The following is a 55,408-nucleotide window of genomic DNA, read 5'->3' on the forward strand; positions in this document are numbered from 1 at the left end:
TTGGCCAGCTTACCGGGGTCGGGACGGCCGGAACAGGCCGCAAATCCGCCCTGTTGTCCAAGCGGAAGGCTCGGTCGTCAGTGCTGAGATGCGTCGACTGGCGCACCAAGAGCACAGCGGACGAATTTTGCGAGGCACGGCCCACGGATCGCCGGCTTCCCGGTTGGCAGCACGGATGCGCCGCGCTAATCGTCAGGCACGCCGTCGTTGGGAACTCGCAGGGATGATGAGAGACACCGCTCTGCCGATACGGGGAAGCCGCGCGCGGAACAACTTCGCGGCTGTGCTTGGCGTGCTACTTGCCGGGATCGCGAGCGCGCCGCCGGCGATGGCCGCCGGGCTGAGCCCTGCGCTCAGCTATCTCTACGAGTCGGTGTCGATCTATCCGCCGACGGCCAAATCGATGACGGTGTGCTACGGCTTCGTCTGCCGACGCCGCGAGGTTCTCGAATTCACCGACGCCGACCGCAAGACGCTGACGCAGATCATGCAGGCGGGGCGTGCGTCAGCCGCGGCTGAGCGTGCTGCCGTACAGAAGGTGGTGATGTGGTTCGACCGCCGCATGGGGCCGATCCTCGGCACCGACAAGCGCGTGGCGAAGGCGGATTTCCGCTACTTCGACGACAAGCACAACTACGATTGCTGGGACACGACGCGCAACACCACCAGCCTGTTGCTGGTGCTGCGGGAGTGGGGCTTGTTAAAACATCACGCGATCGGCGATCCTCGCTATCGCGGCAACACGCTGGTGCTACAGACGCCGCACAACACCGCGGTGCTGGTCGATCGTGCCACCAAGGTCGAATGGGTCGTCGATCTCTGGCCGCGTGGCTATCTGCAGCCGCCGGACGTAATGACGGTTCAGCAATGGGTTACGGAAGATTGAGCGGCCGGTTTCGCGCAACGATCTAGCCATCGCACGCGCGGAAGCGGTGCTCGCTCCGCCGAACGCTCACAGTTTTTCGGTAGTTTCTTTAGCCTACTCCCGGACCTGAATCCGAGAGCGTGCCGTTGCCGATGGCGCTTGCGCGCTAAACCTTGAGGTTCTCGGCCGAAGTCTTGCCGCGATTGGCAATCTCTTCGTACTCGACGGTCTGCCCTTCATTGAGCGTCGAAAGTCCAGCTTTCTCAACTGCCGAAATATGAACGAATACGTCCTTGCCGCCCGTCGAGGGCTGGATAAATCCGTAGCCCTTGGTTGGATTGAACCACTTCACCGTACCTTTAGCCATTCACGTCGTCTCCGCGGAATCAACAAAATAAGCGAGCCGCCGGTCCCCGCACTAACCGGCATGCCCGTTCATCAAGGATACGCGCCTTGAGGCAGGCTGGATAGCGCAAACGGACCGGCCGTTTCGGCGGAAAAGCCCCCATTCGCGGCCGATTTTCGCCGTTTTGCCGGTTTCGCCTCTCTCGCGCGGCCGAACAGCGGCAATTGTCGATTGGCCTGACCTGCTGCGCGCCGACGTCATTCTTGGGCTTGGCGCGAGCAGGGCGAGATGCCATCGCGAACGGAAAACCCCGGCCGCGCGAGCGACCAGGGCTCCTGCACCGAATGAACGCTGCGCCTTGATCAGTAGCAGATGTTCACGGTGCGCCAGCGGAAGCCGTAGGGCGTCAGCACGCGCCGCGTCACGTAGCAGCCATGGTAGCCACCGCCGACGAAGCCGATGCTGAAGCCGTGGCCATGGCCCCAGTGGTGATGGTGATGATGATGCGGGAATTTCGGCCAGATCACCGGGCCGGCCGAGGCGGAGGTGGAGGCCAGCGAAACGGCGGTCAGTGAAGCGGCGGCCGCAAGCGCGAGAGTCACTTTGCGAAACATGGTCGTTCTCCTTAATCGTGCGCGTTCGACTTTTTGTCTTGGCGCGGGTTCAAGTTTCAGTCTTACCCATCGCCAATCAGTCGCGTGCTCGGAAAGGCGGGTTCGAGGAATCCGCGCCGCGTTCGCCGACAATTTTCTGAACGACTGTTCAGATGTGAAAAACATCACAGAGGCTCTGAACCGCTATAATTGCAACGGTTTCAGGCAGCCGCGCTTTGCTCGCCGTTAACCAACATCGTCAGCGTGCGTGCGTCGTCTACGGTGCGCACGATCATCGGTTCGTTGCGGCCGCGAATGGCGACTTCCTGGGCCGGCAACGCATCTTCGGCAATTCCCGCGGTCGCGCGAACTTCGTCCGATACGACGAGCTCGCATGCAAGGCTCTTCGTCATATCCTGCAATCGCGCCGCGACATTGACGGGATCGCCAAGCGCGGTGAACACCATGTGGTCGCGATAGCCGATATCGCCGACGATGACTTCGCCGCCATTGATGCCGATGCCGAAGCGGATCGGCTCGCGCAGATCATGTTCGAGAAATTTGTTCAGCGCGTCGACATTGAAGGCGATTCGCGCCGCCGCGCGCATCGCCTGGCGGCATGCTTCCCGCCGGCTGGTCGACAGCCCGAACAGCGCCAGCATGCCATCGCCGACGAACTGGTTCGGCATGCCGCCGCTCTCGAGCACCGCCTGCGATACCGCGCCGAGGAAACGGTTGACGATGAAGACCGTGTCGAACGGCAGACGCTTTTCGGCCAGTTGGGTCGAGCCGCGCATGTCCACGAACAGGCTGACGAGATAGCGCTCCTGACCGACGCGGGTCGGGTGCGAGTCGTGGCCGTCGGCGGAGGTGTGCGGCAGAAAGAGCTGGAAGAACGAGAGGTCGGTTGGCGGCCGCAGCTGGCAGGCGAGGCGGATCGATGGATCCGAGGTGCCGACCCGGCCGAGCACGAACGCTTCGCGCTGCGAGGGTTTCGGCAGGTCGCTGCAGTCGCCGATGATGCGGATGCGGCAGGTCGAGCAGCGCGCGCGGCCGCCGCAGACGCTGGCGTGCGGCACGTTGTTGCGCAGGCTCGCCTCGAGCACGCTGAGGCCGCGGGGGACGCGCACGGTGCGGCCGTTGCCGTAGGAGAGGTTGATCATGCCGCGGCGGCGCTCATTGATGGCGCGGGCGCCGCGCGCCAGCAGCGCGATGCCGATCAGGCCGAAATAGCCGAACAGGAAGTAGTTCGTGATGCGCTCAAGCGTCTGCGCCTCTTCACGGGTACCGATCTGGCGCACCGTCTGGGTCTCCGCACGCCATTCGTCGCTGTCGAGATCGATGACCATGCGCCCGCTCTGATAGAAGCCCAGCATGGCGAGCGTCGGAATCAGCACCGCCGCGGCGAGCAGGAACGGCGCAGCGCGCTTGAAGAATGCGCGCATCCGCAGCCACAGATACAGGCCAATGCAGCCATGGACCCAGGCGATGGTCATCACCGCGAGCATCATCCAGATCCGCCATGGCTGCCAGATCCAGTACAGGAACAGGATCTGCGGATAGAGCTTCTCGTGTCCGTAAAGCGTCTGGCCGAGCCGCACGCCGATGACATGGGCGATGATCAGCATCGGTATGCTTAAGCCCAGCGCAAGCTGCAGCGGCTCGATCGCCTTCCAGCGGAATTGCCGGCGCTCATAGAGCGCCCAGATGCCGAGCGCGGTGTGCACCAGGCACGCGGCGTAGAACAGGATCGTGACAGGGAGGAATTGCCAGAACGCGGTGTGGAAATAGACGCCGCTCGCCAGCGCCTCCAGCGAAATGTTGCCGAGCGCATGGTTGAGGAAATGGCTGACCAGATAGGCGAACAGGATGACCCCGCTGACAAGGCGAACCTGCCGGAGGCTGATGCCGCGGAGGGAGGTCGTCACTTGTTCTCGCGACAGGGTGGCCATGCGATCCATGGGTCAATATTCGGCGATGGTAGCGTTTAATCTATCCAGTGAATACCATCTCCCGTCGTCCCTGCGAAAGCAGGGACCCATAGGCCGCGGCCTCTCAGTAGTGCTGTGGCCCATGTGCTTCTCCTCATCAAGATCGGTGGTTATGCGAGGGACGACGATCAAATTTTCTCGGCGGCGCGTTGACACATCAGGCGCGGTCGAGGAGAAAGCGCCGTGCCGATTACCCCGCCCCATAAGAGCCAAGCCATTTCCGCCACCCCGCCATGGCTTGCCGTGTTCCTGCTGGTCGCAGTGCTGACGGCGATGCGGCTGGTCTATGCCGGCGTGCTCGAGCTGCGCACCGATGAGGCCTACTACTGGACCTGGTCGAAGGAGAGCGTGCTCGCCTTTCTCGATCATCCGCCCGGTATCGCCTGGCTGATCCGATTTGGAACGGCGATCTTCGGCGACACCAATCTCGGCGTGCGGTTCGGCGGCATCGTCGCGATGCTGGTCACGCAGCTTCTGCTCGCCGATATCGTCCGGCGCGTGACGCACGATATGCGCGCCGTCATCTTCGCTGTGCTGCTGCCGGAGGCCGCGCTCTATTACGGGCTGTTGATGGCAAAGGTCGCGCCCGACACGGTGATGATCCCTTGTGCGGTCGCGATGCTGTGGGCCCTGGCGCGCCTCACCGAGAGCGGTAACCCGCGCTGGTGGCTTGCCGCCGGGCTGTTCGCAGGGCTGGCGCTGCTGTCGAAGTTCACTGCGATCATGCTGCTGCCGGCGGTGATCGCATTTGTATTGGTGCCGGACTGGCGGCGGCGCTGGCTGTTGAACCCATATCCCTGGCTGGCAGCGCTGATCGTGGTGGTGATGTTCCTGCCGGTCCTGATCTGGAACGCGCAGCACGATTGGGCCTCGTTCCGTTTCCAGTTCGTGCGCGCGGTCGCCACCCATCCGTTTTCGTTCCGCACCATCGGCGAATTCATCGGCATGCAGTTCGGCCTCGTCGGCTTCGTACTGCTGCCGGTGGTGCTGTCCGGCGTGACGCTGACCGCCTGGCGCGGCTATCGCACCCGCGAGCCGGTCGCGATCCTGTTGTCGAACGCCGTGCTGGTGCCGTTCCTCTATTTCCTCTGGAAGTCGCTGACGCTGCGCGTCGGCGACACCTGGCCGATGTTCCTGTGGCCCGCCGGCTTTGCCGCGACCGCCATCAACCTCGTCACGCTGCCGCGTGAGAATTTTCCGGAATGGATGGTCAGATCGACTTTCCGGTGGGCGAGGGTCGCCGTCATCTCCGGCATCGCCTTCGTGGTCGCCGTGTTCTTCTATTACATGGTCGCGCCCTGGAATCTGATCGGCAGGACCGATCCGATCGGCGGCGAGGCCGGCTATGAGCAGGTCGCGGCGCGCGCACGCGAGCAGTTGCAGAAGACAGGCGCGACCTGGATCGCGACATCGGATTATCGCACCTACGCGATGCTGCGCTGGTATTTTAGGGGCGGGGTGCCGGTGGTCCAGATCAACGAGCGCGGACGGTTTCAAGGCTTTGCCGATCCCGGCATGAAGCTGATCAAGGATCATCCCGGTCTCTACGTCGCGCGCGAGCCTGACCATCGCCTGCCGTTGTGGGATCTCACCACGGCGAAGCGGCAGCCGCTGGAGCGCGTCGAGCGCGTCTGGCGCGGCATGGTGATGGATACGTATGCGCTGGAGAAGCTCACCGGCTGGACGCCCGAACTCTCGCCGCCGCCGGATTCGCCCTTGTTCCGCTGGCGTGTGCTGGCGGCAGGTGAGGGGCGCAGCCACCTTTCCTGAAGTCGTCATCCCCCGCGCATCGGGGGATCCAGTACGCTGCGGTTTCTCGGTTTGATCACTGCTGTCTCCAGATTGTCGTTGCGAGCGCAGCGAAGCAATCCACGGCTCGACTCGGGGGAGATGGATTGCTTCGCTGTGCTCGCAATGACGGGCAGATAGCGACGAACATTCGATCGTCGTCCCCCGCGCAGGCGGGGGATCCAGTACGCCGCGGCTTCTCGGTTTAATCATTGCTGTCTCTGGAATTCTGGATCACCCGCCTTCGCGGGTGATGACGACTGAATATGAGGCCGCATTCTCGCGACGTCATTGCGCCCGAGGTTTGCTTGATAAACTCTCGCCCTCATCGAAATCAGAGGGCGCAGGGAAGACCGGGTGCTGGCTGCACCCGCGGTCTCGTGTGCTGATTGCGCAAAAGGAAACGCACACGAGCATACAGGTACAGCGGAAACACTCCGGCCTTCCCTGCGCAATGGCTTTACGGCTTATAACGTGCTCTTCCCGGCGAACGGCTTTTTTGCCACCGTCGCCCCGGAGAAGCTTCGCTTCTCTTGGGACTTAATGTCAGCACCGCGACATCAGAACCACACGACTTCGCCGTACGCATCCGGCACGTACGTCTAGCGCACCATCCGCGTCCATCGCATCTCACTGCGCGTTCGTGACGTTCGCGAGCGCCCCTCATCCGCGGTGAGACGGACGGAGTTATGCGACTGATTTGGTGAAAACGGAAGCGGAATATTTTTGATTTCCGGGGCTTGACATGATTTCTGAAAATCAGAAGTGATTTGCCTGCCATGCCAGTTTGTAGGCCGCTGCATGAAGTTGCGCTTGCGCACAAAGCAAATCGGTTCGCGGTCCGCTCCGCCTTGGCTGCGATGTTCTTCACCCTCCCTCTCCAGGGGAGGGTAATAGCCACGCTTCGCTTTGCCCAGCCTACGTAAGCTCACGCCTCATCATCCCGCTTGCTCAGCAATTCCTTCGCGAGATCCGAGAGCGCAGGCCGCGGCAATGCCGTGAACGGCAGGGGGCGCGTGACGTCGATCGCGGCAAGTCCTAACCGTGCCGTGAGTAGGCCGTTGAGGACGCCTTCGCCGAGCCGCTGCGATAGCCGTGCAGCGATGCCGTGGCCGAGCATCTGCTGCACCAGGCTGTCGCCGACCGCAATGCCGCCGGTGATGGCGAGGTGGCTGATGACGTGACGCAGCAGGGTGATCATGCCGAGCGTGCCGGGCCGGCCGCCATAGAGCCGCGCCAGTTGCCGGATCAAACGCATGGCGGCGACGAACACGAACAGCACATCGATCAGCGCACGCGGGCTGACGGCAGTTACCACCGAGACGCGTTGCGCGGCCATGGAGACCAGCCGGCGCGCTTCCTCGTCGAGCGGTGCCATCAATTCGCGCTCGGCGAGCTTGATCATGTCGGCGCCGTCGATGATGTCGTCGGCATGGCTCGCCAGCGTGGCGCGGGCGCGCGCCAGTTGCGGGTTCTGATGCGCGAGCTTGAGCAGGTCATTGACGACGGCGCGACTCTCGGCGCGGTCATCGCTTCGCAAAACTTCACTGGCGCGCTGGTGCAGTTTTTCGACCGCGGCCAGCCGCGCCAGCCCGAACGCTTCGCGCCCGATGACGACAGCCAGCGCAAGCCCCGCGGCAATCGCGAACGCCAGTGCGACATAGCCGAGCGTCTGGCTGCGCGCGAACAGGTCTTCGATCAGGTTGACGACGCCAAGCCCGGTGCCGAGCAGCACCAGCCCGCCGACCGCGGACCAGAATAGCGTGCCCCAGCGAAAGCGGCGGCACGCCGGGACAAGCGGCTTGTCGATCGGCACCGGCAGCGTAACAGGATCGGCTTCGGGCGTTATCTGTACGGTGCCACGGGCAGGACGGCCGCTTTCCTCGGGATCGATGACGACCACGTTGGGATCGCCGAGCTTGAACGTCGCCGGCCGCCGATGCGGCGTCTTCTCGCTCATTGCAGTCGGTCTCCGATCAGGAACTGAAGGGCGCGGTCGAGGCGGATGTGAGGCAGCGCGGGCTCTTCCTTGTCCGCACGCTCCAGCAGCGGCGGGCGGAAGCGCAGGAAGCGGAAGTCAGCCACCTCCGACGGCGTAGTGGAAAGCCCGCGAAAGCCGCCGTTGAACAGCGCCTCGGGATCGGTGGGCAGGTCGCCCGGAAAGGTCGCAACTTCCGTTTCGCCGTCGAATGTATCGCCATTGGTGGTCTCGCCGGGGGCTGGCGTGCCGAGGATCGAGGGCAGCTTCTCGCGCCCGCGCGCGACCGTCGCCTCGCGCGTGGCGCGCACGGCTGACAGCGCGACGACATCAATGGCGGCGCCCGCATATTCGGCGCGGTCGGCCGCCTTGGCGACGGCGCGGCGCAGCACGGCTTCCAGTCTATCGTGGCTGGAATGGTGCAGATGATCAGCCTTGGTGGCGGCAAACAGGATGCGATCGATCCGCGGACGAAACAGGGTGCTCAGGATCGTGCTGCGGCCGACGCGGAAGCAATCGAGAATGCCGGCAAGGGCTGCTTCGAGATCATGCAGCGCTGCCGGTCCGGCATTGAACGCCGCGAGCGCATCGACCAGCACGATCTGCCGGTCGAGGCGGGCAAAATGGTCGCGGAAGAACGGGCGCACCACGACATCCTTATAGGCCTCATAGCGTCGCCGCATCATCGCCCATAACGAACCATCCGGCGCCGTGCCGTCGACCGCGACTTCGAGCGGCGCGAAGGTCAGCGCCGGCGTATCGGCCAGACTTCCCGGCATCAGGAAGCGGCCAGGCGGCAGCAGGCTCATCGCAAATCGTTCGTCGCGACAGGCGCGCAGATAATCGGTGAACAGTTTTGCGGCGGCGAGCGTCGCCTGTTCATCCTCGCGTCCTTCAGGGGAGAGCGTTGCCAGATGCGCGTGCCAGGGCGCGGCCAGTTTCGCGCGCGGCCCCTCGCGCGAGAGCGCAAGGCTCTCGACCGACCATTGCTCAAAACTCTTGTTGAGCAGGGGCAGATCAAGCAGCCATTCGCCGGGATAGTCGACGATGTCGATGGTGAGCGTGCGGTCGGCGCCGTTCTGCCGCTGGTACTCGATGACGAGGCGCAATTCAGAGATGTCGGTGGTCGAGTTCGGCCAGCGCCGCTCCTCGATCAGGGTGCGAACATGGTTCTCATAGGCGAAGCGCGGCACGGCATCGTCCGGCTGCGGCGCGAGCCGGGCGCCCGCGATCCGGCCCGAGGCATAGGGCTCGAACACCGGAAATCTGCCGCCGCGGGTCAGGCCGTGGATCAGCGCCGTGATGAACACGGTCTTGCCGGCGCGTGACAGGCCGGTGACGCCGAGCCGCACGGTGGGATTGAAGAAGCTGTCGCCGTAATCCAGCAGCGCCCGCGCCGACAGGCGCGCTTCCTCGACGATATCTGAAAAACTGGGGGCCATGCGGGCGGGAAAGGCTCGATGCAGCGTGGGTTAAGCGATGTCAGCAAAGTGGCGATTGGCGGGCCAAAATCAAGCTGTCGTGATATCCGGACGACGGACCCACAAGATCATCCGGCCGTCACCGGCAGCACGAAAATGCCACGACGGCGGGGTACCTCGGTCAGCCGCTGGAGCCTATCATCTGGGCGGCACGTTGCGCCGACCGGTGGCGGGAGATGGCGGCCGTCAAGCCGGTCGGCCTTGAACGGTTCGTTGACCTCGGAAGACCCATGTCCTGATCGCTCATCCATTAGTTTCTGCGGGCCTGCATGACAATCTTTAGACTGAAACAACTCGCTACGACATCCATCCACGCGGCGGCCGACGCCATGCACTGGAACTACGACCGCGCCGAGCTGATTGCCGACGGCGTCGTACATATTATCGGTATCTGTTTTGGGCTTGTCGCCGCCACCGCGCTGATCGTCCTGACCGCGGTGTATGCCAGCCCGTTCGAAATTGCCGTGGTATCCATTTATGTCGCGGGCCTGCTCGCGATGCTGACCCTGTCGGCGATCTATAATCTCTGGCCGGTTTCGCGCGCCAAATGGGTGTTGCGCCGCTTCGATCATTCCGCGATCTATCTGTTGATCGCCGCCACCTATACTCCGTTCATCGTCGAGCTGAAGGACAGTTATCTCGCGATCGCGCTGCTGATCGGGGTGTGGTGCGTCGCGATCGGCGGCATCGTGCTGAAGCTGGCGTTGCCCGGGCGGTACGACCGTTTGGCGGTGGGACTCTATCTGGCGCTCGGCTGGAGCGGCGCAATGATTTACGATGCGGTGGTGAAGGCGGTGCCGCCGCTGGCGCTGGGCTTCGTGGTCGCGGGCGGCGTGCTCTATAGCCTCGGCGTGATCTTCCATGCCTGGCAGCGGCTGCGCTTCCAGAACGCGATCTGGCACGGCTTCGTCTTGCTCGGCGCCGCCTGCCATTATACGGCTATTCTCGACATGATGATCCTGACGTAGGATCACAATAAACGGGGAGAGCGGCCATGCAGGTGACGGGCAAAGTCGTGGTTGTCACCGGTGGCGCCAACGGCATCGGCAAGGCGATGTGCGAGGCCTTCCATCGTGCAGGCGCTGCCAAGGTCGCTGTCGCCGATATCGATCCCGATGGCGCGCGAGCCGTCGCTACTCCGATCGGAGGGGCGGCCTTCAAATGCGATGTCGGAAAGGAGAAGGACGTCCATCACGTCATCGAGGAGACTGAGCGTCAGTTCGGGCCGATCGACTTGTTCTGCTCCAATGCCGGCATCGGCGGCGGTTTCGATCCATTGTCGGTGAATGCCGGCGGAAACTCCGACGAACCGTGGCAGCGAAGCTGGGCCGTTCATGTCATGGCCCATGTCTATGCCGCGCGGCACCTGATCCCGCGCATGAAGGCGCGCGGCGGCGGCTATTTCCTCAACACGATCTCGGCGGCGGGTCTGTTGTCGCAGGTCGGCAGCCCGGCCTATTCGACCACCAAGCATGCCGCGGTCGGCTTTGCCGAGAATCTCGCGATTTCGCACAAGGCCGACAACATCCGCGTTTCGATCCTGTGCCCGCAGGGCGTCGACACCAACATGCTGCGCTCGATCCCGAAGGGCCCGCAATCCGGCGACGGCGACCTATCGCCGGAGCAGGTGGCGCAGGACGTGCTGAAAGGGCTGGAAGAAGAGACCTTCGTGATCCTGCCTCACCCGCAGGTGCTCAGCTACATGCGCAAGAAGACCGAGAATTACGACCGCTGGATCGCAGGCATGGCGAAGATCCAGGCCAGGATGCGCGAGGCCTACGGGAAGTGAGCTAAAGGAGAGCACGTGTCTCTCCCCCGTCATTGCGAGTGAAGCGAAGCAATCCATCTCTCCGCGTGAGGAAAGCATGGATTGCTTCGTCGCTTCGCTCCTCGCAATGACGGAGGAGAGAACTTCACATTACTACTCTGTCACTGGCACCTGTGCATCCGGCCATCGTCGAGGCGAACCATCGTACCGGGCTGGCAGATGATGCCGTTGCGCGCCGCATAGTCCTGGCTCCATACGCCCGGGCCGCCGTAATAGGCGTAGGAGTCGCTGCCGGTATAGTACGGACCGCTGCCGGCATAGGGGCCGCTACCGGCGTAGTAAGGCCGGCTGCCGGCGTAGGGGCCGCCGCCAGCGTAGTAGGGGCCGCTGCCGGCGTAGTACGCGGCGTTTGCTCCGGCTGCGACAGCACCGGCGCCTACTGCAGCCGCGCCGGCCGCAGCTCGCCGCGCCTGCCGCCGGGTGACAGCAGGAGGCGCTGGATCAACCGTCTGCGCCTGTGCGCGCTCAATCGACAGCGAAACACCTTTTTGTGCACTCCAGTCAAATGAGAGCGTGCCGGCGCACGCGAATACGGAAACCGCGAGGGCAGCTTTTGTCAGACTTGGCTGTTTCATGATACTCACTCCACGGTTGCCCCATGCTGAATTCTCGTGCGAACGTAGAACACGGTCAAGTAACGTTCCGCGGATGGAACTTGCAGCGAATTGTCGAGCGTTTGAATCAAAGCGGCTTCATGAGCTGGCGTGCCTTTCTATTCGGGAAAGCGTCACCAGTGCTTTCCTCGTAGCCCGGATGAGCGAAGCGATATCCGGGGCAAGCCTATCCGCAATGACGGGGAGAGAGCCTTGTCTCAACTCTTCTGCGAGTAGAGCAATGGCACCGCGGAATCTACGATCACCTCGACCAGGCTGGTGCCGTCATGCGACAGTCCCTGCTTCAGCGCGCTCGCGAGCTCGGATGATTTTGCCACCCGCACGGCGTGGCAGCCCATGCCTTCCGCGAGCTTGACGAAATCGATGCCGGGCAGCTCCAGCCCCGGCACGTTGCGCACCTGCATGACCTGGCTGAACGAGCGCATCGCGCCGTAGCCTGAATTGTTGATGACGACGACCGTGAGCGGCAGCTTGCGCTGCGCGGCGGTCCACAGCGCCTGGATCGAATACATCGCCGAGCCGTCGCCGATCAGGCAGACGGTGCGCGCGTTGCGCCGCCCGAGCGCCATGCCGACCGCGGCGGGCAGGCTGTAGCCGAGGCCGCCGCTCGCCATGGTGTAGAAACTGTCCTGGCCGCGCATCGGCATGAACTTTTGCATCGCTGGCCGGTGCGAGGGGACTTCCTCGACCAGCACGTCGTCCGGGCCCATCGCGGCCGACAGTGCGTGCAGCAGGAATTCGGCGGGGATCGGATCGGCGGCTTTTGGCGGCGGCGGCAGCGTGCGGCCCGCCGGCACGGCGCGCTTCGTCTCCGGCAACAGCTCGAGCAGCGTCGCGAGCGCCGGCTTCATGGTGGCGATGATGCTATTGCCGGCCGGCGTGATCGCCGCGGCGCTGGGATCGTCGGTGATCTGGATCAGCGTGGTCGCGCCGTCGAAGATCGCAGCGTGGCCTTCGACATGGAAGGTGAAGACCGGCGCGCCGATCACGATAACGAGGTCGTGTTCACGCAGCGCATCCGATAACTGTCCGGGCGAGGCGTGCAGGAAGCCGGCGAATTGCGGATGACGCTCGGGGAAGGAGCAGCGTGGCGAGAACGGGCTGGCCCAGACGGCGGCCCTGGCCTTCTCGGCGACCTCAACCATCAGCTTGACCGCGCGAGCGCGATCGACCGCGGGACCGACGACGAACGCCGGGCGCTTGCTCTCCGACAGCGCGGAGGCGAGCGCCTTCATTGCGGTGGGATCGGGCCCAAGCTCGCGGCTGATCTGCCGCGCCTCGATCGGCTGCGTCGGGCGGGTCCAGTCGTCGACCGGGACCGAGACGAAGGTCGGCCCGCAGGGCGGCTGCATCGCGACGTAATAGGCGCGCGCGATCGCCGCCGGCACGTCCTCAGGCCTTGCCGGCTCGACGCTGAATTTCACGTAAGGCTGCGGGAATTCGGTGGCGCGCTCGGAATAGAGGAAGGCCTGCAGCGGCATGATCGAGCGCGCCTGCTGGCCCGCGATGATCACCATCGGCGTCTGGTTGCGATAGGCGTTGAAGACATTGCCGAGCGCATGGCCGACGCCGGCCGCGGAATGTAAGTTGACGAAGCCGGCATTGCGCGTTGCCAGCGCATAGCCGTCGGCCATGCCGACCGCGGAAGCTTCCTGCAGGCCGAGCACATATTCGATGTCCTCCGGCCAGTCGCTCAAAAACGGCAATTCGGTCGAGCCGGGATTGCCGAACACCTTGTCGACGCCGAAGGCGCGGAGCAGGCCGAAGGTGGCGTCCTTGACGGTGAGGGTGGCGGCGGCGGATTTGGCTGGTTTGCGGGACGACATGGGACTCCCAGAGCTAGCTCCGTCATTCCGGGATGGTGCGTAGCACCAGACCCGGAATCTCGAAATTCCGGTTTCGATGCTTCGCATCGCCCCGGAATGACGTTCAGACTACTACCACGTCGCCAACCCCTTCATCGTCGGCTGTCCCTCGGCATTCGCGATCCACAATTCCATGCCGGCGTGGGTCTCGTTGGCGTTGATCGAGAACTCGGTTCCTTCGAACAAGGGCTGCACGCCACGATAGCTGAATTTCTTCGGTGCTGAGTCGCCGTGCAGCTTGGCCGCGAACTCGACGATCAGCGCGGCCTGCAGCGGACCGTGGAAGATCAGGCCGGGATAGCCCTCGACCTTGGTGACGTAGTCGCGGTCGTAATGGATGCGGTGGCCGTTGAAGGTCAGCGCGGAGTAGCGGAACAGCAGCACGGGATCGCTGACGTGGGTTTCGCGGTGTCTTGCGATAGGCGGCGGTGGAGGGGCCTTGGGTGGCGAAGCAGGCGCAGCGCCGCCCATCTCGCGATAGACGATATCCTGCCGCTCGCGGATCGCGACCCCGCGCGGCGAGGTGATGACGTGCTCGACCGAGACGAAGCAGAGCTGGCCGGTGGAGCCGCTCTTCACCGTCACATCCGAAATGCGCGAGGTGCGCGTCGATTCATCGCCGACCCGCAAGGGCTGGATAAATTCGATCTCGCCGCCAGCCCACATCCGCCGCGGCAGCGGCACCGGCGGCAGGAAGCCGCCGCGGGTCGGATGGCCGTCCGGGCCGAGCTGCGACATCGGAAACACCGGCTGCGCCAGGCACCAATGCACGGTCCACGGCGCGGCGTCGCCCGTCTTCGGTTCGCCGATCTCCTGGAACAGCGTGGCGCGCAGGCCCTTGACGAGCTGCGCGGTGACGATGTCGGTCGCTTCCGTGCTGCGGCCGATCCATTGGCGCAGATGGTCGAGGTCGAGTTTGGCAGCGGTTTCGGTCATGACTAAGCGCTTTTGATGCGGGCTTTGGAGATTTCGACATGCTGGCCGATCGCGGGTACGGCGCCATAGTGCCGTTCCTCGCCGACGAAGATCGCGGCCGGCGCGGCATAGCTCACCTTGCCGTTCGGCGTATCGACCTCGATGCGGCGCAGATGCGGGTGCACCGAGAGATCGGCCATGGTGTTGACCTCGGCAAACGCAATGTCGGCCTCGTCAAGCCGCTTGAGCAATTCGACGCGATTCATCGAGGCGAAGCTGTCGGCAACGGTCTTGTCGGTGAGCTGACGGTTGCGCACGCGCTCGACCATATTGGCAAAGCGTGGATCATTTGGCAGGTCGGGCTGATCCAGCACCTCGGCGCAGAGTTTCTTCCATTCGCGCTCGCTCTGGATCGAGATCAGGATGCCCTTGCCGTCCCTGGAATTGAACACGCCATAGGGCGCGATCGAGGGATGGGCCAGCGCCATCCGCTTCGGCGGATTGCCGGCTTCCGAATTGAGCAGCGGCACCGCCATCCAGTCGGCCATCACGTCGAACATCGAAATCCTGATGTCGGCACCCTTGCCCGTGCGGCCGCGCGCGATCAAGGCTTCGAGGATCGCGGCGTGCGCGGTGGCGCCGGTCGCGATATCGACGACGGAGATGCCGACGCGCGACGGGCCCTCGGGGCCGCCGGTGATCGAGGCAAGCCCGCTCTCGGCCTGGATCAGGAGGTCATAGGCCTTGCGGTCGGCGTAGGGGCCACTGTCGCCATAGCCGGAGATGGTGCAGCAGATCAGCGCCGGGTAATCCTTCTTGAGACGATCCGGCGAGAAGCCGAGCTTGTCCATCGAGCCAGGCTTGAGGTTCTGTAACAGCACGTCGGCGCGTCCGATCAGCTCTTCGAGCGCGGCGCGGCCTTCGCTCGTCGCGAGATCGATCACCTGCGAATGCTTGCCGCGGTTGAGCCAGACGAAATAGCTGCTCTGACCCTTGGCGGCGGCGTCATAGCCGCGGGCGAAATCGCCCTCGGGGCGCTCGACCTTAATGACATGCGCGCCGGCATCCGCCAGGCGCGAGCTGCAGAACGGCGCGGCAACGGCCTGTTCGACGGAGACGACGATCAATCCCTCTAGCGGCAACATCTTCGGTTCTCAGTAGGAGCGGGGCAGGCCGAGCACATGCTCGGCGACGTAGGACAGGATCAGGTTGGTCGAGATCGGCGCCACCTGATAGAGCCGCGTCTCGCGGAACTTGCGCTCGACGTCGTATTCTTCCGCGAAGCCGAAACCGCCATGGGTCTGCACGCAGGCATTTGCCGCTTCCCAGGAGGCATCCGCCGCCAGCATCTTGGCCATGTTGGCCTCCGCGCCGCAATCGAGCCCGGCCTCATATTTGCGGGTCGCTTCCTTCACCATCAATTCGGCCGCACGCATCGCAGCGTAGGCCTTTGCGATCGGGAACTGGATGCCTTGGTTCATGCCGATCGGGCGGCCGAACACGGCGCGCTCCTTGGCGTAGGCGGTGGCCTTCGCGATGAACCATTTGGCGTCGCCGATGCATTCCGCTGCAATGAGAATACGCTCGGCGTTCATGCCGGAGAGAATGTAGCGAAAGCCCTTGCCTTCTTCGCCGATCAGGTTTTCGGCCGGCACGCGCATATCCGTGAAGAACACCTCTGTTGTGGCGTGGTTCATCATGGTGCGGATCGGCCGGATCTCCAGACCCTTGCCCTTGACCTCGCGCATGTCGACGATGAACACCGACAAGCCATCCGTGCGCTTCTTCGCCTGTTCCTTCGGCGTGGTGCGCGCCAAGAGGATCATCAGGTCGGAATGCTCGGCGCGGCTGGTCCAGATCTTCTGGCCGTTGACGACGTAGTGGTCGCCGTCACGCTTGGCGACGGTCTTCAGCGAGGAGGTGTCGGTGCCGCTGGTTGGTTCGGTGACGCCGAACGCCTGCAGCCGCAATTTGCCGCTGGCGATCCCGGGCAGATATTTCGCTTTCTGGGCGTCGCTGCCGTGCCGCAGAACGGTGCCCATCGTGTACATCTGGGCGTGGCAGCCGCCGCCATTGCAGCCCGCGCGCTGGATCTCTTCCAGGATCGCGGCCGCGGCCGAAAGCTTCAGCCCGGAGCCGCCATATTCCTCGGGGATCAGCACCGAGAGATAGCCGGCTTCCGTCAGCGCATCGACGAACTCCTTGGGATACGCCATCTGGCGGTCGAGCTTGCGCCAGTATTCGCCGGGGAACTGGGCGCAGAGTTTGGCGACGGCGTCGCGGATGTCGTGGAATTCGTCTTGTTGTTCTTGTGCGGTCATCTGATTTTTTGGGCGTGGATGCGGGTTGATGTCAATTGCTTAAGGTGACGGAACGTTGTGAAACGGCGGCAGGTCCCCTATGCTGAATTGTTATAGCGTATGGACCTGCCTTCGAAGAATGGCAAGTAATGGATATCCGGCAGCTCAGGACCTTCAGTTGCGTGGCCGAGCTCGGCAGCCTCAGCAAGGCTTCCGATACGCTGCGCGTGGCGCAGCCGGCGCTGAGCCGCCAGATCAAGCTGCTCGAGCATGAATTGCGCGCCGAGCTGTTCACGCGGAACGGCCGCGGCATGGTGCTGACCGACGCCGGCCGCCTGCTGCTCGCGCGCACTGCGGGGATCGTCCGGCAGATTGACCAGGTGCGCGACGAGATCCAGTCGGCCGGCGGGCCGCCCTCGGGACGCGTGGTGCTCGGCCTGGTGCCGACCGTGAGCTGCGTGATCTCGGCGCGGCTTGCCCGACGCACCGTCGACACCTATCCGGGCATTTCGCTCTGCATCGTCGAAAGCTACAGCGGCCACCTGACGGAATGGCTGCACCGCGGCGAGATGGATCTGGCGCTGATCTATGGTCCGTCGAGCGACCTGCACCTCTCCGTGCAGAGCCTCGGCCGCGATCCGATCGTTGCGGTCGGGCCGCGCGGCAGCGGTCTGTCGCAGAAGAAGCAGGTCGATATCGGCTGGCTGCTGAAGCAGCGCCTCGTGCTGCCCAGTCATTCGCACGGGCTCCGGGCGCTGATCGAGCAGGCGGCGGCGAAGAAAAAGCTGAAGCTCGACGTCAAGCTGGAAGCGGACTCATTCCGAGTGCTGACCAGCCTCGTCGAGGAAGGTCTGGGATACACGCTGCTGCCGCCATCCTCGGTACGCAACGAAGTCGCCGCCGGTCGGCTGGAAACCGCAGCGATCACAAAACCCTCGCCGATGCGCGAACTAACCCTTGCGTCTCCCATCGATCATCCCGGCTCGACTGCGATTGCGCTGGTGAGCGAGCTGCTTCGCGACGAACTGATCGCCTGCCGCGAAGAGGGCCTCTGGGACATCAAGCTCGCCTGAGCTTGTGTCGGGCCTTGCGGGAATGGCTTAGAGGAAAACGGCTAGGGGCGGCATTCTCATCTGGCTACTTCTGTCATGCCGCAATTGTATAGGGCGGACATGGACATTGCAGATGTGCTCATGAGGCCCGCTAGGCTAGTTTCCTTCTTTTCAATTGTGAGGGGCTATTGGTTGGCGGTACCTTCGATGACGAAGGCATCAGTGCGGCCGGACTTCTGGCGATACGACCGGAGCGCGGAATACGCTGCCGAGTTGTACCAGGCCATGGCCTTATCCACGTTGTCGAAGGCGATCACGATAAATCGACCTTTAGGGGCATCACCTTCCAGCTTGGCGACAGTGCCGCCGCGAACGATGAAGCGGCCGCCGAACGGCTCCAAGGTTGAAAGGAATTCTTCGCGATGGGGCTTGATGCCCTCAGGATCCATCAGCTCGAAATCGGCAACATAGAAGGCGGGCGGCTTGGTCTGGGCATGCAGAACCGACAAACCAACGCCGCCGAGCACGCCACCAGAGGCAAGCGCGCAAAACAGGAGCGGGAGTCTTACTTTCATTCGGACCATCCTTTGCTATCGGCTATCAAGCGTTTTCCTCTCGAGGGATGACCTTAACCGTCGCGGAGCGCGCGCGCGTACCGATCATCGGGTCAAGATATTCGCTGCTGCGGTCCTTCGCCCGATAGGCTTGATCGATGCGCTCGTTGAATGGGCCCGTCGACCGGTTCGAAAGCGATTTCTTTGGTCATCCCGGCGGTCGTAAATCATCACGCCTCCCTCACGTTGCCTGTGCCTCCTGCCACGCGATGACAATCAGGGAATGGCTCTGCCGCGACTAGCCGCTATAATCAGCAAGGACTTATAAGCTGGAGCAATAAATGGCGCGTGGGAGCTTCGATGACCTTCGCTACCTCATAGCCGTCGCCCGAGAGCAAAGCTTTACTAAGGCGGCGGGAAAGCTCGGCGTATCGCAGTCGGCGCTCAGCCAGACGATCCGCCAGATCGAAGGCCGTCTGGGCGTTCGGCTTCTGACCCGCACGACCCGCAGTGTCGCGCTGACCGAAGCGGGCGAGCGCCTGGTGCGGACGGTGGCACCGCGCTTCGAAGAGATCGAGGCCGAGCTTGAGGCTTTGAGCGAACTGCGGGAAAAACCTGCTGGAGCGGTGCGGATCACGGCCGGCGACCACGCAATCAGGTCGGTGCTCTGGCCGAAGCTGCAGAGATTCCTGCCGAATTATCCGGACATCAAGGTCGAGATTGTCATCGACTATGGTCTGACGGATATCGTTGCCGAGCGCCATGATGCCGGCGTGCGCTGGGGTGAGCAGATCGCGAAGGACATGATCGCGGTGCGGATCGGGCCGGATATCCGCTTCGCCGTTGTCGGCACGAAATCCTACTTTGCAAAGCGAGCCGTGCCGCGAAAGCCGCAGGATCTGATCGAGCACAACTGCATCAACCTTCGCCTGCCGACCTATGGCGGCACTTATCCCTGGGAGTTCGAGAAGAACGGGCGCGAGCTGAAGGTACGTGTCGAAGGCCAGCTCGTCTTCAACAGCATTTTCCAGGTGCTGGATGCCGCCGTTGCCGGGCTTGGTCTCGGCTTCGTGCCGGAAGACATCGCGCCGCCATTTCTCGCGAAGGGCCGCCTCGAGCGCGTGCTCGAACAGTGGTGCCCGCCTTGGTCGGGCTACCACCTCTATTATCCTCACCGCCGTCAGTCCTCACCGGCATTTGCCCTGCTGGTCGACGCCTTGCGCTACCGGGAATGACAGCGCTCAAGAGGAGCCGTACCGATCGGCCTCACTTCGCTTTGGCGCCGAGCATAATGGGGACAGTCCGGACAAGTTTGAGTGACTTGACCATCTTCTCCGTCGTGGCCTTATACTTTTTGAAATGAGCGGATTCCAGATGCGACTTGTACGCATCCGCATCCCGATAAATTTCAAAGACTCTGATGTTGGCGGGATTATCCTTTTCAGCCACCGCGTATAAGACCAGAACGCCTGGCTCGAGGCGAATAGCGGCGTCCATCTGCTCCAGAACCGCTGCCTTGTAGCTTTCCAACTGAGTGGGATCGATTTCCAGTTCTGCCAGCTGTACGTATTGGCTCTGCGTCTCCTGCGTAAGCGCCGGCCCGGACAGACATGATATCAGCACTGAGGCGGCAAGCATCAGAGACTGCTTAGTGTTCATGTCGTCCTCCTGGTAGCTGTCGAAGCGGAAACTGTTCCGCCGCCATGACTCGCAACAAGAACAGGGTGCCGGATCCGGCGTTAGTACCTACGTTTGTTGTAGGGGACGCCGAGCCGTTCGATTAGGCTGCAGAACGTGCATGGAGTTATTAGGACGGCTGATTAATAGCCTAGACGAGTCTCAGCCCATGCCGGCTCGCAACGGTCTGACCCAGGCGGGACTGGATCGGTGGATGGACTCGCGGGCGCCGACGGTCGGATCGAGGCGCTGGAATGTGAAGAAGTGCACCAATCAGCAGTAAAACTACGAGCCACCTATCAGCAAAGTTTTAAGCGATAATTAGCCGGCCGCTGTTACCCTGAACCCCATGAAAGCAATTGTCGCCGCGTCAGTTTGCTGCATCGTTTTCTCTCTGGCAGACCAGGTTCTGTTCGGTGGCCGGCTCGTCGAAGCTTTGCCTCTGTTTGTGAAGGCCGTCGCAAGGGGCTTTTTCGGCTGAACTATCGCAGCCGCACACGGCAGCTGTTGCCTGCACGATGTCGGGCGGCCACGAGGCGTGGCAGGCCTCCGCTTTCTCAACTTTGTAACTGGCAGGAAGCCCGGATAGGCCTGCTTCGGCTTGCCGGCCGCACGCTGTCGTCGACGAAATCAAGGCGAGCTCTTGAAAGGTTCTAATTGGCCTCACTCACTAGGATCCCGGCAACCAGGTGCTCGAATCTCTGGCGTCGCAGATCGAGTCTATGGCGTTGATGCGCGCGTCCAGCGATGCGAGCGCGGCTTTTTACAAGTCATCGTGGACGGCCGAACCGGCATGATTTGATGGCTTTTTGGCAGAGATCGCTATTGTAGCCAGTAGCCCACCTTCGCTATCTTAGCGTGTCCTTCAGGCCTAAGTCGGATCGGTTTTCGCATCGGAGACCGTCGTGACACGTTATTCTGATTTTCTGCAAAGTCTTCGAGCCGCAACTGATGTTGCGCCGTTCCGCGCAATCATCGCTGCGATCGCTGAACTCATCGACGCCTCACAAATCAACGCCCCAGATCCGATTCTCTTCCAGGCCTTGCCTGCCGTGCTCTACATCTGGAGAGCCGCGTGACACCAGAGCCATCAAATGAGACGGCGCGCGAGCCGGTGCTGATAGACCTCGCGTTGCAAGGCGGCGGTTCGCACGGCGCGTTCACCTGGGGCGTTCTCGATCGCCTCTTGGAGGAACCGTGGCTGAGAATCGAAGGGATCTCCGGCACCTCGGCCGGCGCGATGAATGCCGCCGTGCTGGCGTGTGGATGGACAAATGGCGGCGCCAGCAGTGCAAGGGAAGCGCTTGATGCTTATTGGGAGCGCGTGTGGCGTGCGGCCGCGTTCAGCCCAATGCAACGCTCGCCACTGGATCGTCTCATGGGCCGCTGGAGCCTTGACAGCTCACCCGCCTACATCGCCTTCGATCTGATGTCGCGGATGCTCTCTCCCTATGATCTAAACCCGCTCGGCCTCAATCCGCTCCGCGCCATCCTTGCAGAAAGCATCGACTTCGATCGCCTCAAGCAGGCTCCCATGAAGCTGTTCGTTACCGCAACGAGTGTGCGCACCGGCCGCGGCCGGATCTTCCGCAACGGCGAAATCACACCCGACGTGTTGCTGGCGTCGGCCTGTCTGCCAACGATGTTCCAGGCGATCGAGATCGATGGCGAGTTGTACTGGGATGGCGGCTATGTCGGCAATCCCACTATCACCCCGCTGGTTCGAGAGACCGACGGACAAGATACGATCCTGGTGCAAATCAATCCGCGCGAGCGGGCCGAGCCGTTGCGCTCCGCGGCGGAGATCCTGAACCGCCTCAACGAAATTTCCTTCAATTCGCCGCTCATGAAGGAGCTGCGCATGATTGCGCTGCTGCGTCAGGTGGCCGATCCCGGCAGCGGCGAAGGCGCACGCTGGGCCCGAATGCGGACGCATCGTATCAAGAGCGATCGGCTCGCGGAGTTTGGCGCCTCATCCAAGCTGAACGCCGAGAGGAAGTTCATCGCGCTGCTCAAGGAGGAGGGACGCCGCTGCGCCGATGAGTTCCTTGCGCAGCATCGCAATGATCTTGGGCGGCGTTCCACCGCCGACCTTGATGTGCTGTTGGCGGAGTGCTGAGCCGTGACGCTGATCGGACTTGTCGGCATGCTCGGCGGACTCGGTCTTCTGATCGCATTCGCGTTCCGCGGCTGGAGCGTGCTGCTGCTCGCACCGATTGCCGCACTTGTTGCGGCGCTGTTTTCGCGCGAACCGCTTCTTGCGCACTGGACCCTGACCTTCATGGGCAGCGCCGCTGAATTCCTTGCGCGCTTCTTCCCGCTGTTTCTGCTCGGCGCGGTATTCGGCAAGCTGATGGAAGACAGCGGCTCCGTTACTTCAATTGCGACCTTCGTCACGCAGCGGCTGGGTCCGCAGCGCGCGATGCTGGCGGTCGTGCTCGCCGGTGCACTTGTCACCTATGGGGGCGTCAGCCTGTTCGTGGCGTTCTTCGTCCTGGCGCCGATGGCGCAGGAGCTGTTTCGCCGTGCAAACATTCCGCGCCGATTGATGCCTGCGGCCATCGTGCTGGGCACCTCGACCTTCACCATGTCGGCGCTACCAGGTACGCCGTCGATCCAGAATGCGATCCCGATGCCGTTCTTCGGCACGACGCCGTTTGCCGCACCGGGCCTCGGCATCCTGGCGTCGCTGATCATGCTTGGCTTTGGCATGTGGTGGCTTGGCCGGGAGGAGAGGGTGGCCAGGAAGATCGGCGAAGGCTTTGGCGGCGGCGCACCGCCATCAGCCGAGCACCTCGCAAGCGATGAGAAATTGCGGGAGCGGGCCGCGACGGCGCGCGAGTTTGATCCGGCCGAAATCGTGCATGGCAAGCAAACCGACATGCCGCCGCCAATCGCACGCGCCGCCCTGCCGCTCGTCGTGGTGATCGCGGTCAATTTCGCGATGTCGCTGTTCATCCTGCCCGCACTCGACACGCGCTATTTGGCGGAGCCTCGGTTCGGCGGCGCCTCGATCGCCGACTTGGGCGGCGTATGGGCTGTTATCACCGCGCTTACTTGCGCCATCGCTACCGTGGTTGCGGTTGCGCACCGGCGGGTGCCGGATCTTCGCGCAACCATGGATGCCGGCGCCAATGCGGCCGTGCTACCAGCCATGAGCGTTGCGAGCCTGGTCGGATTCGGCGCGGTCGTGGCGGCAATGCCTGCATTCGCAGCGGTGCGCGATGCGGTTCTCGGAATCGGCGGCGGCCCCCTGGTGTCGCTGGCGGTGGCCACCAACCTGCTTGCCGCGCTGACCGGATCGGCCTCCGGCGGATTGACGATCGCACTGGACGCGCTTGGCGCGACCTATCTGGAGCGCGCGACTTCGATCGGGCTCGATCCAGGTCTGTTGCATCGCGTCGCGGTGATCGGATCCGGTACCCTCGATAGTTTGCCGCATAACGGCGCGGTGGTTACGTTACTCGCGGTTTGCGGCTCGACGCACCGCGAGAGCTACCGTGACATCGTCATGGTCGGAATCGTCGGCGCGGTGATTGCGCTCATTGCGGTGATCGTGGTCGGTTCTATGGTGGGATCGTTCTGAGCGAGCCTGGATATGCCAGCGGCAGAAATTGGGAGCGTCCGATGCGCAAATTCAACAAACGAGATCTGCTGATCTTCATCGTATGCCTCCTCGTAGGAGCCGCGCTCATTGGACTGGGAATGGCTTACGTCATTCAGCTCAAGCAACGGACATTGCCGGGCAGTCAGGCTAACGCCGCTGTTCCCGTGACCGTTTTGTTCGCAGGCAAGTGATTGAAATGAGCGCTTCTGGCAATTGCGACCTTCGCGGAGCCTCCTAAGATGTCCGAGCAGCCGGGGGCTCCCCACCGGGAGCTGGCTGGCGATTGATCTACATCAAGCGATTAATTCAGCAGACTCGAAATCTGACGCCCTGTCTCGGATGGAGATCCTGCCATGAACACGTTCCTCCGGACTCTGCTGGCGCTCGTTATAGCCGTTGCGTCGCTCGGCGCAATTTCCGAACGCGTGCGCCAGGAGGGGGTAACGGACGACGAGATCCGCATTGGCAATCTTATGCCCTATAGCGGGAGCCTCGAGATCTTCGGGGCGATCGGCAAGGCCGAGGCGGCTTATTTCGAGATGCTCAACCAGCGCGGCGGCATCAACGGCCGCAAGGTGCGCTTCATCTCCTACGACGATAAATCCGATCCTGCCTCCGCCCTCCGTCTGACGCGCACTCTCGTCGAAGACGACAAGGTGCTGCTGATGTTCGGCTCGTTCGGAACGCCGGGCAATTTTGCAGTCCGCAAATATCTCAATGAACGGCAAATTCCACAGCTGTTCGTTGCTTCCGGCGATGATCATCTCAGCGATCCCTCGCTGTTTCCATGGACCATGGGCTGGCAACCCTCGTTCCGGGAGGAGGGGCGCATCTACGCCAACTACATTCAGGCGTTCTACCCCGGCAAGAAGATCGTCACGCTCTGGCAGAACGATCACTTCGGCCGGGAGGTCATCAAGGGCATGGAGGATGGCCTCGGTCACGTCGCGCGGATGATCAGGGTCGGTATTGCCTATGATCTCAGGGATGAACACCTGGATACGCACGTATCGATCCTGAAGCGATCGGGCGCCGAAATTCTCGTGTTCGCGGGCGTGCCCGAAAACGCCGCGAAAGTCATTCGCCTGGCGGCGAGCCTCGACTGGCGTCCCGTATTCATCATGAATCAGATGGCCTCCTCCATCGGGGATGGGCTGAAACCCGCAGGTCTCGAGAACGCGGTGGGCGTGACGACCGCTGCCTATCTGAAGGACGCCAACGATCCAGCCTGGAAGGATGAACAGTCGGGCGCCGACTGGCAGACGTTCCTGGAAAACTATCATCGCGCCGGTGGCAAGGGCGAAAGCGCTGCCATGTTCGGCTATGCGGCCGCCGAGACGCTGGCGCAGGTGCTCAGGCAGTGCGGCGATGATCTGTCGCGCGCGAATGTCATGAAACAGGCCGCGGCGCTGAAGGATTATCAAGGCTCCGTTCTGCTGCCCGGCATCAAGATCAGCACCGGCCCCTGGAATTTCCGGCCGATCAAGCACATGCGGCTCGTTCAGTTCGACGGCCGCACCTGGCAGCCGATCGGTGACGTCCTCGAAACCGCGTTTGCCAGCACCGACAATTAGACGGCAGCATTATTCGATGCATTCATGACCACAAAGCCGCACGGAATGGGGCTGAGCTTGGCGATCTGCCGGAAGATCGTCCAGCATCACAACGGACAGATTTCGGTGTCCTCCATCAAGCCTCGTGGTGCCAATTTTCGAGTCCAACTGAGTGCAGGCAGTCCCGGATAATGCTTAAAGCAAACCCGGGCACTGCGCCTCATTTCGCTTTGGCTTTGGTTCCGACCGCGGCTTTGGCTTGGGCCGCCGCCGGAGCTGCAATCTTGTTCCTCATCTCTTCGCAGGTCTTGCGCACTTCCGCCGTGACCAGAGAGCAGCTCTCGATCTGAAGGAAGACACGCTTGGCTTCCTCACGGTAGCGCCCTGCGGTCTCCTTCAGTTCTTCGGTCACTGCGAGCGCCTCGCGGGTCATGGCCTCGCATTGCTTGACGTGCTCGATGAGTTCAGCGCCGAGGGCTTCGATGTCTTTCGCCGCCGCTTCATACTCGCGGACAACGGCTTCCGCCGACAGCTTGCCGATCTCAGTGGCTCCGTCGTTATGCTCCACATAATCTGGCATTCCCAGGTCCGGAGCGCGGACGGAAAGCGGCGCGTAATCGATGGGCTGGGATTCGCGAACTGGCGGCAGCTTGCGAAACTCTTCCTCAATCTCACGTTCAAGATCGATGGTATTCAAATTCGGCGTACCCTTTGGCTGTGCCATGGCGGTGCTCCTGAAAAGAAAATGCGAGCAGAGACCAAGAATCTCTCTAAATGCGAGTTAGACCGTTATCTCGCCCGTCAAAGGGAGCAAACTGAATCCCTACGGTAATCTTGTCATTTAACCTTTATGTCCGCGCCGGAGGTTAATTCTGGAACCCTCGAACGATCGCGGCCACGCGCATGGCATGCGCGGATGCAGCGTTAACCAAGGTTTCGGCAAATTAACGGGCGTTTTTCGGACCTGGTGCGACGTCGGACCTTGCGTCCGCGATACGCCAATCAGCCGGGATCACCCGGGAATGCGGACCGGTAGCTGCTCGATGCCGCGCACGAAGCTCGAATAGACCCGCTTCGGCTCGCCGACCACCTCGATGCGGTCGAAGCGCTTGAGCATCTCTTCCCAGACGATCTTGAGCTGCAGCTCGGCGAGGCGCATGCCGACGCAGCGATGGATGCCGAAGCCGAACGAGAGATGGATGCGCGGCCGGGCACGGTCGATGATGAACTCCTCGGGACGCTCGATCACCTCGTCGTCGCGGTTGCCCGAGACGTACCACATCACGACGCGGTCGCCCTTCCTGATCTTCTTGCCGCCGATCTCGGTATCGACCAGTGCGGTGCGCCGCATATGGGCGAGCGGCGTCTGCCAGCGGATCACTTCCGGCACCATGGTATCGATCAGCGCAGGATTTTCTCGCAGCTTTTGGTACTGATCGGGGTGCTCGTTCAACGCCAGCACCGAGCCGCTCATGGTGTTGCGGGTGGTGTCGTTGCCGCCGACGATCAAGAGGATGATGTTGCCCATCAGATTGTCGGGATCCATGTGGCGCGTCGCGTCGCTATGCGCCATCATCGACAACAGATCGTTCTTCGGCGCGGCGTTGACGCGCTCGTTCCAGAGCTTTGAGAAGTAGGCGTAGCACTCGTCCATCTCTCGCCGTCGCTGCTCGGGCGAATCCACGACGCCGCTCTTGGGTAGCGCAGTCGAGACGTCGGACCAGCGCGTCAGCTTGCGCCGCTCCTCCCAGGGGAAATCGAACAGCGTCGCCAACATCTGCGTGGTCAGCTCGATCGAAACGCGCTCGACGAAATTGAAGGTCTCGTTGCGCGGCAGGTTGTCCAGCACCTTTTGCGAGCGCTCGCGGATCAATTTCGCCAGTTCATCCAGATGCGTCGGCGTGAACATCGGCGACACCGTCTTGCGCTGCGCCGAATGGCGCGGCTGGTCCATCGCGATGAAGCTCGGATAGTCATAGCCGGGCGGCACGTCGCGGATCGAGATGCCGCCGAGCGTCGAGTCGGAGGAGAAGATGCCGTGGTTGGTGTCGACGTGCATGATGTCGTTGTACTTGGTGACCGACCAATACGGCTCGATCGGCGAGTTCTCGCAGTAGTGAACCGGTTCTTCCTTGCGCAACCGCTCGAACCACGGCCACAGCGTGTCGCTCTGGAACAGCTTTGGCGCACCGGGATGAAAATCCTTCAGCGGCGTCGAATAGGCTTCTTCGCGCGCGGCGCGAAGCAGCTCTTGCTTGTCGGCTCTGACTGATGTCTGGACGTTCATTGTTCGATTATCCCGGGTGACGATAGGTTCAGATGCGCGGCTAGGCGGCGATGCGGACCGGCAGGGTCTCGTAACCCTTGACGAAACTCGAATATACCCGCTTCGGTTCGTCGACCAGCTCAATATTGTCGTACCGCTTGAGGATTTCTTCCCAGATTATCCTGAGTTGTAGCTCCGCCAGGCGGATTCCGACGCAGCGGTGGATGCCGAAGCCGAAGGAAAGATGGGTGCGGGGGCGGGCGCGGTCAATGATGAACTCATACGGACGTTCGATCACGTCCTCGTCGCGGTTGCCGGAGACGTACCACATCACGACCTTGTCGCCCTTCCTGATGTGCTTACCGCGAAACTCGATGTCTTCGAGCGCGGTGCGGCGCATATGCGCCAGCGGCGTCTGCCAGCGGATCACCTCGGGCACGAAACTGTCGATCAGATCTGGGTTTTTGCGCAGCTTGCGATACTGGTCCGGATTCTTGTTCAGGGCATAGACGCTGCCCGAGAGCGTGTTGCGGGTGGTGTCGTTGCCGCCGACGATCAAGAGGATCAGGTTGCCGAGGAAATTCTTCGGATCCATGTCGCGCGTAGCGTCGCTATGCGCCATCATCGACAACAGGTCGCTCTTTGGCGGCTGGTTGATGCGCTCCTTCCAGAGCCGCGCAAAATAGGTCGCGCATTCCAATAGCTCCGCCTGCCGATCCTCCTCGGTGGCGACGAGGCCGCCGGGGCCAGGAATGGTGGTTGCGATATCGGACCAGCGGGTCAGCTTGCGGCGCTCTTCCCAGGGGAAGTCGAACAGCACAGCTAACATCTGCGTGGTGAGCTCGATCGAGACCTGATCGACCCAGTCGAACACCTCGTTCTTCGGAAGATGGTCGAGACATTCGGCGGAGCGCTTGCGGATATTGATCGCAAGCTCGTCGAGATGCGTCGGCGTGAACATCGGCGCCACGGTCTTGCGCTGCGCGGAGTGGCGCGGCTGGTCCATGGCAATGAAGCTTTCGCGGCGCAGATCCGGTGCGACGTCGCGGATGGTGATGCCGCCAAGCGCGGCAGCCGACGAGAACACCGCGTGGTTGGTCTCGATGTCCATGATGTCGTTGTATTTGGTCACTGACCAATATGGGCCGAACATAGAATCCTTGCAGTAGTGCACCGGCTCTTCGCGGCGCAGCCGGTCGAAATACGGCCAGAACGTATCCGTCTTGAACAATTCGGGATTGCCGACATCGAACTCGGCGAGCGGAATCGAATAGGCCTTCTCGCGCGCGGCGCGCGCTTGCGACTCTCCGGCGAGATCGATGGTTCCGTGCATCGGGCACCTCCCTGATTGTTCCTCCGCCGAAGCGTGCCGGCGGGGCGATGTTTTACCCTATTACATCCCGAGCCGTGCGCCGGCGCAAGGACGAGTTCGGCACATTTGGCCCCATCGGCGCCAAGGTGGCGCATTGGGCAAAACAGGTGCATTTCGCCGCGTGACAACGGCATTTCCGCGGAATAAGTCTGTTTGAAACAACATTTAATTCCGCCGGGAGGCGACCATGATCCCCAACGCCCATCAGATGCTGAACTTCGACCTCGGCGAGACCGCGGATGCGATTCGCGAGACGGTGCATTCATTTTCGCAAGACCAGATCGCCCCGCGCGCCGCCGAGATCGACCGCAGCAATCAATTCCCGCGCGACCTCTGGCCCAAGATCGGCGCGCTCGGCCTGCACGGCATCACGGTGGAGGAGGAATATGGCGGCGCCGGGCTCGGCTATCTCGAGCACTGCATTGCGGTGGAAGAAATCTCCCGCGCCTCCGCCGCAGTCGGGCTGTCCTATGGCGCGCATTCCAATCTCTGCGTCAACCAGATCCGCCGCAACGGCAACGAGGCGCAGAAGCGGAAGTATCTGCCGAAATTGATCTCCGGCGAGCATGTCGGCTCGCTCGCGATGTCGGAGCCCGGCGCCGGCTCCGACGTGGTCTCGATGAAGACCCGCGCCGACAAGCAGGGCGACCGCTTCGTGCTCAACGGCAACAAGATGTGGATCACCAACGGCCCCGAGGCCGACACGCTGGTGGTCTACGCCAAGACCGACGCTGGCGCCGGCCCGCGCGGCATCACCGCCTTCCTCATCGAAAAAGGCATGAAGGGATTTTCCACCGCGCAGAAGCTCGACAAGCTCGGCATGCGCGGCTCCGACACCTGCGAACTCTTGTTTGAGGATTGCGAGGTGCCGGCAGAGAACGTGCTCGGCGAGGTCGGCCGCGGCGTCAACGTCTTGATGAGCGGCCTCGACTATGAGCGCGCGGTGCTGGCGGCGGGTCCGATCGGCATCATGCAGGCCTGCATGGACGTCGTCTTGCCTTACGTGCACGAGCGCAAGCAGTTCGGCGAGCCGATCGGCACCTTCCAATTGGTGCAGGGCAAGATCGCCGACATGTACACCACGATGAACGCCTCGCGCGCCTATGTCTATGCGGTCGCCAAAGCCTGCGACCGCGGCGAGACCACGCGCGAGGACGCCGCCGGCGCGATTCTCTACGCCGCGGAGAAGGCGACGCAATGCGCGCTCGACGCCATCCAGCTCCTCGGCGGCAATGGCTACATCAACGACTATCCGACCGGGCGGCTGCTCCGCGACGCCAAGCTCTACGAGATCGGCGCCGGCACCAGCGAAATCCGCCGCATGCTGATCGGGCGGGAGTTGTTTGAAAAAACGGCGTGAGGATTGGCACAGGAAGTGGGACTTGGGTCACACAACGGCCGACAATTTTGTGGTTTGATCCGCCACCGTCGCGCTGGAGTTGAACCATGAACCAGATGAGCTGGCCCCCGCAGGTGCCGCCGCAACCATTGCCTTCCGTGCCGCCGCCGATGCCGGTGGCGTTCTCCGGAAAACGGCGCGACTTTTTTGATCTGGTCAAGCGCGGAGCGGGGTTGGAGTTCGTCACGCTCGGCTTCTATCGATTCTGGCTGCTCACCGACATCCGCCGTCATCTCTGGGCCAACACCCTCGTTGGCGGCGATGCCGCCGAATACACCGGCCGCGGCAAGGAACTATTGATCGGATTTCTGGTCGCGCTCGCGATCCTGATGCCGGTCTATGTCGGCTATTTCCTGATTGGTCTCGAGGCCGAGCACATCCAGGCTTTTGCCAGTATTCCGCTGGTCGCCTTCTTCTATGTGTTTGGGCAGTTCGCGATCTATCGCGCGCGGCGCTACCGCCTGACGCGCACGGTATGGCGCGGCGTGCGGTTCTGGATGACCGGCTCGGGCTGGATCTATGCCCTGCAGGCGTCGCTCTGGGGCCTGTTGATGATCCTTACGCTCGGGCTCGTGCTGCCATGGCGCAATGCGGCGCTCGAACGCTACAAGATGCGCCATTCCCATTACGGCGACCTGCAGGGAAGTTTTGAAGGCCGCGGCTGGGATTTCTTCAAGCAAGGCTGGTGGCTGTGGCTGCTGACGCCGATTGCCCTCTATGTGACACCGATCGCGCCCTTCATTTACGGCGCTTACAAGGCGATCGAATGGCGCTGGTGGCTGTCGGGCATCCGGTTCGGCGGCGTGCGCGTGGAATCGAAGTTGCGCAAAGGCGATTTGATCGGGCTGTACTGGAAGGTGATCGGCTGGATCGTCGTGCTCGGACTCGTCTTCTCGGTCTATCTGGGCCTGGCAGCGGTGCTGGTCGCCAGCATGACAGAATCGTCGTTCACAGAGTTCTTCAAGTCGCAGGAGTTCATGAAGAGCATTCCGCTCCTGGTGCTGGCGGGTGTAGGCTATCTCGTGTTCGCGCTGGCGATGAATGTCGTGATCCGGGTCTATCTGTTGCGCGATCTCTGGGTGAGGGTGCTCGGCTCGGTCAATGTCAGCGGTCTCGAGGCAGCAGCCAATGTCGCAGCGCGCGGCGATTTGGCCAATGCGCTCGGAGAGGGATTTGCCGACGGCCTTGATGTCGGCGGCTTCTAGTCGGAGCTTTGATTGTCATGGATAGCGCCACGCCAGAGACCCTGACGTCGCAAGGAAACGGATCGGCGGTCTATTTCGACGGGGTGTCGAGCCGGCGGCGCTCGGTCACGCTCCGCTGCTCCGACCGGCTCGAGGTCAGCGAGGATGGGCAGGCGCTGGCGGCATGGGATTATTCTGATATCCGCCGCGCCGATGGTCCGGCCGGTGTGTTGCGCCTCGCTTGCCTGACCGCGCCGGCGCTGGCGCGTCTGGAAATTCGCGACGAGGCACTGGCGGCCGACCTCGTCTCGCGCTGCGCGAATATGGATGACAACACGCCCGGCCGCCGCGGCGTTGTCGCCATCGTCGGCTGGTCGCTCGCGGCCGCGGTTTCGATCGTCGCCGTGGTGCTGTTCGGGCTTCCGTTGATCGCCGACCGCCTCACGCCGCTGGTACCCGAAGCGTTCGAACGGCGGCTCGGCGACGTCGCCGACGCCCAGGTCAAGACGATGTTCGACGCCAAGGTGTGCGAGAACGAGGCCGGGCAGAAAGCCTTCGTCAAGCTTATCACCGCGATCCGCGAAGCCGCCGGCCTCGATACCTCGGTGCAGTCAGGCGTGCTGTCGAGCTCGGTCCCCAACGCTTTCGCGCTGCCGGGCGGCAAGGTCTATCTGTTCAACGGACTGCTCGCGAAAGCCGAGAACCCCGACGAGATCGCGGGCGTGCTGGCCCATGAACTTGGCCATCTCAAGCATCGCGACAGCATGCGCGGGCTGATCCACAATGGCGGCACGTCGTTCCTGATCGGGCTGTTGTTCGGCGACATCACGGGCTCCAGCGCGCTGATCTTCGGCTCGCGCACCCTGGTCACTTCGTCCCATTCGCGCGAGGCCGAAACCAACGCCGACCGTTTTGCGATCGATGTCATGCATCGGCTCGGCCGGCCGGCGAAGCCGACGGGAGAATTGCTGCTGCGGGTCACCGGCAAGGAAGGCAAGGGCCTTTCCATCATCTCCACCCATCCCTTGAGCGAGGACCGGCTGGCGCAGATGAGCCGGCAAGACCGATCGGCCAGCGGACCGCCGCTGCTGACATCAGAGGAATGGAAGGCGCTGAAATCGATCTGCAGCGACAAGATATGATCGACGCTGCGAGAGTGTCTGGCGTTGGTTGAAGCGGGCTTCCCTCTGATCGCGTCGGCTCTCTCACCTGCTTGCGGGCGCACCTTCAGTCCATCGCCATTTACGTCTGAGGTCGCTTTCGGGGCGAAGCGGACATTCGCACCTTTGAATTTTATTTTTGAGTAACGAACCGATTGTACAACCTAATGTTGCGAAAGGGAGGGGCGAATGCTTTGCTTCGAGGTTTGGAGGAATGGTGAAAAGCTAACGACGGCGGGTGTGTCTGAAGGCGTGGCGTCCGTCATTTTGCACTGGGTAGGCAAAGGGCCGGACGCTTCATCAATCGCAGCTTCGTCAGCGAAAGCTATCCCGGGGATTAAGTGTGCGGTGGGTGGAATTGAAGGCGTTACTTGGGTCGACTGGTACGAAACGGATCAGTTGAAGATCGGCGACGAACTCAGGGTACGCTTAATATCGTCCGATCAGTCCGATCCACCAATTCGATCACAAACCGCCCCGCGTGGTAACCCGGATTGGGTCAGAAAACACCGCCCAGAATGATTTCTAATATTGACCCAATGGGGTTTGAGTTCAGGAAAAGTAGGGCGAGGGAGTTCGACAAGTGGCGGGAAAGCGATCTAAAGCGCCTGAAACGTCGGCAGATGTTCGCGGCATGCCATTGTCGTGGTTCAATGCCGAGATAAAGCGCTGCTTACACGGATATGAGACTGGCGGAACTAGCCAAGCGCGCAAAGCCTTCTTCAAGCGCTTAATCTGGACCGAGGCAGAACGCGAACACAATCACGGCATCGCGGCTCCACGCCGCCGATTTGGATCATAGTTTTCTCGAAAGGTCTTCGGAGGAGAATGGGTTCTCGATCATTTCCGTTTATGTGACCCTTCGCGTCATTTCGCAGCAACGCAGTATCGCGGTCGCTTTCGGGGCGAAATGACGAATCGATGAGCACGCGCCCTATCGCCGCGCGCTCTTGCGCGATCGCGCCGCCTCGATCGGCGCGGGCGCCGTGTCGCCCGGCTTGAGGTCCCATACCGCCTGCATGACCGAGAAGGCGCGCGCGATGATCGGCTCCTGACGTCGCGAGGTCAGGCAGGCGAAACTGAGGTCGCAGGTCAGCGACAGCTTGTCGGCAACCACGAAATAACGTTGGCGCGTGACGCGGTCGAGCACGTCGTCGCGGACGAGGCTGAGGCCGCTGCCGGATTCGACAAGGCCAATCATCGCATCTTCCTGATCGGCGAAGGCGACGCGCTTCGGCAGCGTGCCCATCGGCCGATAGATGTCGTCGAGCAGCCGCCGCTGCGCCGAGGCGTGCGGGGTTGCGATCCAGGGCAGGTCGACGAGGTCGGCCCAGCCCTTTCCCAATACCTTGTCGCTCCATTCGCGAGGGGCGATCACGCGGTAGTCAAAGCGCGTCAGCGTCGTCAGCAGGAACTTGCCATTGTCGATGGTGCGCTCAGCCAATGTGCCTGAGCCAAGGCATTCGTGAGGCGTGGCATCGATGTAGTAGCAAACGTCGAGCTCGCCCCGGCCGATCTGCGCCAGCACGTCGTCGCTCATGCCGTAGCGAAGGACGACTTCGGTCTTCTTCGAGGAGGTGGCGAGGCTGCGCACGAACGGGCCGAGCCGGATCGATTCCGGATCCAGGATCGTGCCGACGCGCAGTGTGCTGCGCTGCGATTCCCGTAAAGAGTCGGCCGCCGTCCTGAAATCCGCCGAGGCCGCGACCGTCCGATGCGCCAGCGGCAACAGGGCAGCGCCCGCTTCGGTCAAGGTAAAGCCACCCGGAGTCCGGTTGAAGAGCTGCAGCCCGGTGCTCTCCTCCAGGCCCTTCAATTGCAGGCTGACGGCAGGCTGGGTGAGGTGCAGCAAGGTGGCCGCACGCGACACCGTGCCTTCGCGGGCCACGGTGATGAAACATCGCAATGCCTGAATCCGCGGCAGGTCGTTCATTTGAAAGACTTATAGAAAGCGCCCATGAACCCTATTAGACAGGATTTGCTCTTGGAAGTCACAATCTTTCGACAACAAAACTTTGCGTTGTCACTGGAAAAAAGTGGATTGTACTCTGGGGACCGGGCGGGAACTCGGCCATGGGTCGGCTATGGGAGTGGCCGGGAAAGCGGCCCGTCACTGCGGCAGGTTGTTGACCTTGCGCACCCAGGCGCGGACGTCGGCCAGCACGTCCGGCAGTAGCGGCTTGACCTCCTGAACGGTCATGCCGGGCTTGATCCGGGGATCATAGAGCAGGTTCAGGAGATACTGATCGTAGACGTCGAAATAGCCCATCGAGACGTTGTCGTTGAACATGGTCCAGGGCACGGTCGAGGTATCGTTGATCGGCCCCAGCGACTGCAGCAATTCCTCATAGGCGCAGTCGAAGAAGACGAAGTCGCCATTGTCGATGGTGAGGATCACGTCGGAGCGTTCGATTTCGAACTTCTCGTTTTTGCGAAAGCCCGACAGGCATTGTGGGTCGAGCGAGGAGCGAATCTCGCGCGCCCGCTCGCTGCCGTAGAAGGTTGCCATGGTGCGCTGCAGATCGCGGTCGCGCACCAGCTTGACCTGGACATTGGCGTCCTCGGCGCTTTCCGCCATGGCGATGTCGAGGTGCTGAACGCGGGCAGCGATATCAGCCACGATCTTCGCAAGCTGCGCCTTGCGGTCGGCGCGGGCGCCATCGGCAAACACCCGCACCGGCCCGTCATATTTTCGGATGCGGTCGACGCGGCCGGCGAGATGATACTCGGCGCCGAACGCGATCTTCAGAAAGCCTTCGACGATCTCGTTGTCGGTGAAGATCTTTTTCTCGGCGCGCTGACGCTGCGCGATCGCCGCAATCTCGCCTGCGGCCGCGGGCGGAACGAAGGCTTCGCCGAGCGCTGCGGCGCCAAGGGCAACCGCTAGCATCCGTACAAACAGGAATTGGCGAAGCGTGCGCATTCAAACGACGCTGCAGCAATCGGAGGGTGCGTGCAAGGCCAGAAAGGCGCGATCACGCGCTTGCGTGCATGACCGCGCCGGTTCCTTACCTAATTCCTCACGATAACCGGGGTGCCAATGCGGACGCGGCTATAGAGGTCGACCACGTCTTCGTTGGTCATGCGGAAGCATCCGGAGGAGACCGCCTGTCCGATCGTCTCCGGCTCGTTGGAGCCGTGGATGCGGTAGAGCGTCGATCCCAGATACATCGCCCGCGCACCGAGCGGGTTTTCGATGCCGCCGGGCATGTGACGCGGCAGGTCGGGCCGCCGGCGCAGCATCTGGGCCGGCGGTGTCCAGCTCGGCCATTCCTTCTTCGCGGTGATACGGTGGGTTCCGCTCCAGCGGAAGCCGTCCCGGCCGACGCCGATGCCATAGCGAATTGCCTGGCCGTTACCGAGCACGAGATAGAGCCTGCGCTCGGCGGTAGAGATGTAAATCGTCCCGGGCGCGTAGTTGGCGGGGAAGTTCACTGTGGTGCGCGGGATCGGGCTCGTTCCGCTGGGCATGCCGGGTCGGAAGAAACCGGGACCGCCGCCCATGATGTCGCGCGAGTCCTCAAAAAAGAAGAATTGTTGGGCCTGTGCCTGGCTGGCCCCCGCCAGCATGGTGAGCGCCGCAAGCAGCAAAGCAAAAGCCCGGGTCATCTTTCTCCCTCGCGAAAAAATCTGAATATGTAAGGACACAGGCCATAATTGCGGCGGTCGTGCAACCAACGAGCCTGTGACCACAATCATTTTCAATCGCTGCGGTTAAAAAAGGCAACATGTCCTACGCGATGCCTGCATTGTTCCGCTAAACCTTTGACGAGGCGTGCGAACAATGATTGATCGTCAGCGGCTCCAAAAACAAAGCGCAAAGGGGAATGTGGCCATGAACGGTGCGGAAAGTCTGGTGCGGACATTAGTCGCAGGCGGTGTGGACGTTTGCTTCACCAATCCCGGCACCTCGGAGATGCATTTCGTCGCCGCACTGGATCGAGTCGAGGGGATGCGCTGCGTGCTCGGCCTGTTCGAGGGCGTGGTGACGGGCGCCGCCGACGGCTATTACCGCATGAAGGGCACGCCGGCGTCGACGCTGTTGCATCTCGGGCCTGGCCTCGCGAACGGCCTGGCCAATTTGCACAACGCCAAGAAGGCCAATTCCGGCATCGTCAACATCGTCGGCCAGCACGCGACCTATCACATCGGCTACAACGCGCCGTTGACGTCAGATATCGAAGGGCTGGCGCGGCCGATGTCGGCCTGGGTGCGGACCTCGCCGGACGCAAAATCGGTGGCCGCCGACGGCGCCGCCGCGATTGCCGCGGCCAGGAGCGCGCAGATCGCCACTCTGATCCTCCCCGCCGACACCGCCTGGAACGAGGCCGACGGCATCGCACAGGTGCCGGAGGACAGCCAGCGCGCCAGCTATTCCGCGCAGGCCGTCGACCATGCCGCCAAGGTGCTGCGCAACGGCGGCGCATCGACGCTGCTCTTGATGACCGGCAGCGCGCTCACCGAACACGGACTGGCGCTGGCAGCCCAGATCGCGGGCAAGACCGGCTGCAAGGTGATGGGCCAGACCTACAACCCGCGCATGGCGCGCGGCCGGGGCCGCTTCTCGATCGACCGTATTCCTTACGTGATCGAGCAGGCGCTGCCGATCCTGAAGGATTTTAAGAATATCGTGCTGGTCGAGGCCAACGACCCGGTCGCGTTCTTCGCTTATCCAAACAAGCCGAGCATGCTGAAGCCGCAGGGCTGCGAGGTGCATCGCATGACCTCGGGCGCGGAAAATTCCGTCGCCGCGCTGGAAGCGCTGGCCGGGGCGCTTCACGCGCACCCCTCCGACCGGCAGCCGCAGAAGCTGGTCGAAATCGCCAAGCCGACCGGCGCGCTGACCCATGCCTCGATCGCGCAGGCGATCGCGATGGCAATCCCGGAAAACGCCATCGTGGTCGATGAATCCATCACCACCGGCCGCGGCTTCTTTCCGCCGACGGCGGCCGCCGCGCCGCATGACTGGCTGCAGAACATGGGCGGCTCGATCGGCTTCTCGACGCCGGTCGCCACCGGCGCCGCGGTCGCGTGCCCGGATCGCAAGGTGATCTGCATGGTCGGCGACGGCAGCGCGATGTACACGCTGCAATCGCTGTGGACGCAGGCGCGCGAAGGCCTCAACGTTGTCACGATCGTCTTTGCCAATAAGATCTACCAGATTCTTCGCGGCGAATTCGATGGCGTCGGTGCCGGCGAGCCGGGGCAGCGTGCACAGGACATGCTCAAGATCGACCGGCCCGATCTCGACTTCGTCGCGCTCGCCAAGGGCATGGGTGTGCCGGGCCGCGCGGTCGCCAATGCCGACGATTTCAACAAGGCGCTGGCGGAAGCCGTCAGTGAGCCGGGACCGCGGTTGATCGAAGTGCAGATGTAAGGCGGCAGATATCGTCCGCCTTCGCGGGAGGCGCCATGCAGACCGAGCTGAACAAGGTCGTCACCGCACTTCACGAGTTCTATGCGTGCGAAACCTTCCTGCTGGAACGCGATGTCGGCGAGCGCGCACTGACGCACCGCCTCGCGGTGCATTTCGAAAAGCCGTTTTCAGGCTGGGAGATCGATTGCGAATACGACCGGCTCGGCGACCGCACCCTGCGGCTGCCGCACGGCTCGATCGTCTCGACCGACGATCACCTCGCCAAATCCATCTATCCCGACATCGTGGTGCACCAGCGCGCCATTCCCAACAATCTGCTGGCGGTCGAGGTGCGCAAAGCGACCAATCATCAGCCGCTCGAGCATGATCAGCACAAGCTGCGGGCGCTGACCGATCCGCATCTGTGGTTCGCCTACTGGATCGGCGTGCTGCTGACGCTGGGCAAGACGCAGGTCACGATGTCGGAAGTGTATACCAGCGGCGTCCTGGACCATGCCCTGTCGACCTGGTTCGCGAGCCGGCTGAAAGATGCGGGCTTAAGCGCTGGATGAAAGCTGCCAACGGAGATTTTGATGACACTCACCCGATCGGTTCTGGCCATCGCCCTCATCGCCGTCGCGCAGCATGCGGTGGTGCAGCATGTCAGGGCGCAAGGCGCGGCCGCGCCCGACCTGGAGGCCATTCTCGGTCATCCCAAGATCGTCAAGACGCTCGACGACATCAAGGCCGACGACGAGCGGACCTTTGCCGAACAGAAGCGCATCACCGAAATTCCGGCACCGCCGTTCAAGGAAAAGGTTCGCGCCGAATATTACCAGAAGCGGATGCAGGAGCTCGGCCTCAAGGACGCCTCGATCGATGCCGAAGGCAATGTGATCGCGCTGCGCAAGGGAAGCGGCGGCGGCCGGCCCAAGCTCGTGGTGTCGGCGCATCTCGACACGGTGTTTCCGGAAGGCACCGACGTCACCGTGAAGGAAAAGGACGGCGCGATCATTGCTCCCGGCATCGGTGACGACTCGCGCGGGCTGGCGGCGCTACTCTCGCTGATCAAGGTGATGAACGAGAACCAGATCGGAACGGTCGGCGACATCATGTTCGTCGGCACGGTCGGCGAGGAAGAGCTCGGCAATCTCCGCGGTGTGAAGGCGCTGTTCCGCGACCATGCCGATATCGACGGCTTTATCTCGATCGACGGACTTGGCATCACCCGCGTCGTCAACCAGGCGACCGGCAGCCACCGCTACGAGTTCACCTTCAAGGGCCCGGGCGGGCACTCGTTCCAGGAGTTCGGCTTGCCGAGCGCGACCCATGCGATGGGCCGGGCGATCGCGAAAATCTCCGAACTGCAGCCGCCGGCCGATCCCAAGACCACGTTCACCGTCGGCACCGTAACAGGCGGCACCTCGGTCAACGCCATCGCCGCGGAAGCGAAGATGACGGTCGACATGCGCTCGAACTCGACCGAAGAGCTCTTGAAGCTCGAGGCGCGGTTGCTCGAACTCGTCAAGGAAGCGGTGGCGGATGAAAACGCGCGCTGGAAGTCCGACAAGATGACGGTCGAAGCCAAACTGATCGGCGACCGCCCGGCGGGCATCGTGCCGATGGATTCGCCGATCGTGCAGGCCACCCAGCGCGCAGTCGCGGCCGTTACCAAGGGGCCGCGGCCGACCTTTGCCGGCTCCTCGACCGATTCCAACATCGCAATGTCGCTCGGCATTCCCGCCGTCACCATCGGCGGCGGCGGGGAGGGCGGCAATTGGCACTCGCGCAACGAATGGTACAAGCCGACCAGCGCCTGGTACGGCCCGCAGAACGCGCTGTTGACGGTCTTGATGCTGTCCGGCCTCGATGGGGTGACAAAGCCGACGCTTCCGGTGCGAAAAGCCGGCAAATAGGGCGGGGAATAGTCCCCAAAGCCGTTAACCATGCCTCCGGTTGGACAAATTGTCGGCCCATTGCGGCCAAAGCCCTAATCGAAAATCTCCGCAAGTTTACCGTGCGTAGGGGGATTTTGTGATGGCGTACAGGATCGTGGCCGAACGGCAGGACGAGACCGTCCGGATGGACCGAAGCAGCATGCTGGTGGCGGTCGCGAAAGCGCGGGTCTGGGCCAGCGAGGGCTGGAAGGTCACCATCATCGTCGGCGAGGAAAACGAGATCGCGCCCTCCGATGCACGCCGGCTTTCCGCCGCCTGATCGACCGTGACACGCCGCCGTTTCCGGCGGCCGCTAATAGACCGGAACCGGGAACCCGGATCGACGTTATCACTGCGGGCAGGCTCTGTGGAGCAAGGCCATGCAGTGGCGGTCAGAAAGCACAGGCCCCGACGCGATGCGCGGCGCCAGCGACGACCAAATCTCCTACGCAACCGGGTGGACCATCAGCGGCCTTGCGACGCTAGGCACCATCGTCGCGATCTGGGTGCTGGGCATCTGATTTAACGCCCATCTCTGCGCGACCCGTTTGCCGCCGGTCGCGAGCAGTCCCTGCTCTGCGGCGGTCATCATCATTTATCCGCTATCGCGTCGTGCAAATCGGCTGGCTGATATCGAGCCACGCCGCAGAATACTGCAGGACGTACAAAGGATCGAACAGTCTTCAGTGATTAACGGCAAGGTACACCCGAACGGGCGTACCCGATATCATGTCAACCCTCCGAACGTTTGCGATCCGAATTGACGACTCGGCTTTTGGCTTGCCGAGGTGACATTCTCCCTTGAGTGCGGGAGGGCGCCCGTCCGGTCGGCGCGAAGCAATTTCGGTAGGGGCAACAGTCATGAATCATTGGAGTGTACCGGACGCGGTTCCCGGCGTTCCCCTCCACCGCAAGGATATGCTCGGGCACGATCTGCCGGGCTCGTGGCGGCTTTCCGCGGATTCCTGGTCAGGCCTCTCGACCCACACGGGAGATAACAGCGCCGGCGATGGCGGCACAGGTTATTTCGCCGGCAGCCTGATCAATAGCAGCTACGCTGGTTTCGAGCCGCTCAACGTCGCGTGGCCCGGCGTGCATGCGACAGCCCTCGCTCATCAAACGAACGTCGCGTATTTTGATCAGTCCGCAACCCAGATCGCGGGAGTTGGCGGTGATGGCGGCAACGCGAATGCCGCATCAGGTGGAGACGTTGGCGCGGTAGGGCTCATCCCTAGCATGCCCGGCTTCTCGAGCGCGATCGCCACCGGTGGCAATAGCGCCGGCAATGGTGGTGATGGCTACTTCTCAGGAGCGATGGTGCATGCCCCCGTCGCGGTCTATAGCCCGATCAATATTGCGGTGGCGGGCTCCCATTCGACAGCCGAAGCCCAGCAGACGAACATCGTTTATCTTGATCAATCCGCGACTCAGATCGCGGGAGTTGGCGGTGATGGCGGCAATGGGAATGCCGCATCAGGTGGAAACGTCGGCGCGTTCGGGTCTGGCGCCTCGGGCCCGATCGGTACGGGTGAGAACAGCGCCGGCAACGGCGGCGATGGATACGCCTATGGAGGCCTCGTTCACGCGAGCTTCGCGTTCTACTACCCCATCAACATCGCGATCGCAGGATACAATTCCACTGCCAACGCCGAACAGACAAATAATGTGGTGTTCGATCAATCCGCATTTCAGATGGCCGGCGTCGGGGGCGATGGCGGCAACGGCAATGCCGCGACTGGCGGAGCGGTGGACATATTCTCTTCCATCTTCGACTTGATCGGCTCTGACGTCATCGCGACCGGCAACAACGGCGCTGGCAATGGCGGCGACGGCCATTTCTCGGGAAGCATGATCGACATCGACGTGGCGATCTACGTTCCGATCAACATTGCGGTCGCCGGCTACAACTCAACAGCCGAGGCTCATCAGAGCAACAATGTCGTGTTCGATCAGAGCACGATCCAGATCGCCGGAATCGGTGGTGACGGCGGCAACGGCAACGCTGCGCTTGGCGGCGATTTCGCCATGCAACTGTTGTCGGACCTTCACTTGCTGGACGCCTAGAGCCTCGCCGTTTCGATCTATCGAAACGAAGCGCTGGATTTTGATTTGACGCGTTTTCCTTCACGCGAACCTCTATCCATTTCGTTTGAAACGCTTCGGGCGGCATTGGAGCTCACGGGCGCTCTGCAACGAGAGGTAGCACTTCGGGCGTACACGGTTCGCAAAAGGATGGCATCAGCTTTGGCGGCTAGACCAATCCGGCATCGAAATCCAAAACTCGTACTGTCCACATTGGGACGCACAGTGTGCAAACCAGCTCAGGGAGACTGACATGGCAAAGGCAAAGGCATTGTTTCCTTCCGACACGATCGCGCTGAAGATTTCGACCGGCGGCAACAGCGCAGGAAACGGTGGAGACGGCGTCAATACCGGTGATATCACCAGCAAGCCCAGTATCGAGTTCAACCCGTACAACAAGGCCGAAGGCGCCGACGTGTACGTCAAGACCGGCGATCAGGTTCATCAGAAGGCCTACTGGGACGCCGGGGGCGCGAATGCGAAGGCGGAGAAGCATTCGAAGGCGGAGGGTGGAAAAGCCAAGTCGAATGGCGACCAGGAATCGGACAGCGGCCACAATAAGTCCGACGTGGATGCCAACACGTCGGCCTACCAGAAAAACTACCTCTCTGCGGATATGAGTCAGAACGTGTGGGCCGGCATTGGCGGTGACGGCGGAAACAACAATAAGGCGGAAGGCGGGGACGTTGGCATCAAGATCGTGAACGACTCGCTCAACAGCCACGAAACCTACGATATCGACGATTCAGGCATGTTAGCGCACGGCTGATCGGCGGTTCTGGAGGGGCAGAGAACCGGCGGCGGGGGCCGCCGGTTCTCACTTCCCTGCAAGGTCGGCGAACAATGGGACGGGAAGGGTCGGACTTCAGAACTCTGGCGGGAAAGCAATGCTGACGCCACCGCTTCGGCTGCAAACAATGTCACCAGCGCGGACGCCATTGAAAGCGGCTTTGCGGGCCTGCGTTGGGTCGCTCGGGCTCGTTTTCGCGTATAGCTGCAGCTACAATCTTCTTCTCCTCGCGCCTTCGATCTATCTGCTTCAGATCTACGATCGCGTCCTGTCGAGTCGCAGCGGCGCTACGCTCCTGATGCTGACGCTGATTGTTGCGTTTAGCGTCGTGGTTGGCGGCGTGCTTGATGCGCTGCGCCGCGCTGCCTTGGGCCGAATGGGCGAGTGGCTTGAAGAAGAACTCCACCCGGCAGCGCTCTCCGCGTGCTTCAAATACGCCTATGAGGCCGATCGGGCGCGCGCATCGGAAGCCTATCGCGATCTTGCGACCTTGCGTCAGTTCGCACAGTCTGGAGCCTGCTCTACGCTGTTTGACGCGCTATGGACGCCGCTTTTCCTCGGCGTTCTCTTCCTCGTGCATCCCTTGCTGGGCGTAATCGGCACACTCAGCGCGCTGTTCCTGCTTGCTCTTGGGCTTACCGGAGACCGGCTCACGCAGGGCCCGCTGGCGCGATCGGCTGCTGCGCTGACGAGGAGCCACGGATGGTTCGGCACGGCCGTCGGAAATCTCCAGGTGATCAGAGCCATGGGAATGCTCGACGGCGCCACACGCCTGATCCGTCAGGCTGCGCAGGATGCGCGGAGCGAGCAAGAGGTGGCGCAGCGCCGCCACGAAACCATCATGCTGATCTCCAAACCCGTGCGGGCGCTGACGCAGGTCGTGATTATGGGCACCGCCGCCTGGCTCGTTCTCGAGCAGGACAGGAATCCCGCCATCATCTTTGCCGCGAGCATGCTGTTCGGACGCGCGCTCCCGCCCATTGAAGGAGCGATTGCGGGCTGGAAGGCGTTCGCGATGGCTCTCGCCGCCTACCGCCGGCTCAATGACATCATGTCCACAGTTACCCCGGTTGCCAGCGTCCGGACTCTCCCGGACAGGCCAAGGGGCGATCTCATCGTCAACAATATCGGCGCCACCCTGCCAGGAACGAACCAGTTGTTCGTGAAGGGCGTGTCGTTCCGTCTCGCGCCAGGTGAATGCCTTGGTATCATCGGTCCATCGGGCTCCGGCAAATCCACGCTCGGGAAGATCATTGCTGGAATCTCGGCTCCAGCGGCAGGGTCGGTGCTGCTCGATGGCATCGACATCTCAGCCGCGCGCGATTCGGGCGGCGGCCGGCGAGTTGGATATCTGCCGCAGGATATCGATCTCTTCGGAGAAACCGCAAAGGACATCATTGCACGGCTGGACGACGCCGATTTGCAGAAGGTCATTGAAGCGGCAAAGCTGGCCGGCATTCACGAGACGCTCATCCGGCTGCCGCAGTCGTACGATACGGTCTTCGCTAGCGGAGGCGCCAATCTGCCGCGCGGGTTTCGCCAGCGCCTCGGCCTTGCACGGGCGTTTTTCGGCGATCCGCACCTCGTGGTCCTCGACGAGCCTAACTCCAGCCTCGACGCGCTCGGCGAGCGCATGCTGTTCGACGCTATTGAATGGATGAAGGCGGCCAACACCACTGTCATCATCATCACCCACCGGATCGGGATTCTCGGCGCAACGGACAAGATTGCCATCATGCAGGATGGTGCCGTCAGCGCATTCGGCGACAGCAGGGAAATTTTCGAGAGGTGCCTGGCCCGTCCCCAGGTCGCTACACAACCCGTGCCGGCTCGTTCAGACCAGAAGTATGAAAGCGGCGTCGGCGCCTGGCCGCAGCCGAGCTTGCCATGATCGGCGGCAAATATCCTCACCATCGCTTTGCCTGAGGGGAATGGGATCTCATGAGAATTTCATTCGCTCGCCTTTACATTCGGGCGGTTCAACGGTGGTTGAGATCGGCGGCGTTCTGCAACAGGGTTCGCGGTGTCATCTCGATCCGTATCAGACGTTTCCAAGATCTCCTGGCCCGAAGAGGGTGGGATCGTCTGAAAACTGCGATCGCTCACGCCGAGATTTGGAAAGTCCCACGGTGGTTGAGATCGGCGCCGCCACCGCTCCGTGACCGGCTTCGCGGTATCACCTGGACAGGCAACGTGCTGGCTTTCGGCTTTGTCGTTGGTCTCGGTGCCTGGTCAACCTATGCCCCCCTCGAGAGCGCCGCGATTGCTGTCGGCACCGTCGAATCCGAGTCGAGCCGCAAGACGATTCAACACCTCGAGGGTGGCATCATCAGGGAAATTCTGGTCGCGGATGGTGATGTTGTCCGCGCCGGCCAAACACTGATCTCGCTGGAAGACACCAAGGCTCGCGCCGAAGCCCAGAGCCTGCAAGGCCAGTTGTGGGAAGCGACGGCACGCGAAGCACGGCTGCAGGCGGAACAGCGAGGAGAAGAGCGGGTATCGTTTCCGGCCAGGCTCGAGATGGCGCAGATGGCGAGTCCCTCAGTCGCGGACGTCCTTGCGGGACAGCAAGCCATCTTCGAAACGCGTCGGCAGGTCTTTCGATCACAAGCGGCTGTAAATTCGGAAAAGAGATTGCAGGTGGAAAAGGAGATCGAGGGGCTCAGGGCGCAGGAAAGCGCGGCCGCAAGGCGCATCGACATCGTCCGCGAGGAAGCGGCAACCGTCGCCATGCTCGTCAACAAAGGACTTGAGCGACGCCCGCGGCTTCTGAACCTTGAGAGGGAAATCGCTGACATCGAGGGACGGCGGGGTGAGATTGTCGCGCAGATATCGCGGGCCGGCCAAGTTATCAACGAATCCGAGGCCGTTCTCCTCAAGTTGGAGCATGACCGTCAAAACGAGATCGCGCAGTCGCTGCGCGAGGTGCAGAACCAGATCTTTCAGATATGGGAACGACTGCGGGCGGCAGACGACCAACTCTCGCGAACGGCGGTCAAGGCGCCCGAAGACGGCGTTGTAACCGACCTGAGGATCCATACGCCGGGCGGCGTGATCGGCGCTGGGGCACCTCTGATGGATCTGGTTCCTCGGCAAGATCGGCTTATCGTAATTGCGCGCGTCAGGCCCGAGGACATCGATGTGGTCCGTCCCGGGCTGAGCGCCGAGGTGAATCTCTTGCCCTACAATCAGCGCCGCGTACCACGGCTCCATGGGACTGTGACGCACGTTTCTGCCGACCGTTTGGTCGACAAGCGCACGGATCAGCCTTACTACGCGACGAAGATTCGGGTGCAGGACCCGCCGGTCACCGGGATCGATGATGTCCAGATTATTCCGGGAATGCCGGCCCAGGTGTTCATCAAGACGGGTCGCGGCACTGTGGCGCTCTACGCTCTCAGGCCGCTGCTCGACAGCTTCCATGGCGCCTTCCGCGAGGACTAAGCTGCGCCCAGAACGGCGGAGCTCAGGACATTCTCAAGATGACCGCACCCGTGAGGGCTGAAGGACGTTGGCTCGCCGGCTCCAGCGAACGACCGCCTCGGTGCGGTTATGCGCGGAGCATTTTCGCATGATGCGTTGAATATGCATCTTTACCGTGTTTTCCGAAAGGTTGAGCCGGACGGCAATCAACTTGTTGGGGAGGCCGAGCTGCAGCGCCTCGAGCACGTGTTGTTCGCGTGGCGTAAGGTCGCCCATCGCCTTCTCCGGCACAATCCTGGTGGCGCCGTTACCCTCGTTGCTTGCGAATAGCTCGGACGCATCGCGGCATTCCGATATCGCCTTGAGGCTCGTCCCTCCATTTTGCCCGACGATCGGCAACGGTCGGTAGACACCACCGGCAAGGACCAGGCGTAATCCGGCAATAGCGACTTCGACGGGGATCGATGTCGGAAAGAAGCCGCGCACTCCGCGTTGCATCGCAGCCGAAGCTGTCGCATCGTCGTCGCGATTTGACAACACGGCAACGGACGCTTTCGGGCAGGTTTCTGCAAGGAAGGCGAGGCTCTCCTCGATCGAAGGATCAGTGATCTGCTTGTGCCCGATGTTTAGCGCAATCAAGCGGATGTCTCTGCCGGATAGCCAGTTCAGGCCATCAGTCGTTGCCATCTCGACGATCTCGAATCCAGTGAGCTCTCGCTTGAGAATATTCAAGATGCACGTACGCGCCAGGACGTGTTGCTCAATGATCACGAGCACCGGCAAGTTTTGTGAAATCAAGGCTAGTTCTGCGGGATTAGAAAAATCGTCCATGATGTCCCCGAATTGAGAAATTAGCTGTCCACTCCACAATTTTGATTTCCATTTTCCATGGAGCAGATCCGCCCCACACACTTTGCAGCGAATTGCTGCTGATCACGACGTGACTTCCGACTTTCGAATTCGTTCGCAGGAAGACCGTCAGGGGACCTTCTGGTCCGTTGCAATAGGTCTTGGCAGCGGTTCTGTCGTTCCAGGCTAGCTGCTGCAAATGTTGCGATACGCGCTCGCCGCCGCTGAATTTGCGGGACCGTCGACGACGTATGCTTCATCTTCCGTCACGAGATACAGAAACGGCCTCTCTCCGGTATCTTCACCCGATGCTTTCTTTCCTTTGACACGGCCACAAATGGTGTCGACGGATTTTCCGAGCGTATTTTTGCGGATGGCCCGTTTCATCTCACCGAACTCGGCGGACGCCGGGTCCTCGAATTTCGCGGCAATCGTGGTCTTCGCCTTGACAATGACTGGATCGGGCATCTCAGCGGACCGTGCAGACGGCGGCGCCTCGACTTTCGCGTCGATCATTGTGGGCTTCGTCTTTTTCTCAGCAAGTCGGGGCTTATCAGGGATGTCGCCAGCCGACGGCTCTTCCGTCTTCGCCGCGATCGTGGACCTCGCTGGTTTCACGGAGCTGGTCCTCGATGACGCCGGCTTCGGTTCGCTCGGCTGACTAGCCGCAATCCCGTTGAGACAGCCGAACCCGCTTGGGTCCGTGCATGCTTCCATGCTCGCTTGCGGCGGTAAAATACAGCTACAACCAACCAGGGTCGCAGCCAGAGTGCCAATGAGAAGCGTTCTCATGCCATTCCCTCATCAGGTGCCTGAGTTCCGCCCGCACTTCTTGCGGCGATCTAAATTTTGCGCTGGTTGTCTATCATTTGCGCAAAAGTATTAAGTGGTTGTTAAACGCCCGGCCTTCGCCGCCGCAAGTGCAGCATAGGTAATGCAGGCACATTCGATGTTGTAAGAGGTGAAAGCCCGTTATTTCACGGCGCGCTGACTATGCGTGGGCGACACGGCCACTTAGAAACCCGCCGACCCCACAAGGGCGGCGGTTTTTGATTTAGCCATAAATCGACCGAGCTGACCGGCGCACGAGAGTCCCGCTTTGCCCCGGTAGCGATCAAATTCCGGATCGCAGCGAAATGATGCGATGGGCCATCGGCGACCAACGCAGTGCAGCAAATAGCGTCCTATTCGATCACCTCTTCGGCGCGGGCGGGAGTTTTGCCGGATCGTATGTCCACACCCCGGCGACCCGATGCCGGCGTTCCTCAGCGGCCTAGGCCCGCACCCGACGCCCACGCCAGCCTGCTGAAGCTGCCACCCCCCCCCCTCAAATTTTTTTTGTGCCGCGACCCCGGCGCCGGGTTTGCGCCCTCTTGTCTGGGTGAATGCGCCATAGCGGCGCGTCACGAACCGGAGCACAGAACCATGTGGTATAGGAAGAACGTTGGCGGGTGGGAGCGCGCGGCTAGGCTGATCGGCGGGGGCTTGATGCTCATCTGCGGCGTGGTTGCGCTGCACGCTTCGCCGCTCGGGCTACTGCTCAGCGGTGCGGGTGTGGTGACGCTGGTCACTGGCGTGTTCGGCTATTGTCCTGCTTGCGCCGTCGCCGGGCGCGAGCCACTGAAGGGGTGACCGCCTTGGCGCGCGTATCAGACGATCTCTTGCTCGCGGCACAGTCGGGCGACCGGCACGCGCTCACACAGCTCTTGGTGGCGCTGCAGCCGGACATTCGACGCTACGCCCGGCGCCTTTGCTACCGCACCTCGGTCATTGAAGATGTGGTGCAAGAAGCACTCATCGTCGTGTACCGGCGCGTGGGCGCGATCCGCAGTCCAGCCGCACTCGTCGGCTGGCTGCTGACCGTCATCGCGCGCCTTTGCATGCTGCCGGCGCTGATGCTGATGCGGGGAGTCGAGGAGCTCGCCAGCCTGGAAGAGTCACGCGAGCTCGCAAAGGTCCCGCCGGACGAGTTACGCATAGACTTGGTCAATGCGATCGAGTCGCTTTCGCCGTCGCATCGCGAAGTGCTGCTGCTGCGAGATCTCGAAGATCTGACGATTGGGGAAATCGCTGGGCGGCTCGGCGTGACGCGCGAAGCGGCCAAAAGCCGCCTGCGCCGCGCCCGCACATTAGTGCGCGAATACCTGCTCGGCACAAAGGACAGCGGACGAGAGAGCACATGAATTACTTTCGTGGAGTCGGCATGTTCGGGAGCGCCTTCCTAGGCGCACACCTGATGCGCGGCGCAGCTGCGGCGGCGCTACTCGCTTGGGCCATCGTCCACCAGACCGCGCAACCTTGGCTATCCTTGATCGCGGGCGTTGCCGCCCTCGTCGCGCTACGCGGATGCCCGATGTGCTGGACTGTGGGCTTGGTCGAGACGCTTTCGCAGGGCCGTCGCGATTCAACGGTAAGATAGTTGCTTGCGTGCATGAGCCGGCGCCTCGATGTCGGGGCTGGCGCGCCGTGGCCGATGATGATGGGCACTACGTGTTCGCCGTAATGGCGCTATGATGCAACGGTTCAATTTTGCCGACCGCCTTGCGACAGGACGGGAAGGAGGTGCCATGCCGAAAACGATCGCGGTATTGGGCTCTGCTCTATTCTTCGTCGTCGCGCCCTTGGTGCTGGCGGGGTTCGTCCCATGGTGGATCACACATTGGGAGTTCCGGCCGGCTTTTTTCGGCTTTGAACTGACCCGCGCCATCGGACTTATGTTGATCATTGCCGGAGTGCCCGGGGTCGTGGATTCGTTCGCGCGGTTTGCACTGCAGGGGCTGGGAACGCCAGCCCCGATCGCGCCGACACAGAAGCTGGTGGTCACGGGTCTCTATCGCTACGTGCGAAATCCGATTTACGTCGGGGTCACTGCTGTCATCTTTGGTCAAGCATTTTTATTCGGCGATTGGCGCCTCCTCTGGTATGCCGCGCTGCTCTGGCTCTTTTTCCACGTCTTCGTCTTGGTGTACGAAGAACCAACGCTCAAGCAGACGTTTGGCGCGCAGTACGAGGACTTTCGGGCCAACGTCCCGCGCTGGGTTCCACGGCTGACCCCATGGCGAGTCCCGTAGCGCGAGCATCATGACGACGGGCACTGCGCTCTGGCAACAACATTGAGGGCATCACGGATCTCGGCAGGGTCGCCGTCACGGATCATGTATAATCTATGGATTACAGGCTGGCAGGCGAAATGTAATCCATGAATTACAAATCACGATCCCCGAGCACGCGCGCGAACGCATCGAGAGCACCATGCAAAGCTCTTCGGCGTTCTCTGGTGTGTAGGCCGTCACGCCGGTAGCATCGGCTACTTTGCATGGGGTTGTTTTCGATATTTTGATGGGACCGTTACAAAGGCCGCCGGCGAGCGCCTGACGTCGATGATTGCCCGCACCCGGTATGGTTCAGGAGGCAGAATGGTGGACGCACAAGGGATCGAACCTTGGACCTCTCCCGTGTGAAGGGAACGCTCTCCCGCTGAGCTATGCGTCCGGAAAAATGTGGGCGAACAAGGAGCCCCGTCAGAGCCGCGATTTACGGAGTACCGACCCTTAGTGTCAAGCGATCAGTCGGGCCGAAACGGCGTGTTTTCGCGCCGGACGGGGAGAAATTATGCCCCCTGCTGCCGGGCCCGCGAGGCGTGGGACTGCAGCGCGCGGATGCGCTCGGCCAGCGTGCCGCCGCCTTCAGCGCCGATCGGCGGGGCGCCGGCAACGTCGTTGGCGGGCTTGGCCGGCACTTTCGATACCGCCGGTTCCGCCGCCAGCATCGCCTCGATCGCCGAATTCGGTCCCTCGAGCTGCATGGCAAGCTTGGCCACTTCCGCTGCGATGTCATTGATGCGCTCGCGCAACAGAGCGTTCTCCATCCGCTCGGTCTGCCAGGAGCTTTCGGCCTGCTGCTGGATCGCGTTGATGTCGCGCTGGAGCTTTGCGCGCTCGTCGCGGGCAATGCGGAGCTGTTCCTCAACTGCCGCCTTCTCGGCGCGCAACTTTTCCACGATAGGCGACTTGCCGCCGTTCATCGCCGCGATCTCCTCGCGCAATTCGCGCGCGGCGCGTTCGGCGTTCTCGTTCGCTTGCCTGAGCTGGTTGTTTTCGTATTCGCGCTCGGCGAGCAGCTTGCCCTGCGTTGCCAGCCGCGCTTCGAGATCGTTGACGCGGTTGCCGAGCATCTCGGCTTCCTTGACCTGCACGAGCAATTGCCGGTCGAGATCGGTGACGCGCTGGCTCAAATTTTCAACGCGGCCGCGTGCTTCCGCTAGTTCGCGCGAGGCGTGCTCGGAATCGGCGCGCTCCTGGGTGAGGCGCGCCTGCGTCGTCGAAAATTCCTTTTCGGCGTCGCCAACACGGCCCTTCAATTCCTCGATCTGCGCGCGCACCGCGACCAGCTCGACCTGGCGGCTGTCCGCCGCCATCGAACGGTCGTTCAATTCCTGATTGATCCTGGCGAGTTCGGACTGCTTGTCGGTCAGCGCCTGTTCGGCGCTGCGCAACAGTTCGGTCTTGGCGGCGAATTCCTCTTCGGTGGCGCGCAACTGCTCCTTCATCGCCTTCTCGCGCGCCTCTAGCGCAAAGATCGTGGCGTTCTTTTCGCCGAGCTCGATCTTCATGCGGTTGATCGCATCGCTTTTCTTGCCGAGTTCGGCGAGCTGGCTGGTGGTCTTGTTCTTGAGTTGCTCGACGCTCATTTCGAGCCGCCGCGCCGACATCGCGAATTCCGCGCGCAACTGGTCCTTGTCGGCCTGGATCTCGGCCATCGACAGCGGGGTTGCCGCCTCGAGCCGTCGCGTCGTCAGCCGCACTGCCCGGTTGTGCACCAGGGGCACGATCATGAGGCCGAACAGCATGGAGACCAGAAAACCGATCGCCAGATACATGATCGGTTCGATCATGGATGGTCACTCCACACGAGATTAGGATTCGTTAATCACAATGCCACGCCGCGCCCGCGCAACGCCAGCCCATTGCCGCGTTAACCTGAATCCATCTGGGGAGACGTGTGGTGACGTAAGGGAACGGCTCAGAACGGGTTCCAGGTCGCGCGCGGAGTATATTTGAGATACCCGACATTGGCGCCGAGCCTTAAGCCGATGCCGGAGCGAATCGGCACCAGCACGATGTTGTTGGCGGTCAGCGCCGTCATGCCGAAGCCGCCGACGATATAGGCGGAGCCGTCGATGCCGACGAAGCGCTGATAGATCGCGTTGGTCGCGGGCAGGTTATAGACCAGCGTCATGGTGCGCGCGCCGTCGCCGCCCCAGTCGAAGCCGACCGACGGTCCCTGCCAGTACACCCGTAAGTCGCCGGCGTTCTTGGTGTAGAGCGTGCCTTCGCCATACCGCAGGCCGGCCACAAAAGCGCCCGAGCCTTCCTCGCCGAGCACATAACCGTTGGGCAGACCCCATTGGCTGACGGCACGCTCGATGATGGATGCCAGCCCCCGCGAGACGTTGCCGAAGAATTTGTGCCCGGCCGAAACCAGCTCCTCGGGCCCGAACGTCTCGGGCCCCGGCTGGCGTTGCGGTGGCGGGTAGGCCCCCGGCGGCGGCTGCTGCGCAGGGTACGCCGGTGGCGGCTGCTGCGCTGGGTAAGCCGGCGGCGGCTGCTGGGCCGGATAGGCCGGCGGCTGCTGCGCCGAGGCCGGCACGGTCCAGCACATCAGCGCGGCGAACGTCACCGCGGCAAGGTGTGAAGCAAACGTCATGAAAGAACCCCTGGCATCGAATTCTGGCCGCCGCCTTAACCTGACGCCAACAAGCATGGCTCTAGGTTGCGCCCAGTGTCCCCTCGACTCGCAATGTTATCGGCACCAACTATGACGGCACAACGGCATTTTCGCTTCGATATGACGGCACAAATCCACCCTTTCAGGCTTCCTGCCATCGGCCAAGGAAAATCAGCGGTGCAATTGGTACCAATTCAGACAACGACGGCACAACGGCAGGAAAGATACGCTTTGCGCCCCCAATTGGCCCTTTTTGCCTTATTGGCAAGCTTTTTTAGCGCGCTCGGCCTTGATTTCGCCGCGCGAGCGGCGACCACCGAGCGGATCGTGGTGAACCGTTACTCAGGTCTCGCCATCGGCGGCTTCGATCCTGTCGCGTATTTCACCGACTCCATGGCCGTTCAGGGATTGCCGGACTTCGAAGCACGCGGAGGTGGTGCCGTCTGGCGCTTTCGTAACGAAGGTAATCGCGCCTCTTTCGTGGCGCATCCGGAAATTTACGGGCCCCAGTTCGGCGGCTACGATCCGGTGGATCTGGGGCGCGGCGTGACCTATGCGGGCAACCCGCGCTTCTGGGTAGTCGCGGGACAGCGGCTCTATTTGTTCGGCCGCGAGGAAAACCGCGATGCGTTCGCCGCGGAGCCGGAGCGTTTTCTGAAAGAAGCCACCACGCGCTGGCCTGCGCTGGAGCAGGGGCTGGCGCAGTAGGTTAAGGCGCAGCTTTTGGATCGCCGAAGGCGATGAATTCCGGGACGATGAAGCCGTCCCGTCGCGTGCCAAAAACCAGCGGCGCGCCACGCGAATCCGTGATCCGGCCGCCGGCGGCCGTGACGACCGCGTGGCCCGCGGCGACGTCCCATTCCGAGGTCGGAGACAGGCGGGGATAGATATCGACGGCGCCTTCGGCGACCCGACCGAATTTCACCGCCGAGCCGAGCTCGCATCTGATCGCGCTCGGCCGTTCCGCAATGAAGGCTTCGGTCCTGGCATCGCCATGCAGGCGGCTGACCGCGACCGTCCACGGATCGCCGCGCGGCGGGCAGGGGCGGGTATGCACCGGCTCGATCAGCGGCTTGCCTTCGCCCAACGTCAGTCGTTCCGCGCCGCGGCCGACGAGACCGCGCCAGACCAGCCCCAGCGCCGGCGCACTGACGACGCCGAGTAGCGGAGTTCCATCGGTCACCAGCGCCACGTTGACGGTGAATTCCTTGCGGCCGGCGACGAACTCCTTGGTGCCGTCGAGCGGGTCGACCAGGAAAAAACTTTCTCTTAGCGACAGCGCATCCGGCTGCACGCGTTCCTCCGATAGCGATGGTATCGCCGGTGCAATCTGCGCGAGGCCTTCGGCGATGATGCGGTCGGCCGCCAGGTCCGCCTCGGTTACTGGCGATCCGTCGATCTTGCCGTCGACCCGCATGGCGGAACGATTGACCGCCAGGATGGCGGCGCCGGCCCGGATCACGATCTCGGTCAGCGGATCGATCAGGGCCACAGCGGCGTCGCGGTCGAGTATGGGGCGTGCCTCATTCATGAGCTGACCCTATAGCTGTTCGTCCTGCCTTACCATTGCCGCCCCGTGCTGGCAGCACAGCGCTGCGCAGTGTATCAAACCGATAAGCACGCGTGATTCGTAACGGTCCGCCAGCAATCGGTACTCGGCGGCTTTCCAGGAACCCATGATGTCTGGCACTTCGTCTCCCGGTCCGGCTCCCGACACCCTCGAACTTGCGGCGCTGTTGTGCTCGCGAGTCTGTCACGATCTCATCAGCCCGGTTGGCGCCATCGTCAATGGGCTAGAGGTGCTGGACGATAACCCCAAGCCCGAAGACCGCGATTTCGCGCTCGACCTGATCCGCAAGAGCGCCAAGACCGCTTCCGCGCGGTTGCAGTTCTGCCGTTTGGCGTTCGGCGCCGCCGGATCATCGGGCGCGCAGATCGATCTCGGCGACGCCCAGACCATGGCGCGCGGTCACATCGAGGACGGCAAGGTTACCATGACCTGGAATTTGCCGCGCCTGTTGTTGCCGAAGAATCGCGTGAAGTTGCTTCTGAACATGCTGATCATCGCGCAGCAGACAATCCCGCGCGGCGGCACGCTGACAATCGATCCGATCGGCGAGGGCGAGACGATGAGCTTTCGTGTTACCTCAACCGGCCTGAACGCCCGCGTGCCGCAGAACATCGTCGATCTCTTAAGCGCGAACTCGACGGCGGGCGTCGATGCGCATGCGGTGCAGCCTTACTATACGCGGCTGCTCGCGCAGGCCTGCGGGCTGAGCGTGACGCTGGCGCCCGATGGAGAAAAGGTGGTCATCACCGCTTCCTAAAGCGCTTCAACGCGCAAACATGGTTAACCAACGGTTGAGAAAAGGCGGCAGATTCTATTTCTGCCGCTTATCTCTTTGTTGATCCCGTTCTTTTCCATTTGCTCAACCAATATTAAACGCTTTGCATAGAAGCTGGCCTCGTTCCGTAAGGCGCGTTGATGTCGCGTGCCGGTGCGTACGAAGGCCAGTTTCATGGATGACTTGTTGCGGGAGTTCCTGACCGAAACCAGCGAGAGCCTGGATACGGTCGACAATCAGTTGGTGCGGTTCGAGCAGGACCCGAGCGACGCGAAGATCCTGGATAACATCTTCCGCTTGGTCCACACCATCAAGGGCACCTGCGGCTTTCTCGGCCTGCCGCGGCTGGAGGCGCTCGCCCATGCCGGCGAGACCTTGATGGGCAAGTTCCGCGACGGCATGCCGGTCAAGGCCGAGGCCGTCACGCTGATCCTGTCCTCGATCGACCGCATCAAGGAGATCCTCGCTGGCCTCGAGGCCACCGAGACCGAGCCGGAAGGCACCGACGAAG

51 protein-coding genes, 1 tRNA gene and 1 pseudogene are annotated in these 55,408 nt (G+C 62.3%); 29 read left to right on the top strand and 24 right to left on the bottom strand.

Translation table 11 applies throughout. The annotated features are described in order from the left end of the window. Positions 1 to 226: 226 nt before the first annotated feature. Complete coding sequence (locus J6524_RS30485; protein WP_376712097.1) at positions 227 to 886, top strand: hypothetical protein; 660 nt, start codon at positions 227 to 229, stop codon at positions 884 to 886. A 145-nt stretch (positions 887 to 1,031) separates the two neighbouring features. On the opposite strand, the gene J6524_RS30490 is transcribed toward J6524_RS30485, so the two are convergent. The 3 genes from J6524_RS30490 to J6524_RS30500 form a co-directional block, all read right to left on the bottom strand. Next, positions 1,032 to 1,232, bottom strand: coding sequence for a cold-shock protein (locus tag J6524_RS30490; protein ID WP_057836919.1), 201 nt, complete (start codon positions 1,230 to 1,232; stop codon positions 1,032 to 1,034). 341 nt (positions 1,233 to 1,573) lie between these two features. Beyond that, entirely contained in the window at positions 1,574 to 1,825 is a 252-nt protein-coding gene (locus J6524_RS30495; RefSeq protein ID WP_225677580.1) for a hypothetical protein, read from the bottom strand. 200 nt (positions 1,826 to 2,025) lie between these two features. Continuing rightward, the gene (locus J6524_RS30500; RefSeq protein WP_225677635.1) at positions 2,026 to 3,756 is read right to left on the bottom strand and encodes an adenylate/guanylate cyclase domain-containing protein; all 1,731 of its coding nucleotides are present in this window, start codon (positions 3,754 to 3,756) and stop codon (positions 2,026 to 2,028) included. A gap of 312 nt (positions 3,757 to 4,068) precedes the next feature. Here J6524_RS30500 and J6524_RS30505 point away from each other — a divergent pair, with 312 nt between their 5' ends. After that, complete coding sequence (locus tag J6524_RS30505) at positions 4,069 to 5,565, top strand: glycosyltransferase family 39 protein (RefSeq protein ID WP_225677637.1); 1,497 nt, start codon at positions 4,069 to 4,071, stop codon at positions 5,563 to 5,565. A 946-nt stretch (positions 5,566 to 6,511) separates the two neighbouring features. Here the strand turns inward: J6524_RS30505 and J6524_RS30510 are convergent. Then, positions 6,512 to 7,543 (bottom strand): YcjF family protein, encoded by a 1,032-nt coding sequence (locus J6524_RS30510; RefSeq protein WP_225677581.1) that lies wholly within the window; start codon positions 7,541 to 7,543, stop codon positions 6,512 to 6,514. Beyond that, positions 7,540 to 9,003: a YcjX family GTP-binding protein gene (locus J6524_RS30515; protein ID WP_225677582.1), complete on the bottom strand. Its 1,464-nt coding sequence runs from the start codon at positions 9,001 to 9,003 to the stop codon at positions 7,540 to 7,542. The genes J6524_RS30510 and J6524_RS30515 overlap by 4 nt, the downstream gene beginning before the upstream one ends. A 308-nt stretch (positions 9,004 to 9,311) precedes the next feature. Between J6524_RS30515 and trhA the strand changes: the two genes are divergently transcribed. Both trhA and J6524_RS30525 read left to right on the top strand, forming a co-directional pair. Further along, on the top strand, positions 9,312 to 10,010 hold the full coding sequence (trhA, locus tag J6524_RS30520) for a PAQR family membrane homeostasis protein TrhA (protein ID WP_225677583.1): 699 nt from the start codon (positions 9,312 to 9,314) through the stop codon (positions 10,008 to 10,010). Between the two features lie 26 nt (positions 10,011 to 10,036). Beyond that, on the top strand, positions 10,037 to 10,831 hold the full coding sequence (locus J6524_RS30525) for an SDR family oxidoreductase (protein ID WP_225677584.1): 795 nt from the start codon (positions 10,037 to 10,039) through the stop codon (positions 10,829 to 10,831). Between the two features lie 140 nt (positions 10,832 to 10,971). Here the strand turns inward: J6524_RS30525 and J6524_RS30530 are convergent, their stop codons facing one another. From J6524_RS30530 to J6524_RS30550, 5 genes are all read right to left on the bottom strand, one after another. After that, positions 10,972 to 11,445, bottom strand: coding sequence for a hypothetical protein (locus tag J6524_RS30530; protein WP_225677585.1), 474 nt, complete (start codon positions 11,443 to 11,445; stop codon positions 10,972 to 10,974). 236 nt (positions 11,446 to 11,681) lie between these two features. Next, a complete protein-coding gene (mdlC, locus tag J6524_RS30535) occupies positions 11,682 to 13,310 on the bottom strand; it encodes a benzoylformate decarboxylase (RefSeq protein WP_225677587.1) in 1,629 nt (542 codons plus the stop codon). A 111-nt stretch (positions 13,311 to 13,421) separates the two neighbouring features. Next, positions 13,422 to 14,285 (bottom strand): HTD2 family dehydratase, encoded by an 864-nt coding sequence (locus J6524_RS30540; RefSeq protein WP_225677588.1) that lies wholly within the window; start codon positions 14,283 to 14,285, stop codon positions 13,422 to 13,424. 2 nt (positions 14,286 to 14,287) lie between these two features. Beyond that, positions 14,288 to 15,409: a CaiB/BaiF CoA transferase family protein gene (locus tag J6524_RS30545; protein ID WP_225677589.1), complete on the bottom strand. Its 1,122-nt coding sequence runs from the start codon at positions 15,407 to 15,409 to the stop codon at positions 14,288 to 14,290. Positions 15,410 to 15,418: 9 nt separating this feature from the next. After that, a complete protein-coding gene (locus J6524_RS30550; protein ID WP_225677590.1) occupies positions 15,419 to 16,585 on the bottom strand; it encodes an acyl-CoA dehydrogenase family protein in 1,167 nt (388 codons plus the stop codon). Positions 16,586 to 16,713: 128 nt separating this feature from the next. On the opposite strand from J6524_RS30550, the gene J6524_RS30555 reads away from it, so the two are divergent. Beyond that, positions 16,714 to 17,637, top strand: a complete 924-nt coding sequence (locus J6524_RS30555) for a LysR family transcriptional regulator (protein ID WP_225677591.1) — start codon at positions 16,714 to 16,716, stop codon at positions 17,635 to 17,637. A gap of 164 nt (positions 17,638 to 17,801) precedes the next feature. On the opposite strand, the gene J6524_RS30560 is transcribed toward J6524_RS30555, so the two are convergent. Then, the gene (locus tag J6524_RS30560) at positions 17,802 to 18,200 is read right to left on the bottom strand and encodes a DUF1330 domain-containing protein (RefSeq protein ID WP_225677592.1); all 399 of its coding nucleotides are present in this window, start codon (positions 18,198 to 18,200) and stop codon (positions 17,802 to 17,804) included. 311 nt (positions 18,201 to 18,511) lie between these two features. On the opposite strand from J6524_RS30560, the gene J6524_RS30570 reads away from it, so the two are divergent. Then, positions 18,512 to 19,405: a LysR family transcriptional regulator gene (locus tag J6524_RS30570; protein ID WP_225677594.1), complete on the top strand. Its 894-nt coding sequence runs from the start codon at positions 18,512 to 18,514 to the stop codon at positions 19,403 to 19,405. A gap of 31 nt (positions 19,406 to 19,436) precedes the next feature. Here J6524_RS30570 and J6524_RS30575 read toward each other — a convergent pair whose 3' ends face one another. Further along, on the bottom strand, positions 19,437 to 19,829 hold the full coding sequence (locus J6524_RS30575) for a putative quinol monooxygenase (RefSeq protein ID WP_225677595.1): 393 nt from the start codon (positions 19,827 to 19,829) through the stop codon (positions 19,437 to 19,439). Between the two features lie 1,093 nt (positions 19,830 to 20,922). Between J6524_RS30575 and J6524_RS30580 the strand changes: the two genes are divergently transcribed. The 5 genes and pseudogenes from J6524_RS30580 to J6524_RS38060 form a co-directional block, all read left to right on the top strand. Further along, on the top strand, positions 20,923 to 21,966 hold the full coding sequence (locus tag J6524_RS30580; RefSeq protein WP_225677596.1) for a patatin-like phospholipase family protein: 1,044 nt from the start codon (positions 20,923 to 20,925) through the stop codon (positions 21,964 to 21,966). 12 nt (positions 21,967 to 21,978) lie between these two features. After that, positions 21,979 to 23,433 (top strand): GntP family permease, encoded by a 1,455-nt coding sequence (locus J6524_RS30585; RefSeq protein WP_225677639.1) that lies wholly within the window; start codon positions 21,979 to 21,981, stop codon positions 23,431 to 23,433. Positions 23,434 to 23,474: 41 nt separating this feature from the next. Next, entirely contained in the window at positions 23,475 to 23,645 is a 171-nt protein-coding gene (locus J6524_RS30590; protein ID WP_225677597.1) for a hypothetical protein, read from the top strand. A 162-nt stretch (positions 23,646 to 23,807) separates the two neighbouring features. After that, positions 23,808 to 25,028, top strand: a complete 1,221-nt coding sequence (locus tag J6524_RS30595) for an ABC transporter substrate-binding protein (protein ID WP_225677598.1) — start codon at positions 23,808 to 23,810, stop codon at positions 25,026 to 25,028. Positions 25,029 to 25,049: 21 nt separating this feature from the next. Beyond that, positions 25,050 to 25,199 (top strand): annotated as a pseudogene (locus J6524_RS38060) (ATP-binding protein); the annotation flags it as partial. Positions 25,200 to 25,227: 28 nt separating this feature from the next. On the opposite strand, the gene J6524_RS30605 reads toward J6524_RS38060, so the two are convergent. The 3 genes from J6524_RS30605 to J6524_RS30615 form a co-directional block, all read right to left on the bottom strand. After that, a complete protein-coding gene (locus J6524_RS30605; RefSeq protein WP_225677600.1) occupies positions 25,228 to 25,731 on the bottom strand; it encodes a hypothetical protein in 504 nt (167 codons plus the stop codon). 288 nt (positions 25,732 to 26,019) lie between these two features. Further along, positions 26,020 to 27,294, bottom strand: coding sequence for a cytochrome P450 (locus J6524_RS30610; RefSeq protein WP_225677601.1), 1,275 nt, complete (start codon positions 27,292 to 27,294; stop codon positions 26,020 to 26,022). Positions 27,295 to 27,334: 40 nt separating this feature from the next. Then, a complete protein-coding gene (locus J6524_RS30615; protein WP_225677603.1) occupies positions 27,335 to 28,606 on the bottom strand; it encodes a cytochrome P450 in 1,272 nt (423 codons plus the stop codon). Between the two features lie 226 nt (positions 28,607 to 28,832). On the opposite strand from J6524_RS30615, the gene J6524_RS30620 reads away from it, so the two are divergent. The 3 genes from J6524_RS30620 to J6524_RS30630 all read left to right on the top strand — a co-directional run bounded on the left by J6524_RS30620 (position 28,833) and on the right by J6524_RS30630 (position 32,370). Further along, positions 28,833 to 30,005 carry an isovaleryl-CoA dehydrogenase gene (locus J6524_RS30620; protein WP_225677605.1) on the top strand — a complete coding sequence of 391 codons (1,173 nt, stop codon included), beginning with the start codon at positions 28,833 to 28,835 and terminating at the stop codon, positions 30,003 to 30,005. Between the two features lie 86 nt (positions 30,006 to 30,091). Next, complete coding sequence (locus J6524_RS30625) at positions 30,092 to 31,249, top strand: DUF898 family protein (protein ID WP_225677606.1); 1,158 nt, start codon at positions 30,092 to 30,094, stop codon at positions 31,247 to 31,249. A gap of 17 nt (positions 31,250 to 31,266) precedes the next feature. Further along, positions 31,267 to 32,370, top strand: coding sequence for a M48 family metallopeptidase (locus J6524_RS30630; RefSeq protein ID WP_225677607.1), 1,104 nt, complete (start codon positions 31,267 to 31,269; stop codon positions 32,368 to 32,370). A 952-nt stretch (positions 32,371 to 33,322) separates the two neighbouring features. On the opposite strand, the gene J6524_RS30635 is transcribed toward J6524_RS30630, so the two are convergent. From J6524_RS30635 to J6524_RS30645, 3 genes are all read right to left on the bottom strand, one after another. After that, positions 33,323 to 34,321 carry a LysR family transcriptional regulator gene (locus J6524_RS30635; RefSeq protein ID WP_225677608.1) on the bottom strand — a complete coding sequence of 333 codons (999 nt, stop codon included), beginning with the start codon at positions 34,319 to 34,321 and terminating at the stop codon, positions 33,323 to 33,325. Between the two features lie 177 nt (positions 34,322 to 34,498). Further along, complete coding sequence (locus tag J6524_RS30640; protein WP_225677640.1) at positions 34,499 to 35,278, bottom strand: DUF2927 domain-containing protein; 780 nt, start codon at positions 35,276 to 35,278, stop codon at positions 34,499 to 34,501. 122 nt (positions 35,279 to 35,400) lie between these two features. Continuing rightward, a complete protein-coding gene (locus tag J6524_RS30645; RefSeq protein WP_225677609.1) occupies positions 35,401 to 35,997 on the bottom strand; it encodes a L,D-transpeptidase in 597 nt (198 codons plus the stop codon). A 226-nt stretch (positions 35,998 to 36,223) separates the two neighbouring features. Here J6524_RS30645 and J6524_RS30650 point away from each other — a divergent pair, with 226 nt between their 5' ends. The 9 genes from J6524_RS30650 (at position 36,224) to J6524_RS30690 (ending at position 45,997) form a co-directional block, all read left to right on the top strand. Continuing rightward, positions 36,224 to 37,765, top strand: coding sequence for an acetolactate synthase large subunit (locus J6524_RS30650; RefSeq protein ID WP_225677610.1), 1,542 nt, complete (start codon positions 36,224 to 36,226; stop codon positions 37,763 to 37,765). Between the two features lie 35 nt (positions 37,766 to 37,800). Continuing rightward, on the top strand, positions 37,801 to 38,316 hold the full coding sequence (locus J6524_RS30655; protein ID WP_225677611.1) for a hypothetical protein: 516 nt from the start codon (positions 37,801 to 37,803) through the stop codon (positions 38,314 to 38,316). Between the two features lie 21 nt (positions 38,317 to 38,337). Next, complete coding sequence (locus J6524_RS30660; protein WP_225677612.1) at positions 38,338 to 39,660, top strand: M20/M25/M40 family metallo-hydrolase; 1,323 nt, start codon at positions 38,338 to 38,340, stop codon at positions 39,658 to 39,660. Positions 39,661 to 39,781: 121 nt separating this feature from the next. Then, a complete protein-coding gene (locus J6524_RS30665) occupies positions 39,782 to 39,961 on the top strand; it encodes a hypothetical protein (RefSeq protein ID WP_225677613.1) in 180 nt (59 codons plus the stop codon). Positions 39,962 to 40,061: 100 nt separating this feature from the next. Further along, positions 40,062 to 40,202 carry a hypothetical protein gene (locus tag J6524_RS30670; RefSeq protein ID WP_225677614.1) on the top strand — a complete coding sequence of 47 codons (141 nt, stop codon included), beginning with the start codon at positions 40,062 to 40,064 and terminating at the stop codon, positions 40,200 to 40,202. Between the two features lie 340 nt (positions 40,203 to 40,542). After that, positions 40,543 to 41,745: a hypothetical protein gene (locus J6524_RS30675; RefSeq protein ID WP_225677615.1), complete on the top strand. Its 1,203-nt coding sequence runs from the start codon at positions 40,543 to 40,545 to the stop codon at positions 41,743 to 41,745. A 271-nt stretch (positions 41,746 to 42,016) separates the two neighbouring features. Further along, complete coding sequence (locus J6524_RS30680) at positions 42,017 to 42,532, top strand: hypothetical protein (protein WP_225677616.1); 516 nt, start codon at positions 42,017 to 42,019, stop codon at positions 42,530 to 42,532. A 148-nt stretch (positions 42,533 to 42,680) separates the two neighbouring features. Then, entirely contained in the window at positions 42,681 to 44,444 is a 1,764-nt protein-coding gene (locus J6524_RS30685) for a type I secretion system permease/ATPase (protein WP_312002510.1), read from the top strand. A 206-nt stretch (positions 44,445 to 44,650) separates the two neighbouring features. Next, a complete protein-coding gene (locus J6524_RS30690; RefSeq protein WP_376712098.1) occupies positions 44,651 to 45,997 on the top strand; it encodes an HlyD family type I secretion periplasmic adaptor subunit in 1,347 nt (448 codons plus the stop codon). Between the two features lie 33 nt (positions 45,998 to 46,030). Here the strand turns inward: J6524_RS30690 and J6524_RS30695 are convergent, their stop codons facing one another. Together J6524_RS30695 and J6524_RS30700 are read right to left on the bottom strand one after the other, a co-directional pair. Then, positions 46,031 to 46,807: a response regulator transcription factor gene (locus J6524_RS30695; RefSeq protein WP_225677619.1), complete on the bottom strand. Its 777-nt coding sequence runs from the start codon at positions 46,805 to 46,807 to the stop codon at positions 46,031 to 46,033. 204 nt (positions 46,808 to 47,011) lie between these two features. Continuing rightward, positions 47,012 to 47,341 carry a hypothetical protein gene (locus J6524_RS30700; RefSeq protein WP_225677620.1) on the bottom strand — a complete coding sequence of 110 codons (330 nt, stop codon included), beginning with the start codon at positions 47,339 to 47,341 and terminating at the stop codon, positions 47,012 to 47,014. Between the two features lie 909 nt (positions 47,342 to 48,250). Here J6524_RS30700 and J6524_RS30705 point away from each other — a divergent pair. The 3 genes from J6524_RS30705 to J6524_RS30715 all read left to right on the top strand — a co-directional run bounded on the left by J6524_RS30705 (position 48,251) and on the right by J6524_RS30715 (position 49,896). Next, entirely contained in the window at positions 48,251 to 48,457 is a 207-nt protein-coding gene (locus J6524_RS30705; protein ID WP_027558682.1) for a YgaP family membrane protein, read from the top strand. A gap of 5 nt (positions 48,458 to 48,462) precedes the next feature. Further along, positions 48,463 to 49,008 carry an RNA polymerase sigma factor gene (locus tag J6524_RS30710; RefSeq protein ID WP_225677622.1) on the top strand — a complete coding sequence of 182 codons (546 nt, stop codon included), beginning with the start codon at positions 48,463 to 48,465 and terminating at the stop codon, positions 49,006 to 49,008. A gap of 384 nt (positions 49,009 to 49,392) precedes the next feature. Further along, positions 49,393 to 49,896, top strand: coding sequence for a methyltransferase family protein (locus tag J6524_RS30715; RefSeq protein ID WP_225677623.1), 504 nt, complete (start codon positions 49,393 to 49,395; stop codon positions 49,894 to 49,896). A 346-nt stretch (positions 49,897 to 50,242) separates the two neighbouring features. On the opposite strand, the gene J6524_RS30720 is transcribed toward J6524_RS30715, so the two are convergent. The 3 genes from J6524_RS30720 to J6524_RS30730 form a co-directional block, all read right to left on the bottom strand. Next, a tRNA-Val gene (locus J6524_RS30720) sits at positions 50,243 to 50,317 on the bottom strand. 118 nt (positions 50,318 to 50,435) lie between these two features. Beyond that, entirely contained in the window at positions 50,436 to 51,719 is a 1,284-nt protein-coding gene (locus tag J6524_RS30725) for a coiled-coil domain-containing protein (RefSeq protein WP_225677624.1), read from the bottom strand. A 128-nt stretch (positions 51,720 to 51,847) separates the two neighbouring features. After that, complete coding sequence (locus tag J6524_RS30730; protein WP_225677626.1) at positions 51,848 to 52,531, bottom strand: DUF1134 domain-containing protein; 684 nt, start codon at positions 52,529 to 52,531, stop codon at positions 51,848 to 51,850. Positions 52,532 to 52,783: 252 nt separating this feature from the next. Between J6524_RS30730 and J6524_RS30735 the strand changes: the two genes are divergently transcribed. Continuing rightward, positions 52,784 to 53,260, top strand: coding sequence for a YHS domain-containing (seleno)protein (locus J6524_RS30735; RefSeq protein ID WP_376712099.1), 477 nt, complete (start codon positions 52,784 to 52,786; stop codon positions 53,258 to 53,260). Position 53,261: 1 nt separating this feature from the next. Here the strand turns inward: J6524_RS30735 and cysQ are convergent, their stop codons facing one another. Next, a complete protein-coding gene (gene cysQ, locus J6524_RS30740; protein WP_225677627.1) occupies positions 53,262 to 54,083 on the bottom strand; it encodes a 3'(2'),5'-bisphosphate nucleotidase CysQ in 822 nt (273 codons plus the stop codon). 148 nt (positions 54,084 to 54,231) lie between these two features. Between cysQ and chpT the strand changes: the two genes are divergently transcribed. Together chpT and J6524_RS30750 are read left to right on the top strand one after the other, a co-directional pair. Beyond that, positions 54,232 to 54,879, top strand: coding sequence for a histidine phosphotransferase ChpT (chpT, locus tag J6524_RS30745; RefSeq protein ID WP_225677628.1), 648 nt, complete (start codon positions 54,232 to 54,234; stop codon positions 54,877 to 54,879). Positions 54,880 to 55,071: 192 nt separating this feature from the next. Beyond that, positions 55,072 to 55,408: Hpt domain-containing protein (locus J6524_RS30750; RefSeq protein ID WP_225677629.1), on the top strand; the 337-nt coding region annotated here is incomplete at its 3' end.

It is taken from the genome of Bradyrhizobium hereditatis (assembly GCF_020329435.1).
GTDB lineage: Bacteria > Pseudomonadota > Alphaproteobacteria > Rhizobiales > Xanthobacteraceae > Bradyrhizobium > Bradyrhizobium hereditatis.

Excerpts from the sequence above, each read along its gene's own strand:
- J6524_RS30485 (WP_376712097.1), top strand. The coding sequence starts at position 227 with ATGAGAGACACCGCTCTGCCGATACGGGGAAGCCGCGCGCGGAACAAC.
- J6524_RS30490 (WP_057836919.1), bottom strand. The coding sequence starts at position 1,232 with ATGGCTAAAGGTACGGTGAAGTGGTTCAATCCAACCAAGGGCTACGGA.
- J6524_RS30495 (WP_225677580.1), bottom strand. The coding sequence starts at position 1,825 with ATGTTTCGCAAAGTGACTCTCGCGCTTGCGGCCGCCGCTTCACTGACC.
- J6524_RS30500 (WP_225677635.1), bottom strand. The coding sequence starts at position 3,756 with ATGGCCACCCTGTCGCGAGAACAAGTGACGACCTCCCTCCGCGGCATC.
- J6524_RS30505 (WP_225677637.1), top strand. The coding sequence starts at position 4,069 with ATGCGGCTGGTCTATGCCGGCGTGCTCGAGCTGCGCACCGATGAGGCC.
- J6524_RS30510 (WP_225677581.1), bottom strand. The coding sequence starts at position 7,543 with ATGAGCGAGAAGACGCCGCATCGGCGGCCGGCGACGTTCAAGCTCGGC.
- J6524_RS30515 (WP_225677582.1), bottom strand. The coding sequence starts at position 9,003 with ATGGCCCCCAGTTTTTCAGATATCGTCGAGGAAGCGCGCCTGTCGGCG.
- trhA (WP_225677583.1), top strand. The coding sequence starts at position 9,312 with ATGACAATCTTTAGACTGAAACAACTCGCTACGACATCCATCCACGCG.
- J6524_RS30525 (WP_225677584.1), top strand. The coding sequence starts at position 10,037 with ATGCAGGTGACGGGCAAAGTCGTGGTTGTCACCGGTGGCGCCAACGGC.
- J6524_RS30530 (WP_225677585.1), bottom strand. The coding sequence starts at position 11,445 with ATGAAACAGCCAAGTCTGACAAAAGCTGCCCTCGCGGTTTCCGTATTC.
- mdlC (WP_225677587.1), bottom strand. The coding sequence starts at position 13,310 with ATGTCGTCCCGCAAACCAGCCAAATCCGCCGCCGCCACCCTCACCGTC.
- J6524_RS30540 (WP_225677588.1), bottom strand. The coding sequence starts at position 14,285 with ATGACCGAAACCGCTGCCAAACTCGACCTCGACCATCTGCGCCAATGG.
- J6524_RS30545 (WP_225677589.1), bottom strand. The coding sequence starts at position 15,409 with ATGTTGCCGCTAGAGGGATTGATCGTCGTCTCCGTCGAACAGGCCGTT.
- J6524_RS30550 (WP_225677590.1), bottom strand. The coding sequence starts at position 16,585 with ATGACCGCACAAGAACAACAAGACGAATTCCACGACATCCGCGACGCC.
- J6524_RS30555 (WP_225677591.1), top strand. The coding sequence starts at position 16,714 with ATGGATATCCGGCAGCTCAGGACCTTCAGTTGCGTGGCCGAGCTCGGC.
- J6524_RS30560 (WP_225677592.1), bottom strand. The coding sequence starts at position 18,200 with ATGGTCCGAATGAAAGTAAGACTCCCGCTCCTGTTTTGCGCGCTTGCC.
- J6524_RS30570 (WP_225677594.1), top strand. The coding sequence starts at position 18,512 with ATGGCGCGTGGGAGCTTCGATGACCTTCGCTACCTCATAGCCGTCGCC.
- J6524_RS30575 (WP_225677595.1), bottom strand. The coding sequence starts at position 19,829 with ATGAACACTAAGCAGTCTCTGATGCTTGCCGCCTCAGTGCTGATATCA.
- J6524_RS30590 (WP_225677597.1), top strand. The coding sequence starts at position 23,475 with ATGCGCAAATTCAACAAACGAGATCTGCTGATCTTCATCGTATGCCTC.
- J6524_RS30595 (WP_225677598.1), top strand. The coding sequence starts at position 23,808 with ATGAACACGTTCCTCCGGACTCTGCTGGCGCTCGTTATAGCCGTTGCG.
- J6524_RS30605 (WP_225677600.1), bottom strand. The coding sequence starts at position 25,731 with ATGGCACAGCCAAAGGGTACGCCGAATTTGAATACCATCGATCTTGAA.
- J6524_RS30610 (WP_225677601.1), bottom strand. The coding sequence starts at position 27,294 with ATGAACGTCCAGACATCAGTCAGAGCCGACAAGCAAGAGCTGCTTCGC.
- J6524_RS30615 (WP_225677603.1), bottom strand. The coding sequence starts at position 28,606 with ATGCACGGAACCATCGATCTCGCCGGAGAGTCGCAAGCGCGCGCCGCG.
- J6524_RS30620 (WP_225677605.1), top strand. The coding sequence starts at position 28,833 with ATGATCCCCAACGCCCATCAGATGCTGAACTTCGACCTCGGCGAGACC.
- J6524_RS30625 (WP_225677606.1), top strand. The coding sequence starts at position 30,092 with ATGAACCAGATGAGCTGGCCCCCGCAGGTGCCGCCGCAACCATTGCCT.
- J6524_RS30630 (WP_225677607.1), top strand. The coding sequence starts at position 31,267 with ATGGATAGCGCCACGCCAGAGACCCTGACGTCGCAAGGAAACGGATCG.
- J6524_RS30635 (WP_225677608.1), bottom strand. The coding sequence starts at position 34,321 with ATGAACGACCTGCCGCGGATTCAGGCATTGCGATGTTTCATCACCGTG.
- J6524_RS30640 (WP_225677640.1), bottom strand. The coding sequence starts at position 35,278 with ATGCTAGCGGTTGCCCTTGGCGCCGCAGCGCTCGGCGAAGCCTTCGTT.
- J6524_RS30645 (WP_225677609.1), bottom strand. The coding sequence starts at position 35,997 with ATGACCCGGGCTTTTGCTTTGCTGCTTGCGGCGCTCACCATGCTGGCG.
- J6524_RS30650 (WP_225677610.1), top strand. The coding sequence starts at position 36,224 with ATGAACGGTGCGGAAAGTCTGGTGCGGACATTAGTCGCAGGCGGTGTG.
- J6524_RS30655 (WP_225677611.1), top strand. The coding sequence starts at position 37,801 with ATGCAGACCGAGCTGAACAAGGTCGTCACCGCACTTCACGAGTTCTAT.
- J6524_RS30660 (WP_225677612.1), top strand. The coding sequence starts at position 38,338 with ATGACACTCACCCGATCGGTTCTGGCCATCGCCCTCATCGCCGTCGCG.
- J6524_RS30665 (WP_225677613.1), top strand. The coding sequence starts at position 39,782 with ATGGCGTACAGGATCGTGGCCGAACGGCAGGACGAGACCGTCCGGATG.
- J6524_RS30670 (WP_225677614.1), top strand. The coding sequence starts at position 40,062 with ATGCAGTGGCGGTCAGAAAGCACAGGCCCCGACGCGATGCGCGGCGCC.
- J6524_RS30675 (WP_225677615.1), top strand. The coding sequence starts at position 40,543 with ATGAATCATTGGAGTGTACCGGACGCGGTTCCCGGCGTTCCCCTCCAC.
- J6524_RS30680 (WP_225677616.1), top strand. The coding sequence starts at position 42,017 with ATGGCAAAGGCAAAGGCATTGTTTCCTTCCGACACGATCGCGCTGAAG.
- J6524_RS30685 (WP_312002510.1), top strand. The coding sequence starts at position 42,681 with ATGTCACCAGCGCGGACGCCATTGAAAGCGGCTTTGCGGGCCTGCGTT.
- J6524_RS30695 (WP_225677619.1), bottom strand. The coding sequence starts at position 46,807 with ATGGACGATTTTTCTAATCCCGCAGAACTAGCCTTGATTTCACAAAAC.
- J6524_RS30700 (WP_225677620.1), bottom strand. The coding sequence starts at position 47,341 with ATGATCGACGCGAAAGTCGAGGCGCCGCCGTCTGCACGGTCCGCTGAG.
- J6524_RS30705 (WP_027558682.1), top strand. The coding sequence starts at position 48,251 with ATGTGGTATAGGAAGAACGTTGGCGGGTGGGAGCGCGCGGCTAGGCTG.
- J6524_RS30715 (WP_225677623.1), top strand. The coding sequence starts at position 49,393 with ATGCCGAAAACGATCGCGGTATTGGGCTCTGCTCTATTCTTCGTCGTC.
- J6524_RS30725 (WP_225677624.1), bottom strand. The coding sequence starts at position 51,719 with ATGATCGAACCGATCATGTATCTGGCGATCGGTTTTCTGGTCTCCATG.
- J6524_RS30730 (WP_225677626.1), bottom strand. The coding sequence starts at position 52,531 with ATGACGTTTGCTTCACACCTTGCCGCGGTGACGTTCGCCGCGCTGATG.
- cysQ (WP_225677627.1), bottom strand. The coding sequence starts at position 54,083 with ATGAATGAGGCACGCCCCATACTCGACCGCGACGCCGCTGTGGCCCTG.
- chpT (WP_225677628.1), top strand. The coding sequence starts at position 54,232 with ATGTCTGGCACTTCGTCTCCCGGTCCGGCTCCCGACACCCTCGAACTT.